Source organism: Streptomyces sp. Z423-1 (assembly GCF_013009255.1).
GTDB classification, from domain to species: Bacteria; Actinomycetota; Actinomycetes; order Streptomycetales; family Streptomycetaceae; genus Streptomyces; species Streptomyces gossypiisoli.
Genome location: NZ_CP053109.1, coordinates 3648243 through 3705613, shown reverse-complemented (window position 1 = coordinate 3705613; position 57371 = coordinate 3648243). Strand labels below are relative to the sequence as shown.

Below are 57371 nucleotides of genomic sequence, written 5' to 3'. Positions count from 1 at the left end.
TGCACCGCCACGTTCCACTGAGGAAAACCCCACCCTCGCCTCTCGATGCGTGATGGGCTGCTTACCGTCCCTTTAACAGGCCCTAGACTCACGTTGCGTACAGGTCGTCGAACAGCGACGTTCACGATCGGCAAGATCGCGAGACCGGCGGGGCATCGCGGGACCGCCGGGCCGGTCGAAAAGTCATGTCGAAAAGTCATAGGGTCGAGGTCAGGGGAGCGAGGGACGGACGTGCGGGAATCGACCGTCGAACCGACCGCCGTCGTCGCGGCGGACTACTTCCAGTCCTATTCGGTCGTCGGACTGCTCGCCGCCATCGGCGTGCTGTTCGTCGCCATCGCCTTCGGCGCGGGCCGGCTGCTGCGCCCCGTCGCGCCCACCCCCGAGAAGCTCCTGACCTACGAGTGCGGTGTCGACCCCGTCGGCGAGGGCTGGGCCCACACCCAGGTCCGCTACTACGTCTACGCCTTCCTCTACGTGATCTTCGCGATCGACTCGATCTTCCTCTTCCCCTGGGCCACGGTCTTCGCCGCCCCCGGTTACGGAGCGACGACCCTGGTGGAGATGTTCATCTTCCTCGGCTTCCTGGCCGTGGGCCTGCTCTACGCATACAAGAAGGGTGTCCTGGCATGGACGTGACGCCAGAAACGACTCCCTCGGTACCGGCCCCGGAACCCGTTCTGCTGCCGGAGCCGAAGCGCCTCGGCGCCCTCGCGCGCCTCGCCCCCGAGCCGATGAAGGTCGTCCTGAACTGGGGCCGCCGCTACTCGCTGTGGGTCTTCAACTTCGGCCTCGCCTGCTGTGCCATCGAGTTCATCGCCGCGTCGATGGCCCGCCACGACTTCATCCGCCTCGGCGTCATCCCGTTCGCGCCGGGCCCCCGCCAGGCCGACCTGATGGTCGTGTCCGGCACCGTCACGGACAAGATGGCGCCGGCCATCAAGCGTCTGTACGAACAGATGCCCGAGCCGAAGTACGTCATCTCCTTCGGCGCCTGCTCCAACTGCGGCGGCCCGTACTGGGACTCGTACTCCGTCACCAAGGGCGTCGACCAGATCATCCCCGTCGACGTCTACGTCCCCGGCTGCCCGCCCCGCCCCGAGGCGCTGCTCCAGGGCATCCTCAAGCTCCAGGAGAAGATCGCCCGCGAGTCGCTGGGGGAGCGGTACGGTTCCGCACGTCCGTCGGCGGCGGCCCTGCAGAGCGGCCTGGTCCAACCGCCGGCCACAGGCGGCACCGGTACGGGGGAGGCCCGATGAACGGCACGGTCGGCTGGCTTCCCGCCACCGCCGAGGACCTCTTCGGTACGGAGGCCACGGCCGAGGAGTCGTACGCGCTCCTGACCGTGGACGTACCGCCCACGTCCTGGACCGCCGCCCTGCGCACCGCCCGCGACGAGCTCGGCTGCACCTACTTCGACTGGCTGAGCGCGGTCGACGAACCGGGCACGGGCTTCCGCGTCTCGGCGCATCTGGTAGCCCTCGCGCCCGTACGCCGCCTGCTGCTGCGCACCACGGTTCCGCACGAGGCGCCCGTCCTCGCCTCCGCGGTCGAGGTCTACGCGGGTGCGGCCTGGCACGAACGCGAGACCCACGAGATGTTCGGCGTCACCTTCGAGGGCCACCCCGCGCTGGAGCACCTCCTCCTGCCGGAGACCTTCGAAGGTCATCCCCTCCGCAAGGACTTCGTCCTCGCCGCCCGCGTCGCCAAGGCCTGGCCCGGCGCGAAGGAGCCCGGCGAGTCGGAACACGGCGGCCCCAAGCGCCGCCAGATGCTCCCGCCGGGCGTCCCCGACCCGAACGAGTGGGGCCCCCTCAAGGGCCAACTCCCCCCGGCCCCGACCCGCCCGGCCCGGGGCACGGCCCGCCCTGCGGGCGACCGCCCCGTACGCCGCACCCGCACCGCCGCGGAGGGCTCCGCAAGCCAGCCGCCGACGGCCGCCGCCGACACCCCCACGCAAACCCCGTCGCCGACCGCCCCGCGCCGCGCCCGGAGCGTGAGCGAGGGATCGGCGTCGCAGCGTGGGGAGAGCCCTGCGGAGGCTCCGGGCGCCCCGACGGCTCCTCGTCGTGCGCGGAGCGCGAGTGAGGGGTCCGCGTCCCAGCGCGCGGAGGGTACGGACGCTGCCGAGCAGGGCGGGCCTTCCGCTACGGCGGCCCCTGCCCGCCCGCGCCGGGCCCGCAGCGCTTCCGAAGGCTCCGCCTCGCAGCGCGCCCAGGCGCCGGAGGCGGAGAAGCCGACCCGCCCGGCCACCCCGCGCAGCCCCGACGCCCCGTGGCATCACGCCCGCCCGGCCTTCGACGAACCCGAGGCGAAGGACGCGGAGGGGCCGGAGAGCAAGGACGCGGAGGGGCCGGAGAGCGCGGAGGGGCCGGAGAGCAAGGACGCGCCGGAGAGCAAGGACGCGCCGGAGCCGGAGGCCAAGGGACCGGCGCAGACGGAGGCCCCTACGGAAGCGGAGGCAGAGGCGAACGAGGCCGAGCCGCCGCAGCGGCCTGCCCCCGAGCGCGCGGAGCCGGAGCCGGGCCCGGAAGCGGAGCCCCCCGCCCGCAAGGACTCGGCACCCGACGAACCCCCACCCCCCACCCCCGAGGACCCCCCAGGAGGCCGGCAGTGAACGACGTGCTCGACGTCGCCCTGCGACTCCTGATCGTCTTCGGCGTCTTCCTCACCTTCCCCTTGATCATCGGTCAGACCGAGCACAAGGTGATGGCCCACATGCAGGGCCGCCTCGGCCCCATGTACGCCGGTGGCTTCCACGGCTGGGCCCAGCTCGTCGCGGACGGCGTGAAGTTCGCGCAGAAGGAGGACGTGGTCCCGGCGGGCGCGGACCGCCGTATCTTCCAGCTCGCCCCTGCCATAGCCCTCCTCCCGTATCTGCTGGTCCTGCTCGCCATCCCCGTCGGCCCCGGTGAGGGCGCGGTGGGTGTGGTGATCGACGCGGGCATCTTCTTCGTACTCGCCGTCATGGGCGTCGGCGTCCTCGGCTCGCTCATGGCCGGCTGGGCCAGCGCCAACAAGTTCTCCCTCCTCGGCGGCCTGCGCACCGCCGCCCAGCTGCTCGCCTACGAACTCCCGATGCTCCTCGCCGCCGCCTCCGTCGCCATGGCGGCCGGCACGGTTTCCCTGCCCGGCATCCTCGACGCCTTCGAGTGGTGGTGGCTGCCCTGGCAGATCGTCGGCGCGATCGTCTTCTTCGTGGCGGGGCTGGCCGAGCTGCAACGCCCGCCGTTCGACATGCCCGTCGCCGACTCGGAGATCATCTTCGGCGCGTACACCGAGTACACCGGCCTGCGTTTCGCCCTGTTCCTTCTCGCCGAGTACGCCGGGATCGTCGTCCTGTGCGGTCTGACCACCGTCCTCTTCCTGGGCGGCTGGCACGGCCCCTGGGGTGCCGACGGCCTCGGCTGGGTCTGGACCCTGCTGAAGGCGGCCGTCCTCGCCTTCATCGTGATCTGGTTGCGCGTCACCTACCCCCGGCTGCGCGAGGACCAGCTCCAGAAGCTCTCCTGGACCCTCCTCGTCCCCCTCTCCCTCGCTCAGATCGCCCTCACCGGCATCGTCAAGGTGGTGATCCAGTAGCCATGGCCGAGTCTCCCCCGCCCACCCGGCCCCGCATCCCCGGCAGCGGTCTCGCCAAGGGCTTGGCCGTCACCCTCCGCACGATGACGAAGAAAACCGTCACCGAGCAGTACCCGGACGCCCAGCCCGACCTCCCACCCCGTACCCGCGGTGTGATCGGTCTGTTCGAGGAGAACTGCACGGTCTGCATGCTGTGCGCCCGGGAGTGCCCGGACTGGTGCATCTACATCGACTCGCACAAGGAGACGGTCCCGCCCGCCGCCCCCGGCGGACGCGAGCGCAGCCGCAACGTCCTCGACCGGTTCGCGATCGACTTCTCGCTGTGCATGTACTGCGGTATCTGCATCGAGGTCTGTCCTTTCGACGCCTTGTTCTGGTCGCCGGAGTTCGAGTACGCCGAGACCGACATCCGCGACCTCACCCACGAGCGCGACAAGCTCCGCGAGTGGATGTGGACGGTGCCCGCCCCACCGGCCCTCGACCCCGGCGCGGAGGAACCGAAGGAGGTCGCCGCCGCCCGCAAGACCGCCGAGAAGCTGGCCGCCCAGCAGGAAGCGGCAGCCGCCCAGCCTGCCCAGCCCACTGAGCCCGCCGCGACCGAGCCGCACGCCGCCGATCAGGCACGCGCCGCCGAGTGGCCCACCCGGCCGATGGGTGAGTCCAAGCAGCAGACGGACCTGCCCCAGCAGCAGACGGACCTGCCCCGGCAGGAGGGCCAGGAATGACACTTGCAGCAGCAGCCACCGCCGTCGCGATGGACGCCACGAGCATGGCCGCCGAGAGCCATGGCTTCCTCTCCCCGACCGGCGTCGAGATCGCCTTCCTCCTCGTCGGCGTGGTCACCTTCGGCGCCGCGATCATCACCGTCACCTCCCGGCAGCTGGTGCACGCCGCCCTGTGGCTGGTGGTGACCCTCGGCGGACTCGCCGTCGAGTACCTCCTGCTCACCGCCGAGTTCATCGCCTGGGTGCAGGTGCTGATCTACGTCGGTTCCGTGGTCGTCCTCCTCCTGTTCGGTCTGATGCTCACAAAGGCCCCCATCGGCCGTTCCCCGGACGCCGACTCCGGCAACCGCTGGGCCGCCCTCACCGTGGCCGTCGCCACGGCCGCCGCCCTGGTCTGGGTCGTCGTCGACGCCTTCCGCACGACCTGGATAGACCTGGACGGTGCCCCCGCCGGCTCCACCGAGGTCACCGGCAAGGCCCTCTTCCAGAACTGGGTCCTCCCCTTCGAGGCCCTCTCCGTCCTCCTCCTCGCCGCGCTGGTCGGCGCGATCGTCCTGTCCCGCAAGGCGAAGGCCGACGCCGCGAAGGCCGACGCCGCGACGGCCACCACCGCGAGTGTCCCCGGCAGCCGAAGCGACAAGGGCGGTGCCCGCTGATGCACCTCGCCTACCCCGCCGTACTCTCCGCCCTCCTGTTCTGCACCGGCCTGTACGGCGTCCTCGCCCGCCGCAACGCGATCCTGGTCCTGATGTCGGTCGAGCTGATGCTCAACGCCGTCAACCTCAACCTGGTCGCCTTCGACGTCTGGCTCAGCAGGACCGCCGAGGAGACCCTGCACTCCGGCCAGGCCCTGACCCTGTTCACCATCGCCATCGCGGCCGCCGAGATCGGCATCGGCCTCGCGATCATCCTCGCCGTCTACCGCAACCGCGGCACCTCGGACATCGACAAGCTCCGCGACACCGCCGAGGGCCACGAGACCGACGGACCCGACGGTGAGGCCCACGCGGCCGAGCCGGCCGCCGAGAAGGCTGAGGCCAGCGCGTGACCACGACCACCCTCGCTTACCTCGTTCCTCTCCTTCCGTTCCTGGGCGCGGCCACCGGGCTGCTCCTGGGCCGCACGGCCCCCGGCTTCGTCCGCCCGATCGCCGTCCTGCCGACGCTCGCCTCGCTCGTCCTCGCCGTACTGGTCGCCGTCCGCCAGGGCGGCGACGCGGCCATCGACGCCGCCACCGAGCTCACACCCACCGGCTCGATCCCGATCGAACTCGCCCTGTACATCGACGGCTTCGCCGCCCTCGTCGCCGTCCTGGTCGCGTTCGTCGCGCTCTGCGTGCAGATCTACTCGACCGGCTATCTGCAGGACGACCCGCGCTACCCCTCCTACGCCGCGCTCGTCTCCCTGTTCACCTCCGCGATGCTCCTCGTCGTCTACTCGGGCGACCTGATGGTGCTGCTGGTCGGCTGGGAAGTCATGGGCATCTGCTCCTACTTCCTGGTCGGCCACTACTGGGAGACCCCGGAGGCCCGCGCCGCCTCCCTGAAGGCCTTCCTGGTCACCAAGCTCGGTGACGTGCCCTTCCTGATCGGCCTGTTCGCGCTCGCCGTCGACGCCGGGTCGTTCCGCATCACGCGGGTGCTCGGCGCGGTCGCGAGCGGCGGACTCGACCACCCCACGCTGATCGCCCTGCTGCTTCTGGCCGGTGTGGCGGGCAAGTCGGCGCAGTTCCCGCTGCACACCTGGCTGCCCGACGCGATGGCGGGCCCCACGCCCGTCTCCGCGCTGATCCACGCCGCGACAATGGTCGCCGCCGGTGTCTACTTCATCGCCCGTCTCCTCCCCGTCTTCCAGGCCTCCTCGGCCGCGATGGTCGTCCTCGCCGCCATGGCCGCCGTCACCATGGCCGGCTCCGGCGTCGCCGCGCTCGCCCAGGACGACATCAAGCGCGTCCTCGCCTACTCGACGATCGGCCAACTCGGCTACATGACCGGCGCCCTGGCCGTCGGTGACCGCGGTGCCGCCGTCTTCCACCTCCTGTCCCACGGCGCCTTCAAGGCGCTGCTGTTCCTCGCGGCGGGCGTGATCATCCACGCCGCCGGCACCAACTCGCTGGCCGCCATGTCCCGCATGGGCGGCCTGCGCGACCGTGTCCCCGACGCCTACTGGACGATGACCGTGGCGCTCCTCGCGCTCGCCGCGATCCCGCCCTTCAGCGGCTTCTTCTCCAAGGAGTCCGTCCTCGGCGCCGCCGAACACGTCACCACCGGCCACACCGAGCACGTCCCCGCCGCCGCGGGCTGGATCGTGCTGGTCGTCGGCCTGCTCACGGCCCTGCTCACCGCCGCGTACGCGATGCGCCTGTGGCTGCTCGCCTTCCGCGGCCACGGCACGGAGGCCCCGGACCACGGCAGGCAGCCGCTGACGATGACCGTGGTGCTGTGGGTGCTCGCCGCCCCGTCCCTCGCCCTGGGCGGGCTGGCGTACCAGTCGCTGCCCGGCTGGTTCGACGGCGGTGAGCTGACCCCGACTCTCACCACGTCCATGCTGGGCACGGGGCTGGCCCTGGTCGGCGGCATCGTCACCTACGCCGCCTGGCGGCACACCAGCGCGCTCGCGGCCCGCGTCCCCCTTGGTGCGGTCGCGGCCCACCCCGAGGGCGACGCCGCTCAGGTCGAGGCCGAGGCCATCGCCACCCACGAACCCGCCTACGGCGACGTGGCTCACGCACCCGACCCGGCCGATCCCGGACGGCTGCTGCTCGGACCGCTGCACCGGCACGCGGCCGTCGGCTTCCACCTGGACGCCGTGTACTCGGCGCTGTTCGTCCGCCCGGTCCGGGGCGGTGCCAGTCTGGTGCGGTTCCTCGACCGCGAGGTCGTCGATACCTACGTACGCGGGGCGGGCGCCCTGCCCCGCTGGCTGGGAGCCGCCGTCCGGCGCGCCCAGACCGGCAATGTGCAGACCTATGTGAGCGCGCTGCTCGCCGGCACCGTCGTCCTGGTGGTCGCCGTCGTCCTCGTCGCCACGGGAGCGTGAGCAGGCGTGATCGATATCAACGAGTCCGTGATGCAGTTTCTTCTCGCGTTCGTCGTCGTCGGCCCGCTCCTCGGTGCCGTCGCCGCTCTCCTGCCCGCCCCGCCCGGACTGAAGGGGAAGTCGCCCGAGCAGGCCGTGCTGCGGCACGGCGTGACCGTGACCGGCGCGGTCCTCATCGCCGCGATCGTCCTGGCGCTCGGCTTCGACCACGACCAGCCGTCGAAGATGCAGGCCAGCACGGACATCAGCTGGATCCCCGCACTCGACGTGCGGATCCACCTCGGCATCGACGGCATTTCCCTCCCCCTTGTCGTCCTGACCGCGCTGCTGACCTTCCTCTGCGCGCTGTACTCGTACTTCAAGATGCCCGCGGGCCCGACCCCGAAGGCCTTCGTCTCGCTGCTGCTCGTCCTGGAGTCCGGCACTCTCGCCACCTTCGCCGTCCTCGACCTGCTGCTGTTCTTCCTCGCCTTCGAGATGGTCCTGATCCCGATGTACTTCCTCATCGCCCGCTGGGGCGGCGAGGGGCGGACGCAGGCCGCCTGGAAGTTCATCCTCTACACGCTGCTCGGTTCCGTGGTCATGCTGCTCGGCCTGCTCCTGATCGGAATCACGGCGGGCACATTCGACATGGTGGCACTCGCCACTGACAACGGCCGGTCGCTGACCACATCCGTGCAGGTCATCGCCGTTTTGGCGGTCGGGATCGGGCTCGCGGTCAAGACGCCGATGTGGCCGCTGCACAGCTGGCTGCCGGACGCCCACACTGCCGCTCCGACCGTCGGCTCGGTCCTGCTGGCCGGCGTACTGCTGAAGATGGGTACCTACGGGTTCGTCCGGATTCTGCTGCCGGTGACGCCGGACGGATTCCGCACCTTCGCGCCGTACCTCGCCGCCTTGGCCGTCGTCGGGATCATCTACGGATCGCTGGCCTGCCTCGCCCTCGCCCAGCAGGGTGCGAAGGGCGACCTCAAGCGCCTCATCGCCTACTCCTCCGTCGGACACATGGGCTTCGTCCTGCTCGGCATCGCCACCATGACCCCGACCGGCGTGAACGGCGCCCTGTTCGCCAACATCGCCCACGGCCTCATCACCGGCCTGCTGTTCTTCCTGGTCGGCGCGCTGAAGGACCGTACCGGCACGACCGACCTCGACGCCCTCGCGGACAAGACCGGCGCCGCGCTGTACGGCAAGGCCCCGCGCTTCGGCGGCCTGCTCGCCTTCGGCGCCGTCGCCTCCCTCGGCCTGCCGGGCCTCGCCGGGTTCTGGGGCGAGATGCTGGCGCTCTTCGGCGCGTTCCAGCCCGCCGCCGGCCTCAGCCGCCCGGCCTTCCTCACCTTCATGGCGATCGGCGCGTTCGGCACCCTGCTCACCGCTGCCTACCTGCTCGTCGTGGTCCGCAGGGTCTGCATGGGCGTCGTACCGCAGGATGCGCCCAAGCTCGCCGACGTGCACACGTACGAGTACGCGGCGTGGACCCCGCTGGTCGCCCTCACCGTCGTCGCCGGACTCTGGCCGAAGGCCCTCCTCGGCCTGACCGACCCGGCCGTGCAGCAGCTCCTCGCAGGAGGCACCCGATGAGCTCCCTGGCCCAGTCGCCGGTCGAGTCCCTGGTCCAGTCCGTCGACTGGCTCGCCATCGCGCCGCCCACCATCGCGGCCGTGGTCGCCCTCGCCGTCCTGGTCGCCGACCTGTTCGTCGGCGAGCACAAGAAGGCGCTCCTCGGGTGGGTGTCCGTGGCCGGTCTCGCCGTGTCCATGCTGATGCTGCTTCCGCTCCTGGACGGCGACCGCTCCACCTTCTGCCTCACCGGCGACGCCGACGTGTGCAGCTACACGGCGGACCGATTCACGCTCGTCATCCAGTTCCTGGTCCTCGGCGGCGCCCTCCTGGCGGCCCTGCTGTCCGTCACGGCCCTCAAGGACGACCGCAGAGGACTCCCCGAAGGGGAGTTCTGGTTCCTGCTGCTCTCCTCCGCGGCCGGTGCCGCCCTCCTGCCGGCCTCCCGCGACCTCGCGACGCTGATCGTCGCCCTGGAGGTCGCCTCCCTGCCCGCGTTCGCCCTGGTCGGCATCCGGCACGGTGACAAGAGGTCGTCCGAGGCGGCCCTGAAGTTCTTCCTGTCGTCGGTCACCGCGACCGCCGTCAGCCTCATGGGCATCAGCTTCGTGTACGCCGCCACCGGCACGCTCTACCTGACCCAGATCGCCGAACGCATCCAGGACGTCGACGGACAGCTGGACACCCTCGCCCAGACCGGCGTCGTCCTCACCCTCATCGGCTTCGCCTTCGAGACGGCCGCCGTGCCCTTCCACTTCTGGGTGCCCGACACCTATGTGGGCGCCCCGCTGCCGGTGGCGGCCTATCTGTCGGTGATCGGCAAGGCGGTCGGCTTCTCCGGGCTGATCCTCGTCACGGTCATCGCCTTCCCGTCGTACGCCGACGTCTGGGGCCCGGCGCTCGCCGCCCTGGCCGCCCTCACCATGACCGTCGGCAACGTCGGCGCCCTCCGACAGCAGGGCACGCGCGCGTACAGCGCGGTACGCCTGCTCGCCTGGTCGTCCGTCGGCCAGGCGGGCTACCTCCTGGTGCCGATCGCCGCCGCCGCGTACTCCGACGACGCCGAGCACTCGATCGGCTCCACAGTTGCCTACGCGCTCATGTACGGCGCCGTGAACCTGGGCGCCTTCGCGGTGGCCGCACTGGTGGGTCGTACGAGGACCTTCAACCGCATCACTGACTACCGCGGCCTGTACGCCACGAACCCCGTGACCGCGCTGCTGCTGGCCTTCTTCCTGCTCTGCCTGGCCGGGCTGCCGCCGGGCATCATCGGCCTGTTCGCCAAGGTCACCGTCTTCTCCGCGGCCGTAGACGCGGGCCTCGGCTGGCTGGCCGTGGTGATGGCCGTCAACGTGGTGATCGCGCTGTTCTACTACCTCCAATGGACGGCCCTGCTGTTCCGCGCCCCCGAGGGAGAGCCCGCCAAGCACCTCGTCCCGGCGCCCCTCACGGCCGCGATCGCCCTGACCGCCGTGCTCGGCATCGGCCTGTCCGGAGCGCCCCAGCTGGTCCTGCGCTTCGCGGACACCGGGCTCTTCTAGGGGCCCTCCCGGACAGAGCCCTCACCTGGACGGCCGGGCGCCCTCACCCGGACGGCTGACGTGGGCAGCCGCAGGCACAAGGGAACTAGTGGCCCTCGGCTCGCGTTGTCCACACCGTGAGGGTCCACTGGACGTGTCACCACGGCACCAGCGGGACCGGAGATCAACAAGCAAAGGGTTCCCCTGCTGCACCACTTGGAGGGCGTACCGTGCACCGCCGGCACAACGGGCTCAGGACCGCAGTACTCCTCGGGGGACTGTCCGCACTCATCATCCTCATCGGCAGCTTCTTCGGCCGAGTCGGGCTCGTCGTCGCCGTCCTGATCGCGCTCGGCACGAACGCGTACGCCTACTGGAACAGCGACAAGCTGGCCCTACGCGCGATGCGGGCCCGCCCGGTGAGCGAGTTCGAGGCCCCCGCGCTGTACCGCATGGTCCGCGACCTCTCCACGCAGGCCCGCCAGCCCATGCCCCGCCTGTACATCTCCCCGACGGAGGCGCCGAACGCCTTCGCGACCGGCCGCAACCCGCGCAACGCCGCCGTGTGCTGCACCGAGGGCATCCTGCGCATCCTGAACGAGCGCGAGCTGCGCGGCGTCATCGGCCACGAGCTGAGCCACGTCTACAACCGCGACATCCTCATCTCGTCGGTCGCCGGCGCCCTCGCCTCCGTGATCATGTTCCTGGTCAACTTCGCCTGGCTGATCCCGATCGGCCGCTCAGATGACGACGACGGCCCCGGCATCCTCGGCATGCTGCTCATCATGATCCTCGGTCCTCTCGCGGCCACCCTCATCCAGCTGGCCATCAGCCGCTCCCGCGAGTACGAGGCCGACGCCTCCGGCGCCCAGCTCACCGGCGACCCGCTCGCCCTCGCCAGCGCCCTGGGCAAGCTGGAGGCCGGTACCAAGCAACTTCCGCTGCCCCCTGAGCCCCGGATCGAGACCGCGAGCCACATGATGATCGCGAACCCGTTCCGCCCGGGCCAGGGACTGGCCAAGATGTTCTCCACGCACCCGCCCATGGCCGAGCGCATCGCTCGCCTCGAACAGATGGCAGGTCGTCGCCCGTGAAGACAATCCTGAACGTCATATGGCTCGTCCTGAGCGGCTTCTGGCTGTTTCTCGGCTATCTGCTCGCGGGCGTGCTGCTGTGCATCACCATCATCGGCATCCCGTTCGGGATCGTTCTTCTGCGTGCAGCATCGCGCTCGGGTCGACTCGCCCTTCGATGATCATCGGGGGCAGTAGCTCCGGCTCCGGCAGGGGCACCCGCTCCATGTCCGACAGGGCGGCGTTCACTCGGTGCCAGGTGTCATCGGAAGTCCATGCGTTGAAGTGCTTCGAGGCTTGGCGCGTGGCGCCGGTTTCCTTGATCACATCGGGCCACGACTTGCCGCTGCGCGCCTTGTAGAAGATGGCGTCCACGGAGCGCCGCACGGTGCCCATGCGCCCCTTCGGGAGTAGGGGAGCGACCCTGGCCCAGTCATCGTCCGAGAGCTGAGCTGCGGGCACGTTGAGGCCCGTAGCGGCGTACCAAGCCCGAACGGTGCAGGGGACCCCGCCGCGACGCCCGTCGGGTACCGGCCCTGTGAGGGTGACCTTCAGCTCCAGCATGGACAGGATGGCTGCCTGCTGCTCCTGGGCCATCTCAGGGAACGACTTCTGCGCCATGGTCGCGAGTGCCCGCAGATCCTGGGCGCGCCGATCGGACTCCTCCATCTCAGCCAGCCATTCGGCCGCCTCGTCACGCAGGTTCTGAAGCTGCTGGAGTTCTTCGTTCAGAGTTGCCGTGGCAGCCCCGATAGCGTCGGCTGACTTGCTCTGCTTGGCTGTCGCGACGATCACCGCCGTAATGGAGGCATTCATGCCCTCGATTTGCTGATCAAGGTCCGTGATTCGATCGGTCAAGGCGGACTTGTCCCCCTCGGCCATTCCGATCCACTCAGCAGCCAGTTCCTGAAGCTTTTCGCTGTCGCTGGCGATCTCTGTGACGTGCTTCCAAACGTGCGCTTCAAGCGCGTTAGCGTCGATGTAGGAGCAGCCGCAGGGCCTCTGACTGGGATCTCGGGGAGCATTGCCTGCGCATCGGTAGTAACGGGCACCTTCCCGCTCCGATGCCCTGCTGACGCCTGTGTACGTCTTCCCACACAGGCTCAAGACTCGGCCCGTCAGCGGATAGAACTCCCGTTGCCCGCTGCTGTGCTTCGCTGTCTCGGCCACCTTGCGCCGAAGCTCGGTGCTCTGTTCTTCGGTCAGGATCCGGGGTAGTTCGATCCTGACGCTGTCGCCCCAGAGTGGATTGCCGTCTTCGTCGGTCTTCGCGTGCTTGCCGCGAAAGACGAGCATCGCGTCGAGAACGGGGGCCGACATGACCCGGTCCCGCAGGTTGGCACGAGTCCATGCCTTGCCGGAGCGGGCCGTGATGCCTTCCGCGTTCAGGCGGATGGTGGCCTTGCGAAGATTGAGCCCCTCGCCCACTACCAGGTCGTACACATGCCGGATAACCTCCGCCTCGTCCTCATCGATCACCAGGTACGAGCCAGGCGTGCCCTTGTCGGCGATGCGGTATCCGTAGGGAGGGCGTCCGCCGATGTGTGCAGCGGGAGTCAGTTCGGCCTTCTCCTGCAAGCCGCCCTGTGTGCGGTCGCGGATCGTCTCCCACTCGGTCTCGGCATAGTCGGCGTCGCGGCGCATCTTCTTGCGCCCTTCGGTGGTCGTGTTGTCGTAGTCGTCTGCGACAACAGCGACGTAGACCCCGAGGTCTTCAAGGGCCCAGACCCAGCGCCAGAAAGCACGCCCCTTGCGGCCGATCACGCGGCCGTCAGGCACGACCACGATGTCGAACGGGCGAGGGGACTTCCGTGCGTCTTCCATCAGACGCTTCAGATCCCCGCGATCAGCCGCCTCCAGGGAGCCCGAGACTCCCTCGTCCTTGTAGGTGCCGACGTGCTCCCACTGCTTGAGTGCGATGTGGCGCAGGGTCTTCCGGCTCTGTCGCGCTACGCCGTATCCCTTCTTCTGCTCTTCGGTCGAGACGCGCAGATAGTCAACAGCGCGCAGTGTGCGTGTGCTGGTCGCCCGAGCGGCGGTCTCGATGGCTGAGGACAGGGGTGTGCTTACATTGGACACGTCGACTCCCAATCAGTCGGCCAGCCCCGGGGCGGTGCCAGCCGCTGCCGGGGCGTCTTCGTCAACTCCCACGGTATCCCCACCATGTGACACTTCGTCGGATCTCTTGGGATTTCCGAGCCGTGCTTGCGGTCCGAACAGAATCCGTAGGAGTAGCCCGCGTTCGGCCGATGACAGAGTCTTGTCGGGGTTCCAAATGACCTTGGTCTGAGACATCACCTCCACCCCCAGTCAGCCGCTGTTGCCTCCCGCCCGAACTCGCGGCTGATGGTCAGGTCTTCGGCGATGCCTGCGGCAAGGAGTGCTGCGCCGGGGGTGTGGCCGGAGCCGACGTAGCGCCAGTGCCTCTCGGTGACCGAGTCGAGGATCTTGGTATTGCCGACGTGGTGGGCGCGTTCGGCGCGCAGCGCTGCGTATGTCGTCGAGTAGGCGCGGGATTTGGTGAGGATGTGGCCCCGGTAGCCGAGCGTGTGGGCCCACGTGCGCAGGTGCAGGGGCGCGTACTCGGGGAGGCCGCCGAGGCGCCAGGAGGTCCGCATGAGGGTGCGGACGTGGTCGCTTATGGGCGCCGTGGTGATGTCGCCCCAGGTGGTGACCTTGTGGTCGAGGCCGGCGCCCGTCTCGCTCGCTCCCTTGGTGACGTACTTGGCCACGTACGCGGCCACGGCTTCATCGTCGAGTCCGCCGCCGTCGGCGTGCAGCGGGCGGGCGTCGATCTGGACGCCCCAGCGCAGCGCCAGCTCACCCACGGCAGGGCTGTAGGGGGTGCGGACCAGGACCCGGCGCGCGGAGGACCGCACGGCATCGATCAGCCGGTCGGCGGTGCCCCAGGCCGGGGGTTCGTCGCTGGGTCCGGCCGGGCCGTCGAGGCGGACGACTGCGTGCACGTGAACGGCTGCCCGCTTCTGGTACTCCGCGACACGGGCGAAGGACAGCCGGGCGTGATCGGGGAGACGGGACTGTACAAGGCCCGCCGAGGAGGCGAGACGCCGCCGGACGCCGATGACGAATCGGTCCCACAGCTTGCCCGCGTGCGCGTGCCACAGGACATGGGCCGTGTAGTCGTAGCAGTCGGTGCAAACGGGCTGGCCGACGAGAGGAGCGTCCGGTGCGTGGACCGCACCGCAACCAAGGGGCCGCCCGTGTTCGCACCTGCCGCCGTCACGGCGAGGGCGGCAGCGTTCCCCGGTGCGGTGCACGGGCCCGAAGGACGGCGCGGTCAGGGTGACGAAGAGCCGGGGCCGGTTGCGGACGGTGGCCGGGACGTTCTTACCGCCGAGGAGGCCCGCGCGGACGAGGTGGAAGGTGTCGCCTGCGTGGAGGCGGGAGCAGGGTGCGCAGACGGTTGCGCGCCGGTTGCGGCAGCGGACGAGGAGGCGTTCGCCGGGTTCGCTGCGTGTGTCGTAGTGATGCAGGATCTCGCCGGTTGTCTCGTCCAGGTTGGTTGTCGAGCCGGAGAGGTGGACAGGGTGGGAGCATCCGCCTGTGGCGGTGATCTGCTCCAGCCACCGCGGAAACTTGGGATCTTGGGCGATGCGGATGGCGTCGCGGTCTGCTTCGGGGAGCTGACGCAGGCGCGCCGCGCGGTCGAGGACGACGCGCCTGTCAGCCGGGGTGTACTCCGGGGTGATGGTGGTGCCCTTTCAGGGTGGGCCGCCGGAGCGGCACGGGTGATGGTTGGTGGCGCGTGGTCGGTCATGGGGAGTGCTCCCTTCCTGATCAGGTGGGTTGCGGGTCGGTCAGCGGATGGTTCCGGTGCCCCGGCAGACCCGGCAGCGGTGCCGCCGTCCCGTCCAGGTCCTCCGGGCTCCGTCGCCCTTGCACTGAGGGCACCTCACGCGAGGCATGGGCATGGGGGTACGTCCCTTCTGCTCAGGTGTGGGAGAAGCCATTGATCACCCAGGTGACGAGTCCATGGACGGTGAAGATCACCGGGGTCTGGCCGAGGTAGAGGCCGAAGAGGCCGACGCAGACCGCTTCCCAGGCGCGGATGTCGCGGGAGCGGACGAGGAGGACGGTGATGATCCCGAAGACCACCGCGAACGTGAACGCCGTACCTTCGCTGATCACTTGCTGTCTCCTTCCAGCGCCGCCAGGGCGCGGTCGAGGGCGGGCAGTTCAGGAGTCAGGGCCATGTGCTTCCGGGCCGTCGACACGGCTTCTTCGGTGGTCGTGAGGTGGGAGCGCGCCCGGCTCCATCCGCCGTCCGGGCCGGTGCAGACGGCCACGCCCCGTTCCTCCGCCGTGATGGACTGCGCCACGGCCACGGCGTCCTTGTTGAGGTCGCCGAGCGTCATTTCCGCTGTTCCGGGGTCGTTGACTCGGTGGCAGATCCGGCCGCCGAGCTGCGCCCGCAGCGCGGTGACACCGGGGCCGAGGTCGGAGCCGACCCGTTGCCCGGCCACGACCAGGTGCAGCCCGAGCGCGGCCCCGAGCTGCGCCAGGCGCAGCAGGAGCGTGGAGCACTGCTCGGCTTCCGCCTTGCTCTCTCGAGTGCCGTCCGAGAGGTAGAGCTCCGCGATCTCGTCGACGATCACGACGACGGGAACGGGCCGGAGTGCGTCGGGCAGTTCCCAGATCGAGCGGACTCCGGCCGACCGGCAGGCGCTCATGCGGTCCTGCATGTCGACGACGAGCGCGCTCAGCACCGTGACTGCTTCGCGTCGGCACGTCGCCAGCGCGCTGAGCCGTCCGGCGAAGAGGCCGAGTTCCATGCCGCCCTTGCAGTCGATGCCGACCAGGGCGACGGGTTGCGGGGCGAGTTGGGTGATAAGCCGGGCCAGCAGTGTGGATTTGCCGGACCTTGTTGCGCCCGCGATGAGCCAGTGCGGGACGAGCCGGAGGTTCATCACCCAGGCGCCGCCGCTCTCCAGGGCGCCTATGAGGGCGCACAGCAGCGCGGCGGGTGCCGTGGCTAGGCCGGGCCGCTGAAGCGGGTCAGTGGCTGTCGCCGTCAGGAGCACCAGGCCGCGTTCCGGCGAGGTGACGCGGACGGCGTGGACCTTCCACGCGTGCAACAGGGCATCGGCCGCCTTCAGGTACGTCGCCGGAGTCTGGCCCGCGTGCAGGCGCACGGTCACGGTCAGGCCCGTACGAGTGGCGCGCGGGAAGGAGATCCGGGGAGCCACCGGCCGCAGCGGATCACCCTTGACGACCACGTCGCCGAGCAGCCCGCGCGGCGGACGCCGGGACACCGCAAGGTCGTTGAGCATGGCCACCTTGCGCCAGGTGACCACCACCCGGCACGCGGTCACCGGATACCCGGTGACGTACCAGTGCCAGACCGGACGGTGCCGCCGCACCAGATCACCCAGGACGAGCACCCAGGCCAGCACAGCGAGCCCGAAGGCGAGCGCGATCGGACCAGTCATCACGCGCCACCGCCCTTGGTGGGCGCGGGAGCTCCGTGCACGGGCGTGATGGCGTCGGCGCGGAAGCTGATCCCGTGCCGGTCACCCATCGCCCAGGCGAACGCCGTCAGCCCGGTGACCTTGACGATCTGGCCTTCCTCGATGCCTTTCGGTTCACCGGTTACGGCGATCTCGATCACGGAGATTCGCCGACGGTCCTGCCGCACCGTGACGGCGACGGTGTAGACGGGGTTGCCGTCCCGGTCTTTCTTCACCTCCTGTGTCTCGGGGTTGCTGATCTTTGCTTCCGGCGCGATGGCGCACCGCAGTACGCCGAGCCGCGTCGTGTCCACGGGAATGGACTGCATTGGTTGTGGCCTCCCTGGCCAGTCGGACGTCCGACATCTCATCCGGACGTCACTTGTCCTAACGAGTTACGACTATGGAGTCCTGTACGGCGCGAGTGCAACTACTTATGCTGACGAGTGATGTCGCGCGTGCGACGTGCCTATGACCTCAGACCGGAGATGCCGAGATGACGGAGATCCAGCGCCCCGGAGCCCTCTACCAGCAGGTGGCCGCCGCGATCCGCGAAGCGATCGTGTCGGGCGAGTTCGCGCCCGACTCCCTGTTGCCGTCCGAGGCCCAGCTCATGACCCGCTACGGCGTCTCCCGCCCCACGGTCCGCAACGCCATCGCCGCCCTGCGCGCGGAAGGCCTGATCGACGTCCGTCACGGCAAAGGCAGCTTCGTACGCGCCAGCGGACAGCCCCGCCTCACCATCGAGCGCCGCATCAGCCACACCGCCGAGGACAAGTTCGTCATGCCCAACGGCGACATCTGGCAGGAAGCCGAAGAGCCCAGCACCTACCGCGCACGCAGCACCAAGGACACCGGCCGACTCCTCCAACTCGACGAGGAGGAAGCCCTGTTCGGCTGTGACCGGCTGCTCACCGATCCCGGCACCGGCACGCGCGCCATGCACCGGACACTGATCCCGTTCGAGGTCGCCGAAGCTGTCCCGCTGCTCGGAAAGGAGCCGTGCAAGCCTCCGGCAGCGATCTACTGGGTGCTCACCCAGGCCGGACACAAGCTGTCCTGGACCGAGACCGTACGCGCGCGCATGCCCCTGCCCGACGAGCGCACCACGCTCCAGCTCCCCGACGCGACCCCAATCCTGCACGTGGCCCGCGTCGCGCACGGCACCGACGACCGCCCGCTGTTCCTCGAAGAGCTCCGCTTCGGCGCGGACCGGGCCGAACTCGCCTACCGGATCACCGCCGACAAACAGCCCGCTCGACGCGCCCGCACCTGAACGCCAGAGGCCATCGGTCGAATCCGTCTTCACTTCCTCAAGGGCGCGCCTGCGGCGCGCCGGGGCGCCCGGCCGCCCCGGCCGGGCGTGCGGCGTGACCGCCGGTCCCGTCCGGTCGCCCGGCGCCCCAGAGCGCAGCGTGCCCGAGAGGGCGAGGCGTCGACCGGTCGGAGCCAGCCGGGGCGTGGGTGGCTGGGGGTCGACGGCCTCCGAGCCTTTAGGCAGCCACCATGGGGCGAGCCTCGAAGAACAGGGGGCCCATCGGGCACAACCGCGGGCAGGACACGTGCCTGCCCGATTCGCCGGGCCAGCGTAAGGCCCCCTGTTCACTCGCCCCATGGCAGCTCCAGCCCAAAGGCTCTGTGGCTGGCGACGTGCCCACGCGCACCGCTCACCAGCGAAGACGCCTCTCATGCCGCACCGCCGTCGTCATCGGCGCGCGCCTCTAGGAGCAAGGCGAGCCGGTCCACGGCACCAGGCCAGCCCGCCAGGCGCACAACGCCACGCCCGTCCTCGTTCGTCGAGGCGACCGCCCGCACGTCGGACAGCTCGAACCCGGCACCGAGCAGCGCCCGGTTCAGCCGGTCCGCAGCCTCCCGTGCGACCCGCCACCCCGCCACGTAGTCGACATCGGGCACCCACAGCCCGCAGTCCACGCCCACGATGCCGTCGAGCCCATCGCTCAGCCAGTCCTCACCCGCGCCAGCCACGGCGTCCACCTCAGCCCTTTCCGAGATAACGGATCGTCAACTCCCTTGGTGCCAGGGCCCGGAAGCAACGCAACGCGACGGCCCCGGTACCATCAGGCACCGGGGACCGTCGCGTCCCCTGCCGGGCCACCCTTCGCTTTCCACGGCTGACGGGGTGGCCCGGTCTCGGTATGGGGTTGTCAGGCGCGGCCCCTTCTCGGGAGGGGAGCCCCCGAGGGGAACCAGGAGCCGCGCCCTTGGGCTGGGTGCTGTCCAGGCCCCAGCCCCGGCCGGAAGGTCAGTCCGGCCGTCCGGGTCACCATCCGCTCCCGATCGCGAGGGAGCAGATCGGCACGGTGACCCGGAGATCTTTAATGCGGTCTGTCGTCGGCCCCGCTGTCGAGGTCGAAACGGCACCAGACCGTCTTGCCGCCCTTCTCATACGGCGTCCACCAGACCGCCGTCGCCAGCCGCTGACAGATGAGCAGCCCCCGGCCGGTGACAGGTAGCACCGCCTCGGAAAGCTCGCCCATCAACGCCGGAGAGAAGGTCTCTCCCGCCGGAAGCAGCGGAGGGGTCGAGTCCTCATCCGTGACCCCGATGAACAGCCACTTCGGCCACAGCTTGAACGTCACGTCGATACGCCGACAACTGCCCGGAAGAGCGAGATGGCGATCCGGCACGGCATGGTTGACGACGTTCCCGACCAGCTCCGAAACAGCCAGCCGCGCGTCGTCCACGACTGCATCAGCACCCGCACCGCGAAGGAACACCGCCGTCTGGTCGCGTGCGACACGAGCTGTGTCGTCGAACTCGGCGAAGAGCGTCAGCGTCAGGTAGTGCCCGCCGGTGGACGGATCCGGCGCCACGTACCAGTGAGCGTAGGCATCCAACTCACTCGCCAAGTCCTTGGCCTTCCCCGCATCCATCAGATCCCCTTCCGAGCCCCTACGGCCCTCGCGGCACCGCTTGCTTCACGCAAGCCAGTACACGGCCCCAAGGACGTGACCGGGAGCGTTCACCAGGGGGTTCACGTGAACACCAGCAAACGCAAAGGGGGTTCACCAACGAACCCCCAAGACACCTCAGCTGTGACACCATGAACACTCGCCGTCATTCTCGGGTTGGCAGGGGAGCATGAACCGAGAGCCGAACGCGCAGTTAATCGCCGTCATGGCCGAGGCGAAGGTCTCGAACAAGGGCCTCGCGAAACGGATGCGGGATGCCGCCGAGCAGCGCGGCACGAGTCTCGGAACGACGCACATCGCCGTACAACGATGGCGAGACGGCGCAGGCATCCAGCCCCGGACAGCAGCAATCATGGCGGACGTACTCGGCGCCAAACTCGGCCGCCGCCTCACACCCGGCGATCTTGGATTCTTCGACCACACCCAGCCGACCGCACCTCAGCCGATCGGCTATCCCAGCACCATCCCCGACGCCCTGTCCATGCTGGACGGACTCACACAGGAACGCGCCGAGAACCCGGCCGCCGATCAACTGGTCATCGCGGACGGCGACCTGAGCTCCACCGTCCTGTCATGGATGGTCGGGCGCCCCGACGGCATCCAGGCCGACAGGCCCGCTCACCAACGGATCGGCATGCGCGACGTCCGCGCCATCAGAGACGCGGCCAGCATGTTCATGCAGCTCGATTTCAAGTACGGCGGAGGCCACGGCCACAAGGCACTGCGCCACTACTTCCGCCACGAAGTCCTGCCCCTGCTGGACGCCAGCTATAGGGGTCCTTTCAGAAAGCCGGATGCTTGCGGGCGAGGGTCATGCAGTGTGCGAGCTGAAGGAAGGCGTCATGCATGTCGTCTCGGGTTTCCCAGCGGGTCCGTAAGCGGCGAGGGCCGTGGAGCCAGGCGATGGCGGACTCGGCAACCCATCGCGCACGGCCCAGGCCCGAGCCGTGTGGCTGTCCGCGCCGGGCGATCTTCGGGACGATGCCGCGCTCGCGTAGACGGCGGCGGTAGCTGTCGTGGTCGTAGCCACGGTCGGCATACAGCGCGCGGGGCTTGCGCCGGGGCCGGCCCCGCTTGCCCCGCACCGGCGGCACGCCGTCGACCAGCGGCAGGAGCTGCGTGATGTCGTTGCGGTGTCCGCCGGTGTGCGATACCCGCAGCGGGGTGCCGTGCGCGTCGGTCAGCACGTGGTGCTTCGAGCCCGGCCGTGCACGGTCAACCGGACTCGGGCCGACTTTTGGGCTGCTTCGCCCCGCTTGGCCGGCACGTGCGAGGCGTCAACGGTGACGCGGGAGAAGTCCAGGCGGTCCGCCGCCCGCAGCCGGTCCAGCAGCACCCGCTGGAGTTTCTCCCACACTCCGGCCTCCTGCCATTCGGCCAGCCGACGCCAGCAGGTAGGACCCGAGCCGAACCCCAACTCCTGCGGCAAGTACTCCCATTGGATACCGGTGTACAGGACGAACAGCACGCCCTGGAGCGTCTTGCGGTCATCGATGCGCTTGCGCCCCGGGTACCGGAACCGCCGCTCATGCTTCGGCAGCAGCGGCTCGATCACCGCCCACAGTTCGTCGCTGACCTCCCACGGCTTCCGCCGCGTCATGGTCACCCCCACAAAGCACGGGATCACGTCCATGTCCACCGTGCCACAAGAAGATCTTTCTGCAAGGACCCCATAGCGAGAAGGTGGGCACCGCGTTGTTCGGTGCCGCCGCCGAGGTCTCCCAGTTGCTCGCATGGACCGCGTACGACACCGGAAACCACCGGCTCGCCCACCGCTACCTGACATCCACGCTGCGCCTGTCCCAGGTCATCGACGACCGCATGTTCGGCGCCCGCATCCTCGGCAACCTCAGCCACCAGGCCAACTACCTCGGCAACCACGCCCAGGCCATCCAGCTCGCCCGCGCAGCAGTCGAGGGCGCCAAAGGCAGGGCCACCCCACGTGCCATGGCACTGAACTCAGCGATGGAAGCCCGCGCCCTGTCCAACGCAGGCGACCCGATCGGCGCAGGCCGCGCCATGAACGAAGCAGAGCGCTACTTTGAGCGCGCCGACACGGGGGAAGACCCGGCATGGCTCGGCTACTTCGACGAAGCGGAACTCATGGGCGAACTCTGCCACTGCTTCCGCGACCTCCAGATGCGCCGCGAAGCCGTCGAGCAGGCACAGCGCGCCGTGGACAGCACCGACCCGAAGTACGCCCGCACCCTGGGTTTCTGCCGCCTAGTACTCGCCCAGAGCCAGCTACTGAACGGCGAGCTGAAAGCCGCCGTCACAACAGCCAGCCTGGCCGTGGACGGCGGCGACACCCTCCAGTCGACACGCTTCCAGCGCTACATCACCGACTTCCAAGCCCAGGTGAGCACCCACGCCACGAACCCGGTAGTGGCCGCCTTCAACGACCAGGTACGTGACGCACTCGCCCGCCTCGAAGACGACGAGTAACGGCTACCAGGGCCGCCAGTCCCGAGGCGCATCATCATTGCGCAGACCAGCAATGCGCCGGCGGTACTCAGCCGCCGTCCGCTCGTCTTCCTGCACGTTCTGCATGAGCCACGTCGTCATGCCGAACTCCTGCAGGCCACGCAGCGTCTCGTACCCGGGCCAGTCGTACAGATCCCGCCCGTACGCGGCAACGAACTCGGCGTACTGCTCATCGGTCTGCCACCCAAGACTGTGGTGCTCAACAGCCGTGACCATCAGATCCCACTCCGAGTGATCGAAGCAGAAGGCCTCGAAGTCGATCAGGATCACCTGCCCCCGATCGTCCACCATGAGGTTCTGCACGTGGGCATCACCGTGCACGGGACCCTTGGGCGTCTCAAACCGCAACTCGACGAACTTGTCCCGCAGCTCCCGCCACCGCTTCCGCATGAAGACTTTGTCATCCGCCGGGATCACCGCCCGATCCAGCCGCAGCTCCTGCTTGTCGAACGGATCAAAGGAAGGCAGCTCCAGGCCCTCCGGCACGGTCAGGGAGTGCAGATCCCGCAGGATGCCCCCCAACTCCCCGTAGGTCGCCTTCCGATCACCCTCGACGATCAGATGCCAGAACGTCACAGGGTGCCCCTCGATCACAAGCGGCTGCTCAAGATCCTCAACGATGCGCGCAGCAGGGAACCCTTCCTCAGCCAGCCACCGCGAAACGGCCACCTCCACACGTGCCTTAGGCAGCCACTCCTGCCCACGAGCCACACGCACGATCATCGGGGCCGAGGCCAGCCGGAACAACGCGTTCTCCCCCAGCCGGATTAGCTCCGCGCCCCCGTCATCGAGCCCTGCCGCCTGGCACGCAGCCACCATCACCCGCGTAGCCCTCGCCGACGTGAACCCCTCTTCCGACCGAGCATCATCAACCGCCATGCCCGTACCAGCTCCCCTAGTCGCGCGCGATCAACCAGCGCACGCCCACGGGCGACCAACCCGACGTGCACCGGACACGGTCACGACCGTACCCAGAACTCGCTCACTTCGACGAGACGTTGCGTGAGGCCAGCGTTCTTGCGAAACACATACACAGCACGAGGCAGACGGCTACGCTCTGAGCTTGAGAATCATCGAGGTTTCGGAGGACGGTGCAGTGGCCCTCAACAGCGATATCAGCGCCTACGTCACTGGTCTCGACATCTTGGTGAGGGCGGAGCCAGAAGAACATGATTCTTCTGGGGCTAGCAGCGCAGGAAGTAAAGGATTTATAGGTCCCCGTAACTCGGCCGAGCTGACCACAGTAGCGATGAGATCGGAGCAACTAAGGGAAAACCTCGAGCGTACGGTGCAATCCCTGCGAGAAATTTTCGAGCGAATCGCGGACAGCGAAGGTAATTTTCCACTCAAGGAAGTGCAAGTGTCGTTTGAGGTGTCAGCCAAAGGAGGTATTCGGCTTATTGGCACAAGCGAGGTAGCAGGGAAGGGCGGTATAACTTTGGTTTTCGGGCCGCGAGATCGGGGGGAATAGATTTTATGCACCGCGCCCTCTTGCTCTTCGTCGACCGATATGAGTCAGCCGCATGGATGGATCTTGAATTCCTTAGAAGGGAGTATCAAGAGATCACGACTGCGCTTTCTGACCGAGGCTACGAGATTGATCAGAACAGTGACTGTGGTCAGCTTCGCGCAGCTGCGATTAATCAGAAGATCGAGAGTTTCATTCACAACTCCCGACGGGGCGATAATCTACTCGTCTACCTAAGTGGTCACGGCTACCATTATGACGATGCTCATTGGTTTGCCGCTTTCGACTCTGACCCGACCACTGGCGCGCAAACGATGAGTGTAACGAATGTCAGGCTAGACGGGGGGTGGCCTAATGTTGTGGAGCTCAGCAAGGCAGCGCAAGTTCTCTTTATAGTGGATGCCTGCCGTAATCGCTTGATGGACGCAACCGGGCCTCGAAAACTTGCCGTGACGCCGCCAGATGGATCTGAACGGCTTAGCTATCTGATGGCTTGCGAACCTGAGAAGCCAGCTGTCTACTTGGCATCTCAGGCGCGGCAAGAGGAAACTTTCAGTTTGTTCACCCAGGCATTGCAAGAAGTCCTATCGGATGCTCATGGGTACCTGCCGGCAGATCACCTTCGCGCTCTGATGGAAACCGCGATGAACGACCTGCGCATGCAGCATTGCTCTAGTACCCCACCTCAAATTCCCCGACTGAGCGGCGAGGAAGGAGCTGCTCGATTCCCCTTCTTGCTTGAGAGCCAGTCTTGCACAACTCAAACTCAAGCTGTTAACCACCATGCTTGGAAACTTACGCGTGCGAGCTACGACACGAGGCGGTTCCAGCACGAGGTAAAACATGTAGCGTCGACGCTGGACAAGAATTTTCACGAAGAGCGCAAGCTTTTGGCAACTGACTCATGGATCGACTGGCAGTCGCACTATCGATCCTCAGCACACGTTGAAAAGCTCTTGCAATGGCTACCAGCTGGCTTCACCCTAACTGCTACAGAAGCAGCGATCTTGTCTCTTGTCCAGCATCTATATCACGGTTTCCGGGTCCGACTTGCCAGGAGAGTTGATCAAGCGCTTCGTAGATCTACAACAGTATTGAGTGGTGCGCATGGCGCCTGGACTCAATACCCGCATCTACAACGGCTAACTGATGTCAGGCTCGACCCCAAGCGAGGAAATCGAAATCGCCATGTCGCTGAGGCGTGGGTACTCCACCAGTTTCTTGCCCGCCCTGGGGATGCGCACAAATATGAAGATGAGCTCTTAAATTATCTCGACTCAGCACTGGCCGGAACTGATGATCTTGCCGAGGTGTTGAGCGTAGACGCAGTTTCTTGGCTTTTTCGAGCCATGTTTCACGGCGGGAGCACTCTTGCGGAGTCGCCAGAATTCCAGAGGCTGAGCGAGCATCCGATTCGCTACCAGCTCATAGGTTATCTGTTGGCAGCTTCGCAGATTATGGCCCTAGACATTTGTGAGCTTCCTCCAGTCCTCGTAGAGCATCTAGGTGGGACTGACCGCATCAGCTTCCATCAGATCCGCAGCAGCGTGAATGGCGCATCATGGAAGCTGGTTGGCCGGACCCTGCGTCTTGAAGCACACTGCTCGCATCAAGCCGTAATGGTTGCCTTGCAGGAACGAGCCGAGTCGCTCGACGGCCTGCTGTACATGGCGAGCGGAGTCGCTGGGCTAGAAAAGCTTCCAAACCGCTCTTCCGGGGACGGAGTTGGACCAGAAGAAGACCCTGCTACAGGCAAATTGAAATTCCTACCAGTAGCCACTCGCTTCGGTCTCGATGGCACTCGTGTGCGTGATCTCCTTGCAGGCGAGCAACTATATGCGGATCGATCTCTTGCCGTACGAGAGATTTATCAGAATGCTATGGATGCTTGCAACGTGCGGCGCGCACGCGAGCTATACAGGCCAAGCCTTGATGGCGAAAATTGGCACGGTCGTATCGAGATCCTTCAAAGTAACCGCGGCAACGTTCGGTACGTCGAATGCACGGATAATGGATCAGGCATGGGGCGAGGGGAACTACTTCATGCTTTTGCGCAGGGAGGTGTTCGGCTATCACATTTGACAGAGTTCCAGGAGGAGAAGCTTCAGTGGAGGAAGAAGAATATTCCGTTCTTCGAGAACAGTAGGTTTGGAATTGGTGTACTTAGCTACTTCATGCTTGCTGACGAAATCGAAGTAGTGACACGCAAGTTTCAGCGAGACAGAGTGCCTGGCAAGATTCTGCGAGTCAGGATTTCCGGCCCGGATAACCTGTTTCACGTCGAAGAATCCTCTGAAGCCGTTGATTTCCTGGGAGACTCGTGCGGGACTCGCATCCGTTGGCTTTTGAGGGACGATCTCGATGCATTCTCATGTGTGACGGCATTGCGGTCGGTGCTTGGCGTGGCGAAATATGCAACTACCGCTAAATATGACGATGACGTTGAAGTCTGGGAGCCAGGAGTTTACCGAAGCCGCACTGATTCCCAAAGGACTGCTCGCATTGACGCCACCGGATCTATTCTCCCAGATGGCCGTGGGGAAGTATTTTGGTGTGAGTACGGCGGCGCGCTTCTGATTGACGGTATCTCAGTCAAGGGGAATTGGAACGCTTCTAGTGATCACGCTGCGGAGCGGAAAAAGTCTGATCTGATGAAGATACCTGGGGCCGTGGTCAATCTATCGGGGCCAGTAATAGTCTCGGGAGGTCAGGCGAAGTCCGTTCCCCGCCTTACGGTTGATCGCAGTCAAGTCATCGATGATATCGTCGAACCTATCGCGAAGCGTTTGCGGGCAGCGGCAAGTAGCCTATCAACAGCAGAATTCCTTGACAGTAGGTGGCTTGAAAAGGCCACCAAGATGGAGGCTCATTTTGCGGACGTCATCGTTGAAGGGCTGATCGAGCAGAATGCGTGCTTGGCCTACGATGATGGGGTTGCGAAAATGGGTCGGACGGGTTATTTCCCTGGCGATGAAGTTTTTCGCGCCGAATGGCAATATGCTAACCCCCCTGAGTTGGTTCCATCGAACCTCATCGATTCTGTCCCAAGGGCTCGCAAGCTACCGTCACATTTGGCTCTTTGGCGCTATGCTGCGCACTTTCCCGAAGAGGTACGGAAGGCGCTGGGGGATGTTTGCCCCAAAGATTGGGATGCTGAGGTGTTGAGGCCAGCTTTCCCATCGGATGCCATTGTCTTGGGCGGAGTAGTCAACGCAGCCTCTAAGCAGGCGTGGGATGCCGGAGGAACTTTGGCTCGCGTTCTCACGAGCTCCAGAGCGCTGCATAGAGAACCCACTTCGGTGGTCAAGCAATTGGAACAGCTGGGCGTAGCTATGCCTTCCAGGTTGGAACAAGCTCTCGCCCTGCCGTCACGAATGCTTTACTCGCTGCTGGGTATTGATTCCGCTAATCTCGGATACCTACCCCATCGCCTGAATTCTCCTATTTTTCCAGGGCAGCTACTCAGGGCGTGCGAAGGCGCTCGTGTCTCGGTTTCGGACGCGATTAGCCTGTTGAGTGATCTAACCTACGATGTGTCGTATTGCCGACCGCTCCTCGACGAGTCCGATAGCAGTCTTGCTAGGGCTCTGCTTAGCGAGAGACTCGACGGGCGTTCTCCTTGGATCTCTGATGATGCACTCAGGACAACCAGGGTAGTCTCTGTAGCCGAGAAGCTAAATGTTGAGATTGAACTAGTAGTGGCCATTTGTCGAAAATTGGGCATTACGACAGTTCCTGGAAGAATGTCTCAGGTGGACCGGCGGCTGCGGGAATTGCTTGGTGTGAAGTGCTGGCGCACGGGGGAAGCGACTGTTGCTGATGTGCTAAGGGTGGCTCATGCCACTGGTGGCACTCCAACTGCAACGGCGAAGAGAATGAGAGCCTTCGGTGTTGCGGTGAATGGGCAGGTGCCAAGTGCATTGCCTCAATGTGCTGCACTTCTGAATATTAGGGTGGACTCTGATCGTACGCTGGATTGTTCTATTCCAGTACCTCTTCCTGCCATTAGTCTTCTCGCTCAACGCACGGGCGAAAGCATGGATGCTATCGGAGAAAGTTTGCGCTTCATGGGGCTCGATGTTCCCTTTGAGCGCTTCCCTGAATCGTTGGAAGACGGCGATCAGAGCTTGCTGAGTAGGCGCCTTGAAGCGTACAGGTCAGGTGACTGGCTGAATCCGCGTCGACCTATCCCTGCCGCCCACGTTCTACTCGCTGCGAGCCGGCGAGGGAAAGAGCCGCAAGAGATTGTTCGTCGCCTAACTGAACTGGGGATGCGTGTTGACGAGCTGCCTGATCCCCTGTCGCGCCTTGGTGCGCATTACTTCGAGGAACCTCTCGTCAAGGATTGGATTCCTTACGGAGAATCCTCTCCTAAGGTTCCTCTCGGTCACGTTCTCCGCGTTGCATTGAGTCGACGCCTCCCTGTATCAAGGGCTGTCGAGTTTCTTGAGAGTTGGGGCCTAGTGGTGCTACCCGTCTCTGAGGACCTGCGAGCGGTGGCTCCCATGGACGCTGCTTTGCTTGGCGATTCTGGATACTATGGCAGCCGGGAAGTCACTTTCTCCCAGTCGACGTCGACAGGAGCAGTTGTGTTCGCTGCTCATAGAGCGAATATTTCCATTGGTGATGCGCGGAAGCGTTTGCTTGAACTGGGTGCTGTGATCTCGCACCCGGATCACTCGAACTATGCTGATAGAGACATTTTCTCTGTCATCTCAGGGAGCGCCGGAGACGTTTCGGCAGCCCAAGTCCTAATTGCGGCAGATCGGTGCACTGTCGGGCCTGCTGAGGCTGCGGCTAGGTTTCAGGCTGCAGGCTTGAATGTTCAGCCATTTGACTACCCCCGTGATCGGCCTGACCGCGATGATCTCACAATTTTGCGTGAGAATGCGCTGGAAAGAGGTCCCTTTCTTTCCTGTGCTGCGCCGGTTGACCTTGAGCATCTATTGGTCGCCGCTCACAGGCTACAGAAGTCTGTGAGAGACGTTGCATCTAGGCTTTCAATCTTGGGGCTAAAGGTTCCCGATGTTCGGGAAAGTGTGCAGCATGCTTGGGGCTTGGTTCCCAAGATGCTCTGAGCTGTGGCTCGACATGAGTGGCCGAGAATCACTGATAGCCGAACTTGTCGCTGGTCGGGACTACTTCACGGCCAAGCGGCATGAGAGAGACTGGAATAAGTTTTAGATTGGCCCACCCGAACGGGATACCAATGATCGACAGGAACAGCGGGATGCTCGTGATCAGGTGTCCCAGGGCCAGCCACCACCCCGCGAAGATCACCCAGATCACGTTCCCGAGGAACGACGGCGCACCGGCATCCTGCCGCTCCACAGTGGTTCGGCCGAACGGCCACAGCACGAAGCCCGCGATACGCAGCGAAGCAACGCCGAACGGGATCGTGACGATCAAGATGAAGCACACCAGCGCGGCGACCGTGTAAGCGAGGGCCATCCAGATCCCGCAGAAGATCAGCCACAGGATGTTCAGCAGCAGGTTGAACAGCTTCATGATCGGTACCCTTCCAGGTCGCTCCGTCGGCACTGCCTGCTACGACAAGTATCAGCTGGTCACGCGTGCAGACGGAAACGCAACGGCCTTGTGGCGTGATCAGGAACGTTCAGAGACGATCCCGTTCGGCATCGCCGCATTCCGCATCGGCGTCTACGCCTTGTGGCCCTTCGGCTACACGACGGTCGAGCGCCGCGACGCCGGAGCCCCCTCCTGCGTCGGCAATGTCCTGTGGCTGATCCTCGCGGGCTGGTGGCTGGCCCTTGCCCACATCGCCACCGGCATCGCGCTGTGCGTCACGATCATCGGCATCCCGCTCGGCATCGCCAACTTCAAGCTCATCCCGGTCTCGTTGCTGCCCTTCGGCCGCGACATCGTCTCCACGGACCGGCCGTTCGTAGCGGGTTGGTGACACACGCCCCGAGTGCCGGGCGCGAGCTGGTGCCTCACCGCTCCGGGGCTGCACCGACACCCGGAGGACCATCGGGTGACCGAGCGTTTCCCACAGGCTCAGGGTTATCCACAGGTCGGCCCGATTGTCAGTGCCGCGCTGCATGATGAACCCATGACCGAGATCGAGCAGTTGCTGGCACGGGTGGCGGGCAAGGCCCGTAACACCCGCCCGTGGGGCTGGACTTCGCTTCCCGATCCCGTGGACGCCGCCACGGTGGCCCGCGCCGTGGCCGCGCTCGGCTTCCGTCTGCCGCCGCTGCTCGCCGAGCTGTATCTGCGCATAGGGGACGGCGGATTCGGCCCGGAGTACGGTCTGCTGCCGCTGTTCGACAGCCCACCCGCCGACGAGCCCGCCGCCGTCGTGCAGTACCTCGCCCATCGCGAGAGCGGCCGCCAGGACCCCGAGTGGCCCTGGCCCGACGGGGTGTTGCCGATATCCCACTGGGGCTGTGCGATGTACGCCTGCGTGGACTGCCTCGACCCGCAGGCCCCCGTCCTGCTCTTCGAACCGAACGCCGACGAAGCCGACCACGCCTGGTACGTGGACGCCCCCAGCCTCACGGCCTGGCTGCGCGCCTGGTTGGACGGCACGGGCTGGTACCAGGAGACGAACGAAGGGGTGGACCTGGCGCCCTGGTCCGACTTCCGCATACGCACGACCCCGACGCCGGCCTCGTAGCCGGATCGGCCGGCTCACCCACCGGCGGTGTGCCATCTGCCGCACCCGCTGGGCGGTGCAACCGCCCGGTGCTGCCGTGCCGTCCTCGGCAGTGACAAGAGCACGCTTATCGCGCCAGCCACGGCACCTGGGCAAGGCAAGGCGCCGCACGGGGGCGAGGCACGGCGGAGACCACCACGCGACAACGCGAGCGAGACGTACGACCTACTCACGCAAAACCCACCGAGCACTGACGCACTACGCACCAAGCACTACGCACCACGCAGCAAGCACTACGCAGTACGCACCAAGCACGAGCACGATCTGCATCCGTCCGGGCCGGACATCGCCAAGATCACAGTTCCTGGACAGTGCAGACCCAGCGCGAAAGGGCAGGTTCACGGCATGAGCATCATCGCTTGGATCATCCTGGGACTGTTGGCCGGAGCCATCGCCAAGTTTCTGCTGCCGGGCCGCGACCCCGGCGGACTCATCGGCACGACAGTGATCGGCATCGTGGGCGCGTTCGTCGGCGGTTGGATATCGGCCCGCTGGCTGGACCACCCGATCACCAAGGACTTCTACGACGGCGCCACCTGGGCGGCGGCGATCGGCGGCTCGCTGGTCCTGCTGATCGCGTACCGCCTCCTGTTCGGCCACTCGCGCGACTGAGCGCGGAGCACGGCACGCAGGGACTCCGCGTCGGGGCGAGAAGGGCGGGCCACCGGGCAGCCGGGTGCCCACCCTTCCTCGGATGCGCGCGGCGTCGGGGTTACCGGTAGTTCACGAACTGCAGCGCGAAATCGAAGTCCTGGCCCTTCAGCAGGGCGATCACGGCCTGGAGGTCGTCCCGGCTCTTGGAGCTGACGCGCAGCTCGTCGCCCTGGACCTGGGCCTTGACGCCCTTGGGCCCCTCGTCGCGGATGATCTTCGCGACCTTCTTCGCGTTCTCCTGGGAGATGCCCTCCTGGATCGACGCGAAGATCTTGTACTCCTTGCCCGAGAGTTGGGGCTCGCCCGCGTCCAGGGCCTTCAGCGAGATGCCGCGCTTGATCAGCTTGGACTGGAAGACGTCGAGGACGGCCTTCACGCGGTCCTCGGAGTTCGCCTCCATGAGGATCTTGTCACCGGACCACGAGATCGAGGCACCCACGCCCTTGAAGTCGTAGCGCTGCGAGATCTCCTTGGCGGCCTGGTTGAGGGCGTTGTCGACCTCCTGCCGCTCGACCTTCGAGACGATGTCGAAACTGGAGTCGGCCATGTGCTGTGGCTCCTTGTATCGGGGTGCGAATCGGGTGCGTAGCGGCGTACGCGGGCGGCGGCCGGGCCCGGCTCGGACCCGGGACCGCATCCGCCCAAGCCTAGCCACCCCCTGTCCCCCGAGCGCCGATCAATCGGGTGGCGAAGCACCCCTCCGTATCGGGTATTGTTTACGTCGTTGCCAGCGAGCACCGCCGAAAGGCGGTTCGAGTGGCAGCAAACCCCGGCGGTGTGCCCGAGCGGCCAAAGGGAGCAGACTGTAAATCTGCCGGCTCAGCCTTCCCAGGTTCGAATCCTGGCGCCGCCACTTTGAAGAGGACCCCCTCCAGGTCTGCGGAAACGCAGAGTGGAGGGGGTTTCTTCGTGTTCCGGGTGCTCTGGGTGCCCAGAGGTGTTCGGGGCACACTGGCCCCATGAGCTCCCGCTCCTCCCGCCGCAGAACGTGCCCCGAGTGCCGTCGTGAGATCGCCGTCGTCGCGGGACGGTTCGCCCGGCACGACCCGCCGCCCGGTGCGCGAGAGAGCGGTCGGCTCGTCTCGTGCCCGGGGTCGCGTCGGCAGGCGCAACTGGGGGCGGTACAGCCGTCGTTGGACGGGCATGTCGTGCCGGAGTTCCCCGGGCAGCTGCCGCTGTTCTGAAGATGGAGCCTGCCCGAGGGCATGTCGGAGTGTGATCCGAGGGCATGCCGGAGCGTGAACCGCCTGTCCGGGCCTGCCTCAGTTTCCGGCCACCGACTTCACGGCCACCGAGACCGGTGTCGACCCGCTGATCAGTTCCAGGGTCAGACCGGCCGTCGCCGGGGTGTCGAGCAGCTCGGCCAGTACAGCAGCCACGTCATCGCGCGGGATCGGGCCGCGTCCGGTGTGGGCCTCCAGGCGGACCAGGCCGGTGCCGGCGTCGTCCGTCAGCGCGCCGGGGCGCAGGATCGTCCAGTCCAGCGCGTCCTGGCGGGTGACGTGCGCGTCGGCCTCGCCCTTGGCGCGCAGATAGACGTCGAAGACCTCGTCGCCCTGGTGGTTCGGGTCGGCGCCCATCGAGGAGACGACCAGGAAGCGGCGTACGCCCGCCCGGACCGCCGCGTCCGCGAACAGCACCGCCGCGCCCTTGTCCACCGTGTCCTTGCGTGCCGCCCCGCTGCCCGGACCGGCACCGGCCGCGAACACCGCCGCGTCGGCGCCCTGAAGATGCGCCGCGACCTGCTCGACCGTGGCCGACTCCAGGTCCAGCAGGACCGGTTCGGCGCCCGCCTCCCGCAGATCGTCGCCCTGTTCGGCGCGGCGGATGATGCCCGCGACCTCAAAACCACGCGCGGAGAGCAGGCGCTCCAGCCGCAGCGCGATCTGTCCATGACCTCCAGCGATGACAATGCGCATGCTTCCGACCGTACGCCCGAACGGCCGCATTCGCCCCATGAGATGGGTGTGGTCTCAGACCCGTGAGATGGGCGTGATCTCGGGCGGGTGCCTACGACAACTCTCCCCGCCCCTGCCGAGGCAACCCCAGTTCCGCCGCCGCGGCCGAGTTGCAGTACTCCCGTACCGCGCTCGTCCGTGCTACCACGCGCCCCCGGTGCACCACGATCCGGCTGTACGCCAGTGACAGGGCGCCCGCCAGCCGGTCCCCGCGTACGGCCAGCAGCTCGGCCGGGAAGCCCGCCTCCACGCGTACCTCGGGGAGGCCCAGGGCGGCGCGGGCCGAGGTGCTCACGGCGTCGTAGGCGTCCTCGGGACGCAGGCCGTGGTGGGAGGCCAGGAGGTACGCGGCCTCCAGGGGGTCGCCGCGGCCCACCGGGTTCGAGGTGTCCCGGAGGGCGCCGCTGCCGGCGGCGAGGCGTACGCCGGCGGAGCGCAGCAGTCGTACTGGCGCCGTTCCACGCCGCTCGGCGCCCGCGCAGCCGCCCTGCGGCAGGCACACCACGGTCACCCCCGCCGCCGCCAGCCGGTCGGCGGTGCGGGACGCCACGTCGGCGGGCAGGTCGCCCAGGCCGCCGCAGGGGCCGATCGTCACGCCGGGGCGCATGCCGCCGGCCATCGCGGCGAGGCGGGCGAGGCGGGCCGGGTCGGTGGCGTCGGTGTGCAGGTCGACGGGGCAGCCGTGTTCGGAGGCGACCTCCAGGACGGCCGCCACATAGCCCGTCGGATCGGGGTCGAGATCCGGAGAGCCGCCCACCACGGAGGCGCCCATCTTCACCGCGTCCCGCAGCATGGCGAGCCCGTCCGCCCCGGCCACCCCGGTCAGCACCCGCGGCATCGCCACCGCCGTCAGCTCCGCGAGCCCCCGCAACGACCGCCGCGCCCGCAGTACGGCGGTCAGCGCGCCCAGCCCCTTTACGTCACCCACGCGCACATGTGCCCGCAGCGCGGTCGCCCCGTGCCCGAGTTGCAGCAGCGTGGCCTCGGTGGCCCGGCGCTGGACGTCCTGGGGGTCGTACGTGACCGGGCCATCGGCGTCGGCGGACAGGGCCGTGTCGGCGTGGGCGTGGACTTCGGCGGGGGCCGGCAGCAGGAGATAGCCGCTGAGATCCACCCGGCCGCCACCGCCGCCATTACCACCGCCGCCGCCACTACCCCCGCCACCGTCACCGCGAGATCCGCCCAGGCTGCCGGCCGTACCCACCGCCTCGATCCGCCCGCCGCCCAGCCGGACGTCCACGGTCCGGCCGTCGGTGAGACGTGCGCCGCACAGCAGCAGGCGGGCCGCGTCGCTCTGTCCCGAGCCCGACGGGGACGACGACGAACGGGGTGGCTGCGGCCGGCTGTCGGGCATCGCGCTCCATGGCTCGGGATCAGGGGCAGGGATCAGGGACAGGGATCAAGGGCAGGGCCTATGACGTACTCACGGCGTACTCATGGCGCACCGCCGCGTCACGGACGCAAGATCACGCAGAGTGAGTCGAGCCTAGGACGGTGTTCGGTCCGTGGCGTGGAGGAGCGCAATAGTCGTACCGGTGTGGTCCGCCGATCGAGGGTGGGGCGGGGACGGGGAAACGGATTTGGGTGAACGGTGGCCGAGCGTGTAATGTCTTCATCGCTCGCCCCAATAGCTCAGTCGGCAGAGCGTCTCCATGGTAAGGAGAAGGTCAACGGTTCGATTCCGTTTTGGGGCTCTGGTGCTAGCGCCGCTCGCGGCGTGTGCATCACAGCGGTGTAGCTCAGTCGGTAGAGCAAGCGGCTCATAATCGCTGTGTCACCGGTTCAAGTCCGGTCACCGCTACTGACAGTAGCCGATTGCGGGGTCGGTCCTTCGATCGGCTACTCTTTCTTGCGTTGAACTAACCTACCCGTTCGTCAAGGAGCACTCACGTGGCTGCCACCGACGTCCGCCCGAAGATCACGCTGGCCTGCGTGGAGTGCAAGGAGCGGAACTACATCACCAAGAAGAACCGGCGTAACAACCCGGACCGTCTTGAGATGAAGAAGCACTGCCCGCGTTGCAACGCGCACACCGCGCACCGCGAGACGCGCTGACGCAGGCTCGTACATCTCGTACGGCTCGTACACGAGGCCGCCCCCGCAGTTCGGGGGCGGCCTCGTGGTCTTTTCGGTCACCCTTTCGGCCGGTGTGGCCACCGGGCGCAATCGGCCACAGCGGCTTTTATACGGTTGACCCGGCTATACGGTTGACCCGGCAGAGCGGGTCGACCAGAGCAGAAACCAGGAGGTACCGAGCCATGGCGCTCGACCAGTCCTTCGTGGGGCGGAGCTACCCGCCCACCGACCCCTACGAGGTGGGCCGGGAGAAGATCCGTGAGTTCGCGGAGGCGGTAGGGGACGCCAACCCGGCCTACACGGACCCGGAAGCCGCCAAGGCCCTCGGCCACCCCGACGTGATCGCCCCGCCCACCTTCGTGTTCGCCATCACCTTCAAGGCGGCGCGGCAGGTCGTCGACGACCCGCAGCTCGGCCTGGACTACAGCCGCGTCGTGCACGGCGACCAGAAGTTCGCCTACAGCCGCCCGGTGGGCGCCGGTGACCGGCTCACGGTCACCTCGACCATCGAGGCCATCAAGTCCATGGCCGGGAACGACATCCTGGACGTCCGCGGCGAGGTGCACGACGAGTCCGGTGAGCACGTCGTGACCGCCTGGACCAAGCTGGTGGCCCGCGCGGCCGAGGAGGCGTGAGCAGATGACGGCAAAGATCGCGTACGCCGACGTCGAGGTCGGCACCGAGCTGCCCGCCCAGACCTTCCCCGTGACCCGTGCCACGCTCGTCCAGTACGCGGGCGCCTCCGGGGACTTCAATCCGATCCACTGGAACGAGAAGTTCGCCAAGGAGGTGGGCCTGCCGGACGTCATCGCGCACGGCATGTTCACCATGGCCGAGGCGATCCGCGTGGTCACCGACTGGGCCGGGGACCCGGGCGCGGTCGTCGAGTACGGCGTCCGCTTCACGAAGCCCGTCGTGGTCCCGAACGACGACCAGGGGGCCAGGATCGAGGTCAGCGGCAAGGTGGCCGCCAAGCTCGACGACAACACCGTCCGCGTGGACCTCACGGCGACGAGCGCCGGACAGAAGGTCCTGGGGATGTCCCGGGCGGTTGTCCGGCTGGCCTGAGCTGTGCGGGTAGGTAAGGGGCGTTCGCCTTGGCGGGCGCCCCTTACCGATGCCGCGACTGGCGCACACGCGCGTGCGCCCCCGAGCCTGTCAGTGCCGTCTCGTACTCTTGGGCCCGTGCAGGTACTCCACGACGCTCCCCTCGCCCCGTTGACCACGTTCCGGCTGGGCGGTCCCGCGACCCGGCTGGTGACCGCGACGACCGACGCCGAGGTCGTCGACGTCGTGCGGGAGGCCGATGCCGCCGGGACGCCGTTGCTGGTCATCGGCGGTGGTTCGAACCTGGTCATCGGCGACAAGGGGTTCGACGGGACCGCCCTGCGCATCGCCACCCGCGGTGTCGAGCTGGTCGGTACGCGGCTGGAACTGGCCGCCGGTGAGGTGTGGACGGACGCCGTCGCGCGCACCGTGGAGGCCGGGCTGGCCGGTGTCGAGTGCCTGGCCGGGATCCCGGGGTCGGCGGGAGCGACGCCGATCCAGAACGTGGGGGCGTACGGCCAGGAGGTCTCCTCCACCATCACCGAGGTGATCGCCTACGACCGCACGGCGGGCGAGACGGTCACCCTGACGAACGCCGAGTGCGGTTTCTCGTACCGCCACAGCCGCTTCAAGGCCGACCCTGAGCGGTACGTCGTCCTGCGCGTCCGCTTCGCGCTGGAGGACGCGGGCGGGCTGTCAGGGCCCATCCGGTACGCCGAGACGGCCCGCGCGCTCGGGGTCGAACCCGGCGACCGGGTACCGCTCGGCGACGCCCGTGACACCGTGCTGAAGCTGCGCGCCGGGAAGGGCATGGTGCTCGACCCCGAGGACCACGACACCTGGTCCGCCGGGTCCTTCTTCACCAACCCGATCCTCACGGACGCCCAGTTCGCCACGTTCCACGCGCGCGTGCGGGAGCGGCTCGGCGAGGGCGTGGAGCCGCCGGCGTACCCGGCCGGGGACGGGCACACCAAGACCTCCGCCGCCTGGCTGATCGACAAGGCGGGATTCGGCAAGGGGTACGGCACCGGGCCCGCCCGGATCTCCACCAAGCACACCCTCGCGCTCACCAACCGCGGCGAGGCGACCACGGAGGACCTGCTGGCGCTGGCCCGCGAGGTCGTCGCCGGGGTGCGTGACGCCTTCGGAATCACCCTGGTCAACGAGCCGGTGACGGTCGGCGTCAGCCTCTAGTCGGCGTCGGCCTCTAGGTGTATCGGCTCGCGGGCTCGCTGGACGTCAGCCAGGCGTCCACCCCCGCCAGCAGCCTCGCCTTCGTCTCCTCCGGCGCCGCCGAAGCCCGCACCGACTGGCGGGCCAGCTCGGCCAGTTCCGCGTCCGTGAAGGCGTGGTGATCGCGGGCGATCTCGTACTGGGCCGCCAGACGGGAGCCGAACAGGAGCGGGTCGTCCGCCCCCAGGGCCATCGGGACGCCGGCCTCGAAGAGCGTGCGCAGGGGGACGTCCTCGGGCTTCTCGTAGACGCCGAGGGCCACGTTCGACGCCGGGCACACCTCGCAGGTGACGCCCCGGTCGGCCAGGCGCTTGAGCAGGCGCGGGTCCTCCGCCGCGCGCACGCCGTGGCCCACCCGGTCGGCGTGCAGGTCGTCCAGGCAGTCGCGGACCGAGGCGGGACCGGTCAGTTCGCCGCCGTGCGGGGCGGACAGCAGGCCGCCGTCGCGGGCGATGGCGAAGGCGCGGTCGAAGTCGCGGGCCATGCCGCGCCGCTCGTCGTTGGAGAGGCCGAAGCCGACCACGCCGCGGTCGGCGTACCGGGTGGCCAGACGGGCCAGCGTGCGCGCGTCCAGCGGGTGCTTCATACGGTTCGCGGCGACCAGGACGCGCATCCCGAGCCCGGTCTCCCGCACCGCCGAGTCCACCGCGTCCAGGATGATCTCCAGCGCCGCGATCAGGCCGCCCAGACGCGGGGCGTACGACGTCGGGTCGACCTGGATCTCCAGCCAGCCCGAGCCGTCCCTCAGGTCCTCCTCGGCCGCCTCTCGCACCAGCCGCTGGATGTCCTCCGGCTGCCTCAGGCACGAGCGCGCGGCGTCGTACAGCCGCTGGAAGCGGAACCAGCCCCGCTCGTCCGTCGCCCGCAGTCTCGGCGGCTCCCCGCTGACCAGGGCCTCGGTCAGCGCGTCGGGCAGCCGTACGCCGTACTTGTCGGCCAGCTCCAGCAGGGTGCCCGGCCGCATCGAGCCGGTGAAGTGCAGGTGCAGATGGGCCTTCGGGAGGTCGGAGACATCACGTACACGTTCCATCCCAGGATCCTGCCGTACGGCCTGCTCGTCCCGGTAGCGCTTTCCCCGTTCGTGGTCTTGCTCGCACGAAGAAACGGAAGCGGGCCGCCTCCCCGCAGGGAAACGGCCCGTGCACGCGCGCGTGCTCCATGTCGACGTGGTGGAACGTCAGTCACGCGCCTCCGCCAGCAGCTTCTGGATACGGCTCACGCCCTCGACGAGGTCCTCGTCGCCCAGGGCGTACGACAGCCGCAGATAGCCCGGCGTGCCGAAGGCCTCGCCCGGGACGACCGCGACCTCGACCTCCTCCAGGATCAGCGCGGCCAGCTCGACGGTGTTCTGCGGGCGCTTGCCGCGGATCTCCTTGCCGAGCAGGGCCTTCACCGACGGGTACGCGTAGAAGGCGCCCTCGGGCTCGGGGCAGACCACGCCGTCGATGTCGTTGAGCATCCGGACGATCGTGCGGCGGCGGCGGTCGAAGGCCTCGCGCATCGTCGCCACGGCGCCCAGGTCGCCGGAGACGGCGGCCAGCGCGGCCATCTGGGCGACGTTCGAGACGTTCGACGTGGCGTGCGACTGGAGGTTCGTGGCGGCCTTCACGACGTCCTTCGGGCCGATGATCCAGCCCACCCGCCAGCCGGTCATGGCGTACGTCTTCGCGACACCGTTGACCACGATGCACTTGTCGCGCAGCTCCGGCAGGACGGCCGGCATCGACACGGCCGAGGCGTCGCCGTACACCAGGTGCTCGTAGATCTCGTCGGTGAGCACCCACAGGCCGTGCTCGACGGCCCAGCGGCCGATGGCCTCCGTCTCGGCCTCGGAGTAGACCGCGCCGGTCGGGTTGGACGGGGAGACGAACAGGACGACCTTCGTCCGCTCCGTGCGGGCGGCCTCCAGCTGCTCCACGCTGACCCGGTAGCCGGTCGTCTCGTCGGCGACGACCTCGACCGGGACACCGCCGGCCAGGCGGATCGACTCCGGGTACGTCGTCCAGTACGGGGCCGGGACGATGACCTCGTCGCCCGGGTCGAGGATCGCGGCGAAGGCCTCGTAGATGGCCTGCTTGCCGCCGTTGGTGACCAGGATCTGCGACGCGTCGACCTCGTAACCGGAGTCGCGCAGCGTCTTCACGGCGATCGCGGCCTTCAGCTCGGGCAGGCCGCCGGCCGGGGTGTATCGGTGGTACTTGGGGTTCTTGCAGGCCTCGATCGCGGCCTCGACGATGTAGTTCGGGGTCGGGAAGTCGGGCTCGCCGGCGCCGAATCCGATCACCGGACGCCCGGCGGCCTTCAGGGCCTTGGCCTTGGCGTCCACGGCGAGGGTGGCGGACTCGGAGATCGCGCCGATGCGGGCCGAGACCCGGCGCTCGGTGGGTGGGGTTGCAGCGCTCATGAGGCCATCGTTCCAGACCGGAAACCGGCCCGGCACACAGGTTTCACGGACTGAACAGCTCAGGGCAAACCGCTGAACAACAGTCCGGATACATCGGGTGGCCTGGGTGATCTTCGGCCGGTCCGGGGCCGAGAAGGCGGCGATCTGCCCGGGGCGCAGGCCTCACGGGCCTTTTCTGTTCGACGACCGGCTCAGGACCACGTACACTCTCACCTCGTTGGCCTTCATCGAGCCCGCACTCGACCGGTGCACACCGAGCACCCGGTTGGATGCGGTACGTTGGGGGACACACAAAGGGTCGTAGCTCAATTGGTAGAGCACCGGTCTCCAAAACCGGCGGTTGGGGGTTCAAGTCCCTCCGGCCCTGCTCCACACACCGCCAGGATGTGTGCGCAGGTACGTACAGCAATGCACCCACCGTGCGGCTCAGACCGGGCGCGGCACGGCCACGACCCGGGATCAGGTGAGGACGAATGACGGACGCCGTGGGCTCCATCGACACGCCTGACGCTCAGGGCGAGGCACCGGAGTCCCAGAAGAAGACCCGCAAGGGCGGCAAGCGTGCCAAGAAGGGCCCGCTGAAGCGTCTTGCCCTCTTCTACCGGCAGATCGTCGCGGAGCTCCGCAAGGTCGTCTGGCCTACGCGTACGCAGCTGACGCGATACACGACCGTCGTGATCATCTTTGTCGTCGTCATGATCGGACTGGTGACCGTGATTGACTATGGGCTCGACCACGCCGCCAAGTACGTCTTCGGCTGAGCCAAGAGCGAAGGGCGCCGGGACCCGGCGCCCCTTTCGCGTGTTCCACCCCCATGATCCAGGAAGAAGCAGCCACCGTGTCTGACCCGAACGTGAACGACGCCATCGAGCCGGTCGAGTCCGTGGAAGACGAGCTCGACATCGTCGAGGGTGCGGACGAGGACCTGGACGAGGCCGAGGCTGCCGACGCCGCCGCGGGTGAGCCCGCGGAGGAAGCCGCCGTGCACGTCGACGAGGAGCCCGCGGAGGAGGCCGAGCCCGAGGCCGAGCTCGACCCCGTCGAGAAGCTCCGCGAGGAACTGCGGACCCTGCCCGGCGAGTGGTACGTGATCCACACCTACGCCGGTTACGAGAACCGCGTGAAGACCAACCTGGAGCAGCGCGCCGTCTCGCTGAACGTCGAGGACTACATCTTCCAGGCCGAGGTGCCGCAGGAAGAGGTCGTCCAGATCAAGAACGGCGACCGCAAGACCATCAAGCAGAACAAGCTCCCGGGCTACGTCCTGGTCCGCATGGACCTGACGAACGAGTCCTGGGGCGTCGTCCGCAACACCCCCGGCGTCACCGGCTTCGTCGGCAACGCCTACGACCCGTACCCGCTGACCCTGGACGAGATCGTCAAGATGCTCGCCCCGGAGGCGGAGGAGAAGGCCGCCCGCGAGGCCGCCGAGGCCGAGGGCAAGCCGGCGCCGCAGCGCAAGGTCGAGGTCCAGGTGCTGGACTTCGAGGTGGGCGACTCGGTCACCGTCACCGACGGCCCGTTCGCCACGCTGCAGGCGACGATCAACGAGATCAACCCCGACTCCAAGAAGGTCAAGGGCCTGGTGGAGATCTTCGGCCGGGAGACGCCGGTCGAGCTGTCGTTCGACCAGATCCAGAAGAACTAGCGCCTTCTGGACGTACCGCTTCCGAGCAGGTCAGGCGAACGCTCGAGCGTCCGCCTGACCTGCTCGGTTTTTGGCCGCGCATCTATACCCGTTATCGTTGTGCGGTATGCCTTCTGCTGAGACGCGACTCGGCGGAGGGTAGACCCGAATCGAAAGGACCCGGAGAGCTATGCCTCCCAAGAAGAAGAAGGTCACGGGGCTCATCAAGCTCCAGATCCAGGCCGGTGCCGCCAACCCGGCCCCGCCGGTCGGCCCCGCGCTGGGTCAGCACGGCGTCAACATCATGGAGTTCTGCAAGGCCTACAACGCCGCGACCGAGTCGCAGCGTGGCTGGGTCATCCCGGTGGAGATCACGGTCTACGAGGACCGCTCCTTCACCTTCGTGACCAAGACCCCGCCGGCCGCCAAGATGATCCTCAAGGCCGCGGGCGTGGAGAAGGGCTCCGGCGAGCCGCACAAGACCAAGGTCGCGAAGATCACCCGCGAGCAGGTCCGCGAGATCGCCACCACCAAGATGCCCGACCTCAACGCCAACGACCTGGACGCCGCCGAGAAGATCATCGCCGGCACCGCCCGTTCCATGGGCGTCACGGTCGAGGGCTGAGCCCCAACCTCCCAGCAGCAGTAGTGGCAGGGCCTGCTCGGCCCGGACCACGACTCCTAAGAATCCCCAGGAGCAGTAGTGAGCAAGCGCAGCAAGTCTCTCCGCGCTGCGGACGCCAAGGTCGACCGGGAAAAGCTGTACGCCCCGCTCGAGGCCGTCCGTCTCGCCAAGGAGACCTCCACGACCAAGTTCGACGGCACCGTCGAGGTCGCCTTCCGTCTGGGTGTCGACCCGCGCAAGGCCGACCAGATGGTCCGTGGCACCGTGAACCTTCCGCACGGCACCGGTAAGACCGCCCGGGTCCTGGTCTTCGCGACCGGCGACCGTGCCGAGGCCGCGCGTGCCGCGGGCGCCGACATCGTCGGCGCCGACGAGCTGATCGACGAGGTGTCGAAGGGGCGTCTGGACTTCGACGCCGTCGTCGCCACCCCGGACCTCATGGGCAAGGTCGGCCGCCTCGGCCGTGTGCTCGGTCCCCGTGGTCTGATGCCGAACCCGAAGACCGGCACCGTGACCCCCGACGTCACCAAGGCTGTCAACGACATCAAGGGTGGCAAGATCGAGTTCCGCGTCGACAAGCACTCGAACCTGCACTTCATCATCGGCAAGACGTCGTTCGACGACACCAAGCTGGTGGAGAACTACGGCGCCGCGCTGGAGGAGATCCTCCGTCTGAAGCCGTCCGCCGCCAAGGGTCGCTACATCAAGAAGGCCGCCATCACCACCACGATGGGCCCCGGCATCCCGGTCGACCCGAACCGCACCCGCAACCTCCTCGTCGAGGAGGACCCGGCCGCGGTCTGAGCCCTCATGGCTCGCTGAAGTCGGTCACGGGCCCCGCATCCCTTCCAGGGTGCGGGGCCCGTCCCCGTTTCCGGCCGGTTGTCCAGGACGTGACCGAGCCGTTGCAGGGGAGGGCGGGAATTCTCGGGAGTCGGAGCGACCCGCTGGGTTAAGCTCACAGCGTTTTCATGTATTCGACAATCTGTTCCTTGTGTTCCTTGGGGGGATCGATGGGGCTTTCCGTACGCACGCGCGGTGGGGCGACGCTCGCCGGGACAGCGGCTCTCGTACTGGCCGGCGGGGCCGTCGGCTGCGGCGCCGAGAAGAGCGACGGCGCGTCCGGCTCCGAGCGGACCGTTCAGCAGGTTCTGACCGCCGCTTATGAGAAGACCGCCGAGGCCAAGTCCGCCAAGGTCGAGATGACCATGTCGATGCCGGACGCGATGGACGGCGGCGGCGAGGCGACCATGACCGGCGTGATGGGCTGGGACCCGATCGTCATGGACATGACCATGAAGGGCTCCATGCTCGCCACCGAGCCGGGCGCCCCGGAGCAGGTCCGCATGATCTGGCGTGACAACGTCATGTACATGGACATGGGTGCCGAGTCCGCCAAGGACATGGACGGCAAGCGCTGGATGAAGCTGGACCTCGCGGCCGCCGCCAAGGCCTCCGGGGACGAGGCGGTCGCCAAGGAGATGACCTCCGGCCTGGAGAACATGAACCAGAACCCGGCCGAGCAGCTGGCCCTGCTCCTGGAGTCGCCCAACCTCAAGCACGTCGGCAGCGAGAAGATCGACGGCGTCGAGACCGAGCACTACAAGGGCACGCTCACCGTCAAGGAGGTACTGGAGACCAACGAGGGCCTGGACCTGCTCAAGCCCAAGGAGCGCGAGCAGCTCCTGGAGAACATCGAGAAGTCCGGCATCAAGGGCTACGACACCGAGGTCTGGGTCAACGAGGACGACCTGCCGGTCCGGATGGACGTCGGCATGAAGACCCCCCAGGGCAACGTCGACATGAGCATGAAGTTCTCCGACTACGGCGCCAAGGCCGAGGTCGAGGTGCCGCCGGCCGGCGAGACCTTCGACCTCTTCGAGATGCTGAAGGGGCTGGAGGGGATGCCCGACGACGAGGGCAGCTCGGAGAGCTCGGGCGTCTGAGCCGCACCCCGCCGCCGTAGCCCTGCCGCTGTCCCTCCGTCGACGGCCTCTGACCGGATTTGCTTGACAGCGATCCGGTCAGGTACCGTCCTTCAGAAGCCAAAGACCGCTGGTCGTTGCCGCGCGCTCGTACGAGGGTGCGGTGGCCGAAGGATCCGCTGAACTGCGGACGACCCGCGCAGGTGACAGTGGAAGTGCTCCCGGAGTACGTGCGTCAACGCATGCACGGCCGGTCGAGTCCGCCCCGTGCGCCTGCGCCGGGGCGTTTCGTTTTCCCCAGTCCTCCTTCGGGTCCGCGCGGTCCGAATCACCCGGAAGGAGGCCGAGGCTCTATGGCGAGGCCCGACAAGGCTGCCGCGGTTGCCGAGCTGACGGACAAGTTCCGCAGCTCCAACGCCGCCGTGCTGACCGAGTACCGCGGTCTCACCGTGGCGCAGCTCAAGACGCTGCGCCGTTCGCTCGGTGAGAACGCCCAGTACGCCGTGGTGAAGAACACGCTGACCAAGATTGCGGCCAACGAGGCCGGGATCACGCTGGACGACCAGCTCTTCGCTGGTCCGACGGCCGTCGCCTTCGTCACCGGTGACCCGGTGGAGTCGGCGAAGGGTCTTCGTGACTTCGCCAAGGACAACCCGAACCTCATCATCAAGGGCGGTGTCCTTGACGGCAAGGCGCTGTCCGCCGATGAGATCAAGAAGCTTGCGGACCTCGAGTCCCGCGAGGTTCTGCTCAGCAAGCTGGCCGGTGCCTTCAAGGCGAAGCAGTCCCAGGCTGCCTCCGTCTTCCAGGCGCTGCCGTCGAAGCTCGTCCGCACCGTGGACGCGCTGCGCGCCAAGCAGGAAGAGCAGGGCGGTGCCGAGTAATTCGGCTCGCATCATGATCGCTGCCTGAGGCCTCCCGCCGCAGGCAACGGTCGTAGCGGGCCGAACGTACGCCCGCCAGTCATGTACATCCCGGCACCAGCCGATTTAGTGGAAGGAAAGCCATCGTGGCTCTCACCCAGGAAGAACTGCTCGCCGAGTTCGAGTCGATGACCCTGATCCAGCTCTCCGAGTTCGTGAAGGCGTTCGAGGAGAAGTTCGACGTCACCGCCGCCGCGGCCGCCCCGGTCGTCGTCGCCGGTGGTGCCGCCGGTGGCGCTGCCGCCGAGGCCGAGCCGGAGAAGGACGAGTTCGACGTCGTCCTCACCGGCGCCGGTGACAAGAAGATCCAGGTCATCAAGGTCGTGCGCGAGCTGACCTCCCTCGGCCTGAAGGAGGCCAAGGACCTGGTGGACGGCGCCCCGAAGCCCGTCCTGGAGAAGGTCGCCAAGGACGCCGCGGACAAGGCCAAGGAGGCCCTCGAGGGCGCCGGCGCCTCCGTCGAGGTCAAGTAAGGCCGACCTCTCCGCGCGCTGAGTACAGCCCCGTAGGGCTGTAACGCGAACGCACCGAAGAGCGATCATCCATCCGGGTGGTCGCTCTTCGGCGTTCTGGGGGTCCGGCGGCGGCTGCCTTGCACCCGCGGTCGCGAGGAGTAAGGTGATCTTCGTCGTGCCTCTCAGCACCCCGGGGGCAGGCTGAACGTGACGAGCGCAGCACCTCGGCTTGGGCAAGGGGGCCTTGACGAACTGCACGCAGCGCGCAATTCTCAGGACGCGTCGTCACAAGGATCCGAATCCGAGGCATGGATCGACGACGAAGAGGGCAGTATCAACGTGGCGTTGAGGGCGTGGCCTTGTCGCAGGGGTTGAGAACAACGAGGGCATCGAGGTTCTTCGAAAACCCGCACTGGACATCAGTGTGCCAAGTGGCTACACTGACCCTTTGCGCTGCCTGTTAGCTGTCCCCTGCCCGTCACCAGGGGCATGCCCTCGCTTGAGCACCGACGATCGGACCGTCCCTGACCTGGGACTATCTGTCTCTGTGTATCGGTGAGGGGCCGGTACGCGCGTAGTGAGTCCGAGCCCTCGGAAGGACCCCCTCTTGGCCGCCTCGCGCACTGCCTCGACCGCGAATATGAACAACGGCGCCAGCACCGCCCCGCTGCGCATCTCCTTTGCAAAGATCAAGGAGCCCCTCGAGGTTCCGAACCTTCTTGCGCTGCAAACCGAGAGCTTCGACTGGCTGCTCGGCAACGACGCGTGGAAGGCTCGTGTCGAGGAGGCTCTGGACAACGGTCAGGATGTCCCCACCAAGTCCGGGCTCGAGGAGATCTTCGAGGAGATCTCCCCGATCGAGGACTTCAGCGGGTCGATGTCGCTGACCTTCCGCGATCACCGCTTCGAGCCGCCGAAGAACTCGATCGACGAGTGCAAGGAGCGTGACTTCACCTACGCGGCTCCGCTCTTCGTCACCGCCGAGTTCACCAACAACGAGACCGGTGAGATCAAGTCCCAGACGGTCTTCATGGGCGACTTCCCGCTCATGACGAACAAGGGCACCTTCGTCATCAACGGCACCGAGCGTGTCGTCGTCTCGCAGCTGGTGCGCTCGCCGGGTGTCTACTTCGACTCCACGATCGACAAGACGTCCGACAAGGACATCTTCTCCGCCAAGATCATCCCGTCCCGGGGTGCCTGGCTGGAGATGGAGATCGACAAGCGCGACATGGTCGGTGTCCGCATCGACCGCAAGCGCAAGCAGTCCGTCACCGTCCTCCTGAAGGCGCTCGGCTGGACGACCGAGCAGATCCTCGAGGAGTTCGGCGAGTACGAGTCGATGCGCGCCACCCTGGAGAAGGACCACACCCAGGGCCAGGACGACGCGCTGCTCGACATCTACCGCAAGCTGCGTCCGGGCGAGCCCCCCACGCGTGAGGCCGCGCAGACGCTGCTGGAGAACCTGTACTTCAACCACAAGCGCTACGACCTCGCCAAGGTCGGCCGCTACAAGGTCAACAAGAAGCTGGGTACGGACACGCCGCTGGACGCGGGCGTCCTGACCGTCGAGGACATCATCGCGACGATCAAGTACCTGGTGAAGCTGCATGCCGGTGAGACCGAGACGGTCGGCGACTCCGGTCGCTCGATCATGGTCGAGACCGACGACATCGACCACTTCGGCAACCGCCGTATCCGCAGCGTCGGCGAGCTGATCCAGAACCAGGTCCGTACGGGTCTCGCCCGTATGGAGCGCGTCGTGCGCGAGCGCATGACCACCCAGGACGTCGAGGCGATCACGCCGCAGACCCTGATCAACATCCGGCCGGTCGTCGCCTCCATCAAGGAGTTCTTCGGCACCAGCCAGCTGTCCCAGTTCATGGACCAGAACAACCCGCTGTCGGGCCTGACGCACAAGCGTCGTCTCAACGCGCTCGGCCCGGGTGGTCTGTCCCGTGAGCGGGCCGGCTTCGAGGTCCGTGACGTGCACCCCTCGCACTACGGCCGCATGTGCCCGATCGAGACGCCGGAAGGCCCGAACATCGGTCTGATCGGCTCGCTTGCCACCTACGGCCGGGTCAACGCGTTCGGTTTCGTCGAGACCCCGTACCGCAAGGTGAACGACGGCCAGGTCACCGACGAGGTGAACTACCTGACCGCCGACGAGGAGGACCGCTTCGTCATCGCGCAGGCCAACGCGCCGCTGACCGACGAACTCCGGTTCGCCGAGGCCCGCGTCCTGGTCCGCCGCCGTGGCGGTGAGGTCGACTACGTCGCCCCCGAGGACGTGGACTACATGGACGTCTCGCCGCGCCAGATGGTGTCGGTCGCGACCGCCATGATCCCGTTCCTGGAGCACGACGACGCCAACCGTGCCCTCATGGGCGCGAACATGATGCGCCAGGCCGTGCCGCTGATCCAGGCGGAGTCCCCGCTCGTCGGCACCGGCATGGAGTACCGCTCCGCGGTCGACGCCGGCGACGTGGTCAAGGCCGAGAAGGCCGGTGTGGTCCAGGAGGTCTCCGCGGACTACATCACCACCGCCAACGACGACGGCACGTACATCACGTACCGGCTGGCCAAGTTCGCCCGCTCCAACCAGGGCACCTCGGTCAACCAGAAGGTCATCGTCGTCGAGGGCGACCGGGTCGTCGAGGGCCAGGTCCTCGCCGACGGTCCGGCCACCCAGCAGGGCGAGATGGCGCTGGGCAAGAACCTGCTGGTCGCGTTCATGCCGTGGGAGGGTCACAACTACGAGGACGCGATCATCCTGTCGCAGCGCCTCGTGCAGGACGACGTCCTCTCCTCGATCCACATCGAGGAGCACGAGGTCGACGCCCGTGACACCAAGCTCGGCCCCGAGGAGATCACCCGGGACATCCCGAACGTCTCCGAGGAGGTCCTCGCCGACCTCGACGAGCGCGGCATCATCCGCATCGGTGCCGAGGTCATCGCCGGTGACATCCTCGTCGGCAAGGTCACGCCCAAGGGCGAGACCGAGCTGACGCCCGAGGAGCGCCTGCTGCGCGCGATCTTCGGCGAGAAGGCCCGTGAGGTCCGTGACACCTCGCTGAAGGTGCCGCACGGCGAGACCGGCAAGGTCATCGGCGTGCGCGTCTTCGACCGCGAGGAGGGCGACGAGCTGCCGCCGGGCGTGAACCAGCTGGTCCGCGTCTACGTCGCGCAGAAGCGCAAGATCACCGACGGTGACAAGCTCGCCGGCCGCCACGGCAACAAGGGTGTCATTTCGAAGATCCTGCCGATCGAGGACATGCCGTTCCTGGAGGACGGCACCCCGGTCGACATCATCCTCAACCCGCTGGGTGTGCCGTCCCGAATGAACCCGGGACAGGTTCTGGAGATCCACCTCGGCTGGCTCGCCAGCCGCGGCTGGGACGTCTCCGGCCTCGCCGACGAGTGGGCGCAGCGCCTGCAGGCCATCGGCGCCGACCAGGTCGAGCCCGGCACCAACGTCGCCACCCCGGTCTTCGACGGTGCGCGTGAGGACGAGCTCGCGGGTCTGCTGCAGCACACCATCCCGAACCGCGACGGCGAGCGCATGGTGCTCCCGTCCGGCAAGGCGCGGCTGTTCGACGGCCGTAGCGGTGAGCCGTTCCCGGACCCGATCTCGGTCGGCTACATGTACATCCTGAAGCTGCACCACCTGGTCGACGACAAGCTGCACGCCCGTTCGACCGGTCCGTACTCGATGATCACCCAGCAGCCGCTGGGTGGTAAGGCCCAGTTCGGTGGCCAGCGGTTCGGCGAGATGGAGGTGTGGGCACTCGAGGCGTACGGCGCCGCCTACGCCCTCCAGGAGCTGCTGACCATCAAGTCCGACGACGTCACCGGCCGCGTGAAGGTCTACGAGGCCATCGTCAAGGGCGAGAACATCCCCGAACCCGGCATCCCCGAGTCCTTCAAGGTGCTCATCAAGGAGATGCAGTCCCTGTGCCTGAACGTGGAGGTGCTGTCCAGCGACGGTATGTCCATCGAGATGCGTGACACCGACGAGGACGTCTTCCGCGCTGCGGAGGAGCTCGGCATCGACCTGTCCCGGCGTGAGCCGAGCAGCGTCGAAGAGGTCTGACGGAGTCCGGTGGGCCTTCTGAAAAAGCTGAACAAACAGAACAGCAACAGAAGGCCCGCCGACCCCGGGACCCCGTTTCAGACCCCAAGACTTACGACCCTGAGAGGGATTGACGCATAGTGCTCGACGTCAACTTCTTCGACGAGCTCCGGATCGGCCTGGCCACCGCTGACGACATCCGTCAGTGGAGCCACGGCGAGGTCAAGAAGCCCGAGACCATCAACTACCGCACCCTCAAGCCCGAGAAGGACGGACTCTTCTGCGAGAAGATCTTCGGTCCGACCCGGGACTGGGAGTGCTACTGCGGCAAGTACAAGCGCGTCCGCTTCAAGGGCATCATCTGCGAGCGCTGTGGCGTCGAGGTCACGCGCGCCAAGGTGCGCCGTGAGCGGATGGGCCACATCGAGCTGGCCGCGCCCGTCACGCACATCTGGTACTTCAAGGGCGTCCCGTCGCGGCTGGGCTACCTGCTCGACCTCGCCCCGAAGGACCTGGAGAAGGTCATCTACTTCGCCGCGTACATGATCACGTACGTGGACGAGGAGCGCCGTACGCGCGACCTGCCCTCGCTGGAGGCGCATGTCTCCGTCGAGCGCCAGCAGATCGAGCAGCGCCGGGACGCCGACCTGGAGGCCCGCGCCAAGAAGCTCGAGGCCGACCTGGCCGAGTTGGAGGCCGAGGGCGCCAAGTCCGACGTGCGCCGCAAGGTGCGCGAGGGCGCCGAGCGGGAGATGAAGCAGCTGCGCGACCGTGCGCAGCGCGAGATCGACCGTCTCGACGAGGTGTGGAACCGGTTCAAGAACCTCAAGGTCCAGGACCTGGAGGGCGACGAGCTGCTCTACCGCGAGCTGCGTGACCGCTTCGGCACGTACTTCGACGGTTCGATGGGTGCCGCGGCGCTGCAGAAGCGTCTGGAGTCCTTCGACCTGGACGAGGAGGCCGAGCGCCTCCGCGAGATCATCCGCACCGGCAAGGGCCAGAAGAAGACCCGCGCCCTGAAGCGGCTGAAGGTCGTCTCCGCGTTCCTGCAGACGTCCAACAGCCCCAAGGGCATGGTCCTCGACTGCGTCCCGGTGATCCCGCCGGACCTGCGTCCGATGGTGCAGCTGGACGGTGGCCGCTTCGCGACCTCCGACCTGAACGACCTGTACCGCCGTGTGATCAACCGGAACAACCGACTGAAGCGGCTTCTCGACCTCGGCGCGCCCGAGATCATCGTGAACAACGAGAAGCGCATGCTTCAGGAGGCCGTCGACGCGCTGTTCGACAACGGCCGCCGTGGCCGTCCGGTCACCGGTCCGGGCAACCGCCCGCTGAAGTCCCTCAGCGACATGCTGAAGGGCAAGCAGGGCCGCTTCCGCCAGAACCTGCTCGGTAAGCGTGTGGACTACTCCGCGCGTTCCGTGATCGTCGTCGGTCCGCAGCTGAAGCTGCACCAGTGCGGTCTGCCGAAGGCGATGGCGCTGGAGCTGTTCAAGCCGTTCGTGATGAAGCGCCTGGTCGACCTGAACCACGCGCAGAACATCAAGAGCGCCAAGCGCATGGTGGAGCGCGGCCGCACCGTCGTGTACGACGTCCTCGAAGAGGTCATCGCCGAGCACCCGGTGCTGCTGAACCGTGCGCCCACCCTGCACCGCCTCGGCATCCAGGCCTTCGAGCCGCAGCTGGTCGAGGGCAAGGCCATCCAGATCCACCCGCTCGTGTGCACCGCGTTCAACGCGGACTTCGACGGTGACCAGATGGCCGTGCACCTGCCGCTGTCCGCGGAGGCGCAGGCCGAGGCCCGCATCCTGATGCTGTCCTCGAACAACATCCTCAAGCCGGCCGACGGCCGTCCGGTGACGATGCCGACCCAGGACATGGTGCTGGGCCTGTACTTCCTCACCACGGACGACGAGGGCCGCGCCATCAAGGGCGCCGACCGTCCGTTCTCCTCGGTCGCCGAGGCGATCATGGCGTTCGACGCCGGCGAGCTGTCGCTGCAGGCGCGGGTCGACATCCGCTTCCCGGTGGGCACCATCCCGCCGCGTGGCTGGGTGCCGCCGGTCCGTGAGGAGGGCGAGCCGGAGTGGCAGCAGGGTGACAGCTTCACGCTGAAGACCACGCTGGGCCGTGCGCTCTTCAACGAGCTGCTGCCCGAGGACTACCCGTTCGTCGACTACGAGGTCGGCAAGAAGCAGCTCTCCCAGATCGTCAACGACCTGGCCGAGCGCTACCCGAAGGTCATCGTGGCGGCCACGCTCGACAACCTGAAGGCGGCCGGCTTCTACTGGGCCACCCGTTCCGGCGTCACCGTCGCCATCTCCGACGTCGTCGTCCCCGACGCGAAGAAGGCGATCGTCGCCGGGTACGAGGCGCAGGACGAGAAGGTCCAGAAGCAGTACGAGCGCGGTCTGATCACCAAGGACGAGCGCACGCAGGAGCTCATCGCGATCTGGACCAAGGCGACCAACGAGGTCGCCGAGGCGATGAACGACAACTTCCCGAAGACCAACCCGATCTTCATGATGGTGAACTCGGGTGCACGAGGCAACATGATGCAGATGCGTCAGATTGCCGGTATGCGTGGTCTGGTGTCGAACGCGAAGAACGAGACCATCCCGCGTCCGATCAAGGCGTCCTTCCGTGAGGGCCTGTCCGTGCTGGAGTACTTCATCTCCACGCACGGTGCCCGTAAGGGTCTGGCGGACACCGCTCTGCGTACCGCCGACTCGGGTTACCTCACCCGTCGTCTGGTCGACGTCTCGCAGGACGTCATCATCCGCGAGGAGGACTGCGGCACCGACCGTGGTCTGCGGCTGAACATCGCCACGCGGGGCGCCGACGGTGCGCTGCTGAAGGCGGAGGACGTCGAGACGTCCGTGTACGCCCGCTGCCTCGCCGAGGACATCGTCGTGGACGGCAAGGTGCTGGCCCCGGCCGGTACCGACCTGGGCGACGTGCTCATCGACGAGCTGATCCTGCACGGGGTCTCCGAGGTCAAGACCCGCTCGGTCCTGACCTGCGAGTCCGCCGTCGGCACCTGCGCCATGTGCTACGGCCGCTCGCTGGCCACCGGCAAGCTGGTCGACATCGGTGAGGCGGTCGGCATCATCGCCGCCCAGTCCATCGGTGAGCCCGGTACCCAGCTGACGATGCGTACCTTCCACACCGGTGGTGTGGCCGGTGACGACATCACCCAGGGTCTGCCGCGTGTCGTCGAGCTCTTCGAGGCCCGTACCCCGAAGGGTGTCGCCCCGATCTCCGAGGCCACCGGCCGCGTCCGGATCGAGGAGACCGAGAAGACCAAGAAGATCGTCGTCACCCCGGACGACGGCAGCGACGAGACGGCGTACCCGATCTCGAAGCGTGCCCGGCTCCTGGTCAGCGAGGGCGAGCACGTCGAGGTGGGCCAGAAGCTCACCGTGGGTGCCACCAACCCGCACGACGTGCTGCGCATCCTGGGTCAGCGTGCCGTCCAGGTCCACCTGGTCGGCGAGGTCCAGAAGGTGTACAACTCGCAGGGTGTGTCGATCCACGACAAGCACATCGAGATCATCATCCGGCAGATGCTCCGCCGTGTGACGATCATCGAGTCCGGCGACGCCGAGCTGCTGCCCGGTGAGCTGGTCGAGCGCTCGCGCTTCGAGCACGAGAACCGTCGTGTGGTCCAGGAGGGCGGTCACCCGGCCTCCGGTCGTCCGCAGCTCATGGGTATCACCAAGGCCTCGCTGGCGACCGAGTCCTGGCTGTCGGCGGCGTCCTTCCAGGAGACGACCAGGGTCCTCACGGACGCGGCGATCAACGCCAAGTCCGACTCCCTGATCGGCCTCAAGGAGAACGTCATCATCGGTAAGCTCATCCCGGCCGGTACGGGTCTGTCCCGCTACCGCAACATCCGGGTCGAGCCGACCGAGGAGGCCAAGGCCGCGATGTACTCGGCCGTGGGCTACGACGACATCGACTACTCGCCGTTCGGTACGGGCTCCGGCCAGGCCGTGCCGCTGGAGGACTACGACTACGGTCCGTACAACCAGTAAGCGAGTCGCTCGAGTCGAGGGGCGGTCCCTTTCGGGGGGCCGCCCCTCGGCGTCTGTTCACCGGCGAGGCGATGCGCTCCTCGTGGTCGGCGAGCTGCTTGTCTTCGTACGAGTCAACTCGCCACGCGGGCGAGGGTGGCGCCTACGGGACTCCCAGTTCGAACAGCACGTAGTGCGCGTACCAGCCCGACGCCGGTGCCGCGATCGCGAAGAAGAGCGTCAGGGTCGGCCATCCGAGCCTGGCCATCGCGGCGGCGGGGGCGAGCAGGAGGGGGAAGCAGGGGAGCAGGTAGCGGGGGGTGTTGCCGAAGATCTGCTGGGTGCCCAGGACGCTGACGATGCTCGCCAGCGTGTAGGCGACCAGCACCAGCGGCGGCCGCTTGCGCAGCATCAGCGCGATCAGGAACGGCAGCGCCAGCACCAGCTGGACGGCGAGCAGGTCGGGGACGGAGAACGCGAAGATGTAGTCGTGCTCCCCGATGGCCGTGTTGGCCAGCACGTCGAGGGTGTAGGAACCGAAGTCGAAGAAGTGCGCCCACCCCTCGCGCTGGAGCGTGAAGTACGCCGTCAGCTCGCCCATGCTGAGCCCGACCCAGACGACATAGGTGAGCAGGCCGAGCGGCGCGGCGATCATGGCGTAGACCGGCCCCGCCACCCCGTGCTTGCGCCGGCTCTCCCGCCGGGCCAGCGTCACCAGCGCGGCGAGCCCCACGGCGCCGATGAGCGCGGCGGACGTGGGCCGGTTGAGGCCGGCCACGAAGGCCAGCAGCCCGGCGGCCACCCAGCGGCCCTTCATCACGCAGTAGCAGCACCAGGCGGCGATCGCCACGAACACGGACTCCGAGTACACCGCCCACTCGACACCCGCGCCGGGCACCACCGCCCACAGCCCGGCGGCGATGGTGCCCGCGCGGGCGCCCGCGAGCAGCGAGATCACGGCGTAGATACCGGCGGCCGCGACGAAGGAGGCGATCACCGAGACGAGGATTCCGGACCCGTACAGCCCGAGCCCGGTCACCTCCGAGGTGCCCCGGATCAGGCCCGGGTAGAGGGGGAAGAACGCGACGGAGTTCTGCTCGACCGTGAACATGCCGCCGGGATCCAGCCGGCGCAGCGGCCCGGGGTCGTACCCCTTCTCGGCGACCTGGAGGTACCACCAGCCGTCCCAGGTCGCGAGTACGTCCCACCAGTGCGCGCCGCCGCCGAAGCGGGGGTTCTTCTCCCGGTAGCTCCCGGAGGCCATCAGCAGGGCGGCGAAGACGACGGTCCCGACGAGCTTGGCGGCGCCGTACAGGAGCAGGGGATCGGCGTACGGCCGCAGGCCGTCCGGCACCCTCAGGCGCAGCCCGTCCGGCAATCCGGGACGCCGTACCCTTCGGGGCCGCTGTGCGCCCTTGTCGTCGGTCGCGGCGGAATCCGTCGCCGCGGAACTGGCAGCCGTACTCATGACTGTGGGTCCCCCCTCGGCCCGATCACCGGGCCCCGGGCGGGGCATCACAGTCCGGATGATCGTGAAACATCTGTCATAAGATCCCCACAGGGTCGCACATGTGTGCAAGGCGGTGGGGGCGGGGTCCGGCCGGGTTCGGCCGGACAGGAGATTGTGACGCGGTCGGTGTGGCCCGGTCGGCGCCGGGCATTTGTTTTGACCGCAGCGTATGCGGTAGGTACGCTCAGACCTTGTGCCTGGGGTGTGCCCTGGCTTTCGTGCGTGCCTTCAACCGCATGGGGAGTCCGCGAGCGGCCACCGTAATCTGCGCTTCTTTCTGCCTTGCGGCGGGAGTCCGCGGGATTCGACACACCCGACCGCGTGGGTCGGCGACGTTCCAGGTTAGCTGTACCCATCGGCACACAGAAACCGGAGAAGTAGTGCCTACGATCCAGCAGCTGGTCCGTAAGGGCCGGCAGGACAAGGTCGAGAAGAACAAGACGCCCGCACTCGAGGGTTCCCCTCAGCGTCGTGGCGTCTGCACGCGTGTGTTCACGACCACCCCGAAGAAGCCGAACTCGGCCCTGCGTAAGGTCGCGCGTGTGCGTCTGACCAGCGGGATCGAGGTCACGGCCTACATTCCGGGTGAGGGACACAACCTGCAGGAGCACTCCATCGTGCTCGTGCGCGGCGGCCGTGTGAAGGACCTGCCGGGTGTTCGCTACAAGATCATCCGTGGCTCGCTCGACACCCAGGGTGTCAAGAACCGCAAGCAGGCCCGCAGCCGCTACGGCGCCAAGAAGGAGAAGTAAGAATGCCTCGTAAGGGCCCCGCCCCGAAGCGCCCGGTCATCATCGACCCGGTTTACGGCTCCCCCCTGGTGACCTCCCTGATCAACAAGGTGCTGCTGAACGGCAAGCGCTCGACTGCCGAGCGGATCGTTTACGGCGCCATGGAGGGCCTGCGCGAGAAGACCGGCAACGACCCGGTCATCACCCTCAAGCGCGCTCTCGAGAACATCAAGCCGACCCTCGAGGTCAAGTCCCGCCGTGTCGGTGGCGCCACCTACCAGGTCCCGGTCGAGGTCAAGCCCGGCCGTGCCAACACCCTGGCGCTGCGCTGGCTGGTCGGCTACTCCCGCGCCCGTCGCGAGAAGACCATGACCGAGCGTCTGCTCAACGAGCTCCTCGACGCGTCCAACGGCCTCGGTGCCGCTGTGAAGAAGCGCGAGGACACGCACAAGATGGCCGAGTCCAACAAGGCCTTCGCGCACTACCGCTGGTAGTCGCTACCCACATCGAGACCGAGAGAAGACTGAAGCCTTATGGCTACCACTTCGCTTGACCTGGCCAGGGTGCGCAACATCGGCATCATGGCCCACATCGACGCGGGCAAGACGACCACCACCGAGCGGATCCTGTTCTACACCGGTGTTTCGTACAAGATCGGTGAGGTCCACGACGGCGCTGCCACCATGGACTGGATGGAGCAGGAGCAGGAGCGTGGCATCACGATCACCTCGGCTGCCACCACCTGCCACTGGCCGCTGGAGAACGTCGACCACACCATCAACATCATCGACACCCCGGGGCACGTCGACTTCACCGTTGAGGTGGAGCGCTCCCTGCGTGTGCTCGACGGTGCCGTGACGGTGTTCGACGGCGTTGCCGGCGTCGAGCCCCAGTCCGAGACGGTGTGGCGTCAGGCGGACCGCTACGGCGTTCCGCGTATCTGCTTCGTGAACAAGCTCGACCGCACCGGTGCCGAGTTCCACCGCTGTGTCGACATGATCTCCGACCGCCTGGGCGCGCAGCCGCTGGTCATGCAGCTGCCGATCGGTGCCGAGGCGGACTTCAAGGGCGTCGTCGACCTGGTGAAGATGAAGGCCCTGGTGTGGTCCGCCGAGGCCACCAAGGGCGAGATGTACGACACCGTCGACATCCCGGCCACGCACACCGAGGCCGCCGAGGAGTGGCGCGGCAAGCTGCTCGAGGCCGTCGCGGAGAACGACGAGGAGATGATGGAGCTGTACCTGGAGGGCGAGGAGCCCTCCGAGGAGCAGCTGTACGCGGCGATCCGCCGTATCACCATCGCCTCCGGCAAGGGCCAGGGCACCACGGTCACCCCGGTGTTCTGCGGCACCGCGTTCAAGAACAAGGGCGTTCAGCCCCTGCTCGACGCGGTCGTGCGCTACCTGCCGTCCCCGGTCGACATCGAGGCCATCGAGGGCCACGACGTCAAGGACCCGGAGACGGTCATCAAGCGCAAGCCGTCCGACGACGAGCCGCTGTCGGCGCTGGCGTTCAAGATCATGAGCGACCCGCACCTCGGCAAGCTCACCTTCGTCCGCGTGTACTCCGGCCGCCTGGAGT

The 57371-nt window shown here is 67.3% G+C and carries 51 protein-coding genes, 4 tRNA genes and 2 pseudogenes (1 of these 57 only partly in view); 40 read left to right on the top strand and 17 right to left on the bottom strand.

Annotated features, from left to right (window positions below):
* The first annotated feature begins 231 nt into the window (after positions 1 to 231).
* From HJD23_RS16575 to HJD23_RS16520, 12 genes and pseudogenes are all read left to right on the top strand, one after another.
* Complete coding sequence (locus HJD23_RS16575; protein ID WP_141309576.1) at positions 232 to 639, top strand: NADH-quinone oxidoreductase subunit A; 408 nt, start codon at positions 232 to 234, stop codon at positions 637 to 639.
* Complete coding sequence (locus HJD23_RS16570; protein ID WP_171112490.1) at positions 630 to 1259, top strand: NADH-quinone oxidoreductase subunit B; 630 nt, start codon at positions 630 to 632, stop codon at positions 1257 to 1259. The genes HJD23_RS16575 and HJD23_RS16570 overlap by 10 nt, the downstream gene beginning before the upstream one ends.
* Positions 1256 to 2617, top strand: a complete 1362-nt coding sequence (locus HJD23_RS16565) for an NADH-quinone oxidoreductase subunit C (RefSeq protein WP_171112488.1) — start codon at positions 1256 to 1258, stop codon at positions 2615 to 2617. The genes HJD23_RS16570 and HJD23_RS16565 overlap by 4 nt, the downstream gene beginning before the upstream one ends.
* A complete protein-coding gene (locus HJD23_RS16560; RefSeq protein ID WP_171112486.1) occupies positions 2614 to 3582 on the top strand; it encodes a complex I subunit 1 family protein in 969 nt (322 codons plus the stop codon). Before HJD23_RS16565 ends, HJD23_RS16560 begins: the two co-directional genes overlap by 4 nt.
* 2 nt (positions 3583 to 3584) lie before the next feature.
* Positions 3585 to 4307: an NADH-quinone oxidoreductase subunit I gene (locus tag HJD23_RS16555; RefSeq protein WP_171112484.1), complete on the top strand. Its 723-nt coding sequence runs from the start codon at positions 3585 to 3587 to the stop codon at positions 4305 to 4307.
* Positions 4304 to 4963, top strand: a complete 660-nt coding sequence (locus tag HJD23_RS16550; RefSeq protein WP_171112483.1) for an NADH-quinone oxidoreductase subunit J — start codon at positions 4304 to 4306, stop codon at positions 4961 to 4963. Before HJD23_RS16555 ends, HJD23_RS16550 begins: the two co-directional genes overlap by 4 nt.
* The gene (gene nuoK / locus HJD23_RS16545) at positions 4963 to 5355 is read left to right on the top strand and encodes an NADH-quinone oxidoreductase subunit NuoK (protein WP_171112481.1); all 393 of its coding nucleotides are present in this window, start codon (positions 4963 to 4965) and stop codon (positions 5353 to 5355) included. Before HJD23_RS16550 ends, nuoK begins: the two co-directional genes overlap by 1 nt.
* The gene (locus HJD23_RS16540; protein WP_171112479.1) at positions 5352 to 7346 is read left to right on the top strand and encodes an NADH-quinone oxidoreductase subunit L; all 1995 of its coding nucleotides are present in this window, start codon (positions 5352 to 5354) and stop codon (positions 7344 to 7346) included. The genes nuoK and HJD23_RS16540 overlap by 4 nt, the downstream gene beginning before the upstream one ends.
* 6 nt (positions 7347 to 7352) lie before the next feature.
* Positions 7353 to 8927, top strand: coding sequence for an NADH-quinone oxidoreductase subunit M (locus tag HJD23_RS16535; RefSeq protein WP_171112477.1), 1575 nt, complete (start codon positions 7353 to 7355; stop codon positions 8925 to 8927).
* Positions 8924 to 10447 (top strand): NADH-quinone oxidoreductase subunit N, encoded by a 1524-nt coding sequence (locus HJD23_RS16530; RefSeq protein ID WP_171112476.1) that lies wholly within the window; start codon positions 8924 to 8926, stop codon positions 10445 to 10447. Before HJD23_RS16535 ends, HJD23_RS16530 begins: the two co-directional genes overlap by 4 nt.
* Before the next feature lie 209 nt (positions 10448 to 10656).
* The gene (htpX, locus tag HJD23_RS16525; protein ID WP_171112474.1) at positions 10657 to 11520 is read left to right on the top strand and encodes a zinc metalloprotease HtpX; all 864 of its coding nucleotides are present in this window, start codon (positions 10657 to 10659) and stop codon (positions 11518 to 11520) included.
* Positions 11517 to 11633: pseudogene (locus HJD23_RS16520) on the top strand (YccF domain-containing protein); the annotation flags it as partial. The gene htpX and the pseudogene HJD23_RS16520, both read left to right, overlap by 4 nt.
* Here HJD23_RS16520 and HJD23_RS16515 read toward each other — a convergent pair.
* From HJD23_RS16515 to HJD23_RS16495, 5 genes are all read right to left on the bottom strand, one after another.
* On the bottom strand, positions 11611 to 13578 hold the full coding sequence (locus tag HJD23_RS16515) for a recombinase family protein (protein ID WP_171112473.1): 1968 nt from the start codon (positions 13576 to 13578) through the stop codon (positions 11611 to 11613). The pseudogene HJD23_RS16520 and the gene HJD23_RS16515 overlap by 23 nt on opposite strands.
* A 215-nt stretch (positions 13579 to 13793) precedes the next feature.
* Positions 13794 to 15152 (bottom strand): replication initiator, encoded by a 1359-nt coding sequence (locus HJD23_RS16510; protein WP_171118585.1) that lies wholly within the window; start codon positions 15150 to 15152, stop codon positions 13794 to 13796.
* A gap of 298 nt (positions 15153 to 15450) precedes the next feature.
* Positions 15451 to 15648 (bottom strand): hypothetical protein, encoded by a 198-nt coding sequence (locus HJD23_RS16505; RefSeq protein WP_171112471.1) that lies wholly within the window; start codon positions 15646 to 15648, stop codon positions 15451 to 15453.
* On the bottom strand, positions 15645 to 16949 hold the full coding sequence (locus tag HJD23_RS16500; protein WP_171112469.1) for an FtsK/SpoIIIE domain-containing protein: 1305 nt from the start codon (positions 16947 to 16949) through the stop codon (positions 15645 to 15647). Before HJD23_RS16500 ends, HJD23_RS16505 begins: the two co-directional genes overlap by 4 nt.
* Positions 16949 to 17296, bottom strand: a complete 348-nt coding sequence (locus HJD23_RS16495) for a hypothetical protein (protein ID WP_171112467.1) — start codon at positions 17294 to 17296, stop codon at positions 16949 to 16951. Before HJD23_RS16495 ends, HJD23_RS16500 begins: the two co-directional genes overlap by 1 nt.
* 167 nt (positions 17297 to 17463) lie before the next feature.
* Between HJD23_RS16495 and HJD23_RS16490 the strand changes: the two genes are divergently transcribed.
* On the top strand, positions 17464 to 18243 hold the full coding sequence (locus HJD23_RS16490; protein WP_171112465.1) for a GntR family transcriptional regulator: 780 nt from the start codon (positions 17464 to 17466) through the stop codon (positions 18241 to 18243).
* A 410-nt stretch (positions 18244 to 18653) separates the two neighbouring features.
* Here HJD23_RS16490 and HJD23_RS16485 read toward each other — a convergent pair whose 3' ends face one another.
* The 4 genes from HJD23_RS16485 to HJD23_RS16470 all read right to left on the bottom strand — a co-directional run bounded on the left by HJD23_RS16485 (position 18654) and on the right by HJD23_RS16470 (position 21500).
* On the bottom strand, positions 18654 to 18962 hold the full coding sequence (locus tag HJD23_RS16485; protein ID WP_171112464.1) for a hypothetical protein: 309 nt from the start codon (positions 18960 to 18962) through the stop codon (positions 18654 to 18656).
* 341 nt (positions 18963 to 19303) lie between these two features.
* The gene (locus HJD23_RS16480; RefSeq protein ID WP_171112462.1) at positions 19304 to 19861 is read right to left on the bottom strand and encodes an ATP-binding protein; all 558 of its coding nucleotides are present in this window, start codon (positions 19859 to 19861) and stop codon (positions 19304 to 19306) included.
* Positions 19862 to 20093: 232 nt separating this feature from the next.
* Positions 20094 to 20321: a hypothetical protein gene (locus HJD23_RS16475; protein WP_171112460.1), complete on the bottom strand. Its 228-nt coding sequence runs from the start codon at positions 20319 to 20321 to the stop codon at positions 20094 to 20096.
* A 361-nt stretch (positions 20322 to 20682) separates the two neighbouring features.
* Positions 20683 to 21500 (bottom strand): IS5 family transposase gene (locus HJD23_RS16470; protein WP_171134037.1). Its coding sequence is split into 2 segments (ribosomal slippage): positions 20683 to 21155 and positions 21155 to 21500, totalling 819 coding nucleotides; the frame shifts between segments, so codons are not numbered across the junction.
* Between HJD23_RS16470 and HJD23_RS16465 the strand changes: the two are divergent.
* Positions 21483 to 22345: pseudogene (locus HJD23_RS16465) on the top strand (sporulation protein); the annotation flags it as partial. The gene HJD23_RS16470 and the pseudogene HJD23_RS16465 sit on opposite strands and share 18 nt — an antisense overlap.
* A gap of 3 nt (positions 22346 to 22348) precedes the next feature.
* Here HJD23_RS16465 and HJD23_RS16460 read toward each other — a convergent pair.
* Positions 22349 to 23263, bottom strand: a complete 915-nt coding sequence (locus HJD23_RS16460) for an aminoglycoside phosphotransferase family protein (protein WP_171114304.1) — start codon at positions 23261 to 23263, stop codon at positions 22349 to 22351.
* A gap of 184 nt (positions 23264 to 23447) precedes the next feature.
* On the opposite strand from HJD23_RS16460, the gene HJD23_RS16455 reads away from it, so the two are divergent.
* Positions 23448 to 23855: a hypothetical protein gene (locus tag HJD23_RS16455; protein ID WP_171114305.1), complete on the top strand. Its 408-nt coding sequence runs from the start codon at positions 23448 to 23450 to the stop codon at positions 23853 to 23855.
* A 5-nt stretch (positions 23856 to 23860) separates the two neighbouring features.
* Entirely contained in the window at positions 23861 to 28930 is a 5070-nt protein-coding gene (locus HJD23_RS16450; RefSeq protein WP_171114306.1) for a caspase family protein, read from the top strand.
* A gap of 28 nt (positions 28931 to 28958) precedes the next feature.
* Here HJD23_RS16450 and HJD23_RS16445 read toward each other — a convergent pair whose 3' ends face one another.
* Complete coding sequence (locus tag HJD23_RS16445; RefSeq protein ID WP_171114307.1) at positions 28959 to 29360, bottom strand: YccF domain-containing protein; 402 nt, start codon at positions 29358 to 29360, stop codon at positions 28959 to 28961.
* Between HJD23_RS16445 and HJD23_RS16440 the strand changes: the two genes are divergently transcribed.
* The 3 genes from HJD23_RS16440 to HJD23_RS16430 all read left to right on the top strand — a co-directional run bounded on the left by HJD23_RS16440 (position 29359) and on the right by HJD23_RS16430 (position 31143).
* The gene (locus HJD23_RS16440) at positions 29359 to 29772 is read left to right on the top strand and encodes a YccF domain-containing protein (RefSeq protein WP_346770310.1); all 414 of its coding nucleotides are present in this window, start codon (positions 29359 to 29361) and stop codon (positions 29770 to 29772) included. The genes HJD23_RS16445 and HJD23_RS16440 overlap by 2 nt on opposite strands.
* A 153-nt stretch (positions 29773 to 29925) precedes the next feature.
* Positions 29926 to 30492, top strand: coding sequence for an SMI1/KNR4 family protein (locus HJD23_RS16435; RefSeq protein ID WP_171114308.1), 567 nt, complete (start codon positions 29926 to 29928; stop codon positions 30490 to 30492).
* Between the two features lie 384 nt (positions 30493 to 30876).
* Positions 30877 to 31143, top strand: coding sequence for a GlsB/YeaQ/YmgE family stress response membrane protein (locus HJD23_RS16430; protein ID WP_171114309.1), 267 nt, complete (start codon positions 30877 to 30879; stop codon positions 31141 to 31143).
* 100 nt (positions 31144 to 31243) lie between these two features.
* Here the strand turns inward: HJD23_RS16430 and HJD23_RS16425 are convergent, their stop codons facing one another.
* The gene (locus HJD23_RS16425) at positions 31244 to 31732 is read right to left on the bottom strand and encodes a YajQ family cyclic di-GMP-binding protein (protein WP_171114310.1); all 489 of its coding nucleotides are present in this window, start codon (positions 31730 to 31732) and stop codon (positions 31244 to 31246) included.
* Positions 31733 to 31956: 224 nt separating this feature from the next.
* On the opposite strand from HJD23_RS16425, the gene HJD23_RS16420 reads away from it, so the two are divergent.
* Positions 31957 to 32038: transfer RNA gene (locus HJD23_RS16420), tRNA-Tyr, on the top strand.
* 106 nt (positions 32039 to 32144) lie between these two features.
* Positions 32145 to 32369 carry a hypothetical protein gene (locus HJD23_RS16415; RefSeq protein ID WP_171114311.1) on the top strand — a complete coding sequence of 75 codons (225 nt, stop codon included), beginning with the start codon at positions 32145 to 32147 and terminating at the stop codon, positions 32367 to 32369.
* Positions 32370 to 32447: 78 nt separating this feature from the next.
* On the opposite strand, the gene HJD23_RS16410 is transcribed toward HJD23_RS16415, so the two are convergent.
* Together HJD23_RS16410 and HJD23_RS16405 are read right to left on the bottom strand one after the other, a co-directional pair.
* On the bottom strand, positions 32448 to 33104 hold the full coding sequence (locus tag HJD23_RS16410; protein ID WP_171114312.1) for an SDR family oxidoreductase: 657 nt from the start codon (positions 33102 to 33104) through the stop codon (positions 32448 to 32450).
* 91 nt (positions 33105 to 33195) lie between these two features.
* Complete coding sequence (locus HJD23_RS16405; protein WP_171114313.1) at positions 33196 to 34497, bottom strand: hydrolase; 1302 nt, start codon at positions 34495 to 34497, stop codon at positions 33196 to 33198.
* A gap of 267 nt (positions 34498 to 34764) precedes the next feature.
* On the opposite strand from HJD23_RS16405, the gene HJD23_RS16400 reads away from it, so the two are divergent.
* The 6 genes from HJD23_RS16400 (at position 34765) to HJD23_RS16375 (ending at position 37460) form a co-directional block, all read left to right on the top strand.
* A tRNA-Thr gene (locus HJD23_RS16400) sits at positions 34765 to 34837 on the top strand.
* A 34-nt stretch (positions 34838 to 34871) separates the two neighbouring features.
* A tRNA-Met gene (locus HJD23_RS16395) sits at positions 34872 to 34944 on the top strand.
* Between the two features lie 89 nt (positions 34945 to 35033).
* Entirely contained in the window at positions 35034 to 35198 is a 165-nt protein-coding gene (gene rpmG, locus HJD23_RS16390; RefSeq protein ID WP_003948671.1) for a 50S ribosomal protein L33, read from the top strand.
* A gap of 203 nt (positions 35199 to 35401) precedes the next feature.
* Positions 35402 to 35854 carry a MaoC family dehydratase N-terminal domain-containing protein gene (locus tag HJD23_RS16385; protein ID WP_171114314.1) on the top strand — a complete coding sequence of 151 codons (453 nt, stop codon included), beginning with the start codon at positions 35402 to 35404 and terminating at the stop codon, positions 35852 to 35854.
* Positions 35855 to 35858: 4 nt separating this feature from the next.
* Complete coding sequence (locus HJD23_RS16380; protein ID WP_171114315.1) at positions 35859 to 36287, top strand: MaoC family dehydratase; 429 nt, start codon at positions 35859 to 35861, stop codon at positions 36285 to 36287.
* Between the two features lie 117 nt (positions 36288 to 36404).
* The gene (locus HJD23_RS16375; RefSeq protein ID WP_171114316.1) at positions 36405 to 37460 is read left to right on the top strand and encodes a UDP-N-acetylmuramate dehydrogenase; all 1056 of its coding nucleotides are present in this window, start codon (positions 36405 to 36407) and stop codon (positions 37458 to 37460) included.
* A 13-nt stretch (positions 37461 to 37473) separates the two neighbouring features.
* On the opposite strand, the gene HJD23_RS16370 is transcribed toward HJD23_RS16375, so the two are convergent.
* Positions 37474 to 38529, bottom strand: a complete 1056-nt coding sequence (locus HJD23_RS16370; RefSeq protein WP_171114317.1) for an adenosine deaminase — start codon at positions 38527 to 38529, stop codon at positions 37474 to 37476.
* A gap of 147 nt (positions 38530 to 38676) precedes the next feature.
* Positions 38677 to 39903 carry a pyridoxal phosphate-dependent aminotransferase gene (locus tag HJD23_RS16365; protein WP_171114318.1) on the bottom strand — a complete coding sequence of 409 codons (1227 nt, stop codon included), beginning with the start codon at positions 39901 to 39903 and terminating at the stop codon, positions 38677 to 38679.
* Positions 39904 to 40197: 294 nt separating this feature from the next.
* On the opposite strand from HJD23_RS16365, the gene HJD23_RS16360 reads away from it, so the two are divergent.
* The 10 genes from HJD23_RS16360 to HJD23_RS16315 all read left to right on the top strand — a co-directional run bounded on the left by HJD23_RS16360 (position 40198) and on the right by HJD23_RS16315 (position 53570).
* Positions 40198 to 40270, top strand: a tRNA-Trp gene (locus HJD23_RS16360).
* Between the two features lie 106 nt (positions 40271 to 40376).
* A complete protein-coding gene (secE, locus tag HJD23_RS16355) occupies positions 40377 to 40664 on the top strand; it encodes a preprotein translocase subunit SecE (RefSeq protein WP_171114319.1) in 288 nt (95 codons plus the stop codon).
* A 77-nt stretch (positions 40665 to 40741) separates the two neighbouring features.
* Complete coding sequence (nusG, locus tag HJD23_RS16350; RefSeq protein WP_171114320.1) at positions 40742 to 41551, top strand: transcription termination/antitermination protein NusG; 810 nt, start codon at positions 40742 to 40744, stop codon at positions 41549 to 41551.
* Positions 41552 to 41720: 169 nt separating this feature from the next.
* The gene (gene rplK / locus HJD23_RS16345) at positions 41721 to 42155 is read left to right on the top strand and encodes a 50S ribosomal protein L11 (protein WP_073940577.1); all 435 of its coding nucleotides are present in this window, start codon (positions 41721 to 41723) and stop codon (positions 42153 to 42155) included.
* A gap of 78 nt (positions 42156 to 42233) precedes the next feature.
* Positions 42234 to 42959 carry a 50S ribosomal protein L1 gene (gene rplA / locus HJD23_RS16340; RefSeq protein WP_171114321.1) on the top strand — a complete coding sequence of 242 codons (726 nt, stop codon included), beginning with the start codon at positions 42234 to 42236 and terminating at the stop codon, positions 42957 to 42959.
* 209 nt (positions 42960 to 43168) lie between these two features.
* Positions 43169 to 44101: a hypothetical protein gene (locus HJD23_RS16335; protein ID WP_171114322.1), complete on the top strand. Its 933-nt coding sequence runs from the start codon at positions 43169 to 43171 to the stop codon at positions 44099 to 44101.
* A gap of 332 nt (positions 44102 to 44433) precedes the next feature.
* Positions 44434 to 44964, top strand: coding sequence for a 50S ribosomal protein L10 (rplJ, locus tag HJD23_RS16330; RefSeq protein WP_171114323.1), 531 nt, complete (start codon positions 44434 to 44436; stop codon positions 44962 to 44964).
* A gap of 122 nt (positions 44965 to 45086) precedes the next feature.
* Positions 45087 to 45476, top strand: coding sequence for a 50S ribosomal protein L7/L12 (rplL, locus tag HJD23_RS16325; RefSeq protein WP_171118801.1), 390 nt, complete (start codon positions 45087 to 45089; stop codon positions 45474 to 45476).
* A gap of 589 nt (positions 45477 to 46065) precedes the next feature.
* Positions 46066 to 49551 (top strand): DNA-directed RNA polymerase subunit beta, encoded by a 3486-nt coding sequence (rpoB, locus tag HJD23_RS16320; RefSeq protein WP_171114324.1) that lies wholly within the window; start codon positions 46066 to 46068, stop codon positions 49549 to 49551.
* A 119-nt stretch (positions 49552 to 49670) separates the two neighbouring features.
* Positions 49671 to 53570 (top strand): DNA-directed RNA polymerase subunit beta', encoded by a 3900-nt coding sequence (locus tag HJD23_RS16315; protein WP_171114325.1) that lies wholly within the window; start codon positions 49671 to 49673, stop codon positions 53568 to 53570.
* A gap of 142 nt (positions 53571 to 53712) precedes the next feature.
* On the opposite strand, the gene HJD23_RS16310 is transcribed toward HJD23_RS16315, so the two are convergent.
* Complete coding sequence (locus tag HJD23_RS16310; protein WP_171114326.1) at positions 53713 to 55017, bottom strand: glycosyltransferase family 39 protein; 1305 nt, start codon at positions 55015 to 55017, stop codon at positions 53713 to 53715.
* 422 nt (positions 55018 to 55439) lie between these two features.
* On the opposite strand from HJD23_RS16310, the gene rpsL reads away from it, so the two are divergent.
* The 3 genes in view from rpsL to fusA are tightly spaced (at most 39 nt apart) and all read left to right on the top strand, a layout consistent with a single transcriptional unit that may run on beyond the window.
* A complete protein-coding gene (gene rpsL, locus HJD23_RS16305; protein WP_003948652.1) occupies positions 55440 to 55811 on the top strand; it encodes a 30S ribosomal protein S12 in 372 nt (123 codons plus the stop codon).
* Positions 55812 to 55813: 2 nt separating this feature from the next.
* Entirely contained in the window at positions 55814 to 56284 is a 471-nt protein-coding gene (gene rpsG, locus HJD23_RS16300; protein ID WP_003998848.1) for a 30S ribosomal protein S7, read from the top strand.
* A gap of 39 nt (positions 56285 to 56323) precedes the next feature.
* On the top strand, positions 56324 to 57371 hold the start of the coding sequence (gene fusA / locus HJD23_RS16295; protein ID WP_171114327.1) for an elongation factor G. Its footprint extends 1079 nt past the window's final position; the window shows 1048 of its 2127 coding nt (coding positions 1–1048); the start codon lies at positions 56324 to 56326; its stop codon lies beyond the right edge, outside the window.

Bases quoted from the DNA above. Each gene is read 5' to 3' on its own strand.
- HJD23_RS16385 (WP_171114314.1), top strand. From the start codon at position 35,402: ATGGCGCTCGACCAGTCCTTCGTGGGGCGGAGCTACCCGCCCACCGAC.
- HJD23_RS16490 (WP_171112465.1), top strand. From the start codon at position 17,464: ATGACGGAGATCCAGCGCCCCGGAGCCCTCTACCAGCAGGTGGCCGCC.
- HJD23_RS16555 (WP_171112484.1), top strand. From the start codon at position 3,585: ATGGCCGAGTCTCCCCCGCCCACCCGGCCCCGCATCCCCGGCAGCGGT.
- secE (WP_171114319.1), top strand. From the start codon at position 40,377: ATGACGGACGCCGTGGGCTCCATCGACACGCCTGACGCTCAGGGCGAG.
- HJD23_RS16430 (WP_171114309.1), top strand. From the start codon at position 30,877: ATGAGCATCATCGCTTGGATCATCCTGGGACTGTTGGCCGGAGCCATC.
- HJD23_RS16405 (WP_171114313.1), bottom strand. From the start codon at position 34,497: ATGCCCGACAGCCGGCCGCAGCCACCCCGTTCGTCGTCGTCCCCGTCG.
- rpsG (WP_003998848.1), top strand. From the start codon at position 55,814: ATGCCTCGTAAGGGCCCCGCCCCGAAGCGCCCGGTCATCATCGACCCG.
- HJD23_RS16365 (WP_171114318.1), bottom strand. From the start codon at position 39,903: ATGAGCGCTGCAACCCCACCCACCGAGCGCCGGGTCTCGGCCCGCATC.
- HJD23_RS16495 (WP_171112467.1), bottom strand. From the start codon at position 17,296: ATGCAGTCCATTCCCGTGGACACGACGCGGCTCGGCGTACTGCGGTGC.
- HJD23_RS16335 (WP_171114322.1), top strand. From the start codon at position 43,169: ATGGGGCTTTCCGTACGCACGCGCGGTGGGGCGACGCTCGCCGGGACA.
- HJD23_RS16370 (WP_171114317.1), bottom strand. From the start codon at position 38,529: ATGGAACGTGTACGTGATGTCTCCGACCTCCCGAAGGCCCATCTGCAC.
- rplK (WP_073940577.1), top strand. From the start codon at position 41,721: ATGCCTCCCAAGAAGAAGAAGGTCACGGGGCTCATCAAGCTCCAGATC.
- HJD23_RS16445 (WP_171114307.1), bottom strand. From the start codon at position 29,360: ATGAAGCTGTTCAACCTGCTGCTGAACATCCTGTGGCTGATCTTCTGC.
- HJD23_RS16565 (WP_171112488.1), top strand. From the start codon at position 1,256: ATGAACGGCACGGTCGGCTGGCTTCCCGCCACCGCCGAGGACCTCTTC.
- HJD23_RS16435 (WP_171114308.1), top strand. From the start codon at position 29,926: ATGACCGAGATCGAGCAGTTGCTGGCACGGGTGGCGGGCAAGGCCCGT.
- HJD23_RS16550 (WP_171112483.1), top strand. From the start codon at position 4,304: ATGACACTTGCAGCAGCAGCCACCGCCGTCGCGATGGACGCCACGAGC.
- HJD23_RS16380 (WP_171114315.1), top strand. From the start codon at position 35,859: ATGACGGCAAAGATCGCGTACGCCGACGTCGAGGTCGGCACCGAGCTG.
- HJD23_RS16480 (WP_171112462.1), bottom strand. From the start codon at position 19,861: ATGGATGCGGGGAAGGCCAAGGACTTGGCGAGTGAGTTGGATGCCTAC.
- HJD23_RS16415 (WP_171114311.1), top strand. From the start codon at position 32,145: ATGAGCTCCCGCTCCTCCCGCCGCAGAACGTGCCCCGAGTGCCGTCGT.
- HJD23_RS16450 (WP_171114306.1), top strand. From the start codon at position 23,861: ATGCACCGCGCCCTCTTGCTCTTCGTCGACCGATATGAGTCAGCCGCA.
- nuoK (WP_171112481.1), top strand. From the start codon at position 4,963: ATGCACCTCGCCTACCCCGCCGTACTCTCCGCCCTCCTGTTCTGCACC.
- HJD23_RS16410 (WP_171114312.1), bottom strand. From the start codon at position 33,104: ATGCGCATTGTCATCGCTGGAGGTCATGGACAGATCGCGCTGCGGCTG.
- HJD23_RS16570 (WP_171112490.1), top strand. From the start codon at position 630: ATGGACGTGACGCCAGAAACGACTCCCTCGGTACCGGCCCCGGAACCC.
- HJD23_RS16530 (WP_171112476.1), top strand. From the start codon at position 8,924: ATGAGCTCCCTGGCCCAGTCGCCGGTCGAGTCCCTGGTCCAGTCCGTC.
- HJD23_RS16310 (WP_171114326.1), bottom strand. From the start codon at position 55,017: ATGAGTACGGCTGCCAGTTCCGCGGCGACGGATTCCGCCGCGACCGAC.
- rplJ (WP_171114323.1), top strand. From the start codon at position 44,434: ATGGCGAGGCCCGACAAGGCTGCCGCGGTTGCCGAGCTGACGGACAAG.
- HJD23_RS16440 (WP_346770310.1), top strand. From the start codon at position 29,359: ATGATCGGTACCCTTCCAGGTCGCTCCGTCGGCACTGCCTGCTACGAC.
- HJD23_RS16425 (WP_171114310.1), bottom strand. From the start codon at position 31,732: ATGGCCGACTCCAGTTTCGACATCGTCTCGAAGGTCGAGCGGCAGGAG.
- HJD23_RS16500 (WP_171112469.1), bottom strand. From the start codon at position 16,949: ATGACTGGTCCGATCGCGCTCGCCTTCGGGCTCGCTGTGCTGGCCTGG.
- HJD23_RS16460 (WP_171114304.1), bottom strand. From the start codon at position 23,263: ATGGCGGTTGATGATGCTCGGTCGGAAGAGGGGTTCACGTCGGCGAGG.